Source organism: Desulfamplus magnetovallimortis, from assembly GCF_900170035.1.
Lineage (GTDB): Bacteria > Desulfobacterota > Desulfobacteria > Desulfobacterales > Desulfobacteraceae > Desulfamplus > Desulfamplus magnetovallimortis.
The window spans coordinates 323,270-375,645 of record NZ_LT828542.1 but is presented as its reverse complement, the minus strand read 5'-3'; the positions used below and the strand labels follow the sequence as shown (position 1 = coordinate 375,645).

At 41.6% G+C, this 52,376-nt stretch carries 45 protein-coding genes and 1 pseudogene; 42 read left to right on the top strand and 4 right to left on the bottom strand.

Annotated features, from left to right (window positions below):
* The 6 genes and pseudogenes from MTBBW1_RS28260 to MTBBW1_RS08275 form a co-directional block, all read left to right on the top strand.
* Positions 1-511: pseudogene (locus tag MTBBW1_RS28260) on the top strand (hypothetical protein); the annotation flags it as partial.
* Positions 512-526: 15 nt separating this feature from the next.
* The gene (locus MTBBW1_RS08295; protein WP_080801830.1) at positions 527-1,354 is read left to right on the top strand and encodes a CvfB family protein; all 828 of its coding nucleotides are present in this window, start codon (positions 527-529) and stop codon (positions 1,352-1,354) included.
* Positions 1,355-1,370: 16 nt separating this feature from the next.
* Positions 1,371-4,340 carry an ABC transporter ATP-binding protein/permease gene (locus MTBBW1_RS08290; RefSeq protein WP_080801828.1) on the top strand — a complete coding sequence of 990 codons (2,970 nt, stop codon included), beginning with the start codon at positions 1,371-1,373 and terminating at the stop codon, positions 4,338-4,340.
* A complete protein-coding gene (locus tag MTBBW1_RS08285; RefSeq protein WP_080801825.1) occupies positions 4,321-4,983 on the top strand; it encodes a cyclic nucleotide-binding domain-containing protein in 663 nt (220 codons plus the stop codon). The genes MTBBW1_RS08290 and MTBBW1_RS08285 overlap by 20 nt, the downstream gene beginning before the upstream one ends.
* Before the next feature lie 238 nt (positions 4,984-5,221).
* Positions 5,222-5,881, top strand: coding sequence for a hypothetical protein (locus MTBBW1_RS08280; protein ID WP_080801822.1), 660 nt, complete (start codon positions 5,222-5,224; stop codon positions 5,879-5,881).
* Between the two features lie 174 nt (positions 5,882-6,055).
* Complete coding sequence (locus MTBBW1_RS08275) at positions 6,056-6,316, top strand: toxin-antitoxin system HicB family antitoxin (RefSeq protein WP_080801819.1); 261 nt, start codon at positions 6,056-6,058, stop codon at positions 6,314-6,316.
* A gap of 288 nt (positions 6,317-6,604) precedes the next feature.
* Here MTBBW1_RS08275 and MTBBW1_RS08265 read toward each other — a convergent pair whose 3' ends face one another.
* The 3 genes from MTBBW1_RS08265 to MTBBW1_RS08255 form a co-directional block, all read right to left on the bottom strand.
* Positions 6,605-8,482: an ATP-dependent helicase gene (locus MTBBW1_RS08265; RefSeq protein WP_080802097.1), complete on the bottom strand. Its 1,878-nt coding sequence runs from the start codon at positions 8,480-8,482 to the stop codon at positions 6,605-6,607.
* A 292-nt stretch (positions 8,483-8,774) separates the two neighbouring features.
* Positions 8,775-9,614, bottom strand: coding sequence for a TatD family hydrolase (locus tag MTBBW1_RS08260; RefSeq protein ID WP_080801814.1), 840 nt, complete (start codon positions 9,612-9,614; stop codon positions 8,775-8,777).
* A gap of 185 nt (positions 9,615-9,799) precedes the next feature.
* On the bottom strand, positions 9,800-10,615 hold the full coding sequence (locus MTBBW1_RS08255; RefSeq protein WP_080801812.1) for a ZIP family metal transporter: 816 nt from the start codon (positions 10,613-10,615) through the stop codon (positions 9,800-9,802).
* A gap of 617 nt (positions 10,616-11,232) precedes the next feature.
* Here MTBBW1_RS08255 and MTBBW1_RS08250 point away from each other — a divergent pair.
* The 22 genes from MTBBW1_RS08250 (at position 11,233) to MTBBW1_RS08145 (ending at position 39,613) form a co-directional block, all read left to right on the top strand.
* Positions 11,233-12,408, top strand: a complete 1,176-nt coding sequence (locus MTBBW1_RS08250) for an acetyl-CoA C-acetyltransferase (RefSeq protein ID WP_080801809.1) — start codon at positions 11,233-11,235, stop codon at positions 12,406-12,408.
* A gap of 23 nt (positions 12,409-12,431) precedes the next feature.
* Positions 12,432-13,286 carry a 3-hydroxybutyryl-CoA dehydrogenase gene (locus MTBBW1_RS08245; RefSeq protein ID WP_080801806.1) on the top strand — a complete coding sequence of 285 codons (855 nt, stop codon included), beginning with the start codon at positions 12,432-12,434 and terminating at the stop codon, positions 13,284-13,286.
* A 282-nt stretch (positions 13,287-13,568) separates the two neighbouring features.
* Positions 13,569-14,912 (top strand): M24 family metallopeptidase, encoded by a 1,344-nt coding sequence (locus tag MTBBW1_RS08240; protein WP_245809304.1) that lies wholly within the window; start codon positions 13,569-13,571, stop codon positions 14,910-14,912.
* 202 nt (positions 14,913-15,114) lie between these two features.
* A complete protein-coding gene (locus tag MTBBW1_RS08235; protein WP_080801803.1) occupies positions 15,115-16,041 on the top strand; it encodes a sensor domain-containing diguanylate cyclase in 927 nt (308 codons plus the stop codon).
* Between the two features lie 87 nt (positions 16,042-16,128).
* Positions 16,129-16,329 (top strand): hypothetical protein, encoded by a 201-nt coding sequence (locus MTBBW1_RS08230; protein WP_080801801.1) that lies wholly within the window; start codon positions 16,129-16,131, stop codon positions 16,327-16,329.
* Between the two features lie 67 nt (positions 16,330-16,396).
* Positions 16,397-17,485 carry an ornithine cyclodeaminase family protein gene (locus MTBBW1_RS08225; RefSeq protein WP_080801798.1) on the top strand — a complete coding sequence of 363 codons (1,089 nt, stop codon included), beginning with the start codon at positions 16,397-16,399 and terminating at the stop codon, positions 17,483-17,485.
* A 202-nt stretch (positions 17,486-17,687) separates the two neighbouring features.
* Positions 17,688-18,842, top strand: coding sequence for a coiled-coil domain-containing protein (locus MTBBW1_RS08220; protein WP_139786702.1), 1,155 nt, complete (start codon positions 17,688-17,690; stop codon positions 18,840-18,842).
* A 26-nt stretch (positions 18,843-18,868) separates the two neighbouring features.
* Positions 18,869-20,443, top strand: coding sequence for a mechanosensitive ion channel family protein (locus tag MTBBW1_RS08215; RefSeq protein ID WP_080801793.1), 1,575 nt, complete (start codon positions 18,869-18,871; stop codon positions 20,441-20,443).
* Between the two features lie 348 nt (positions 20,444-20,791).
* Positions 20,792-21,865 carry an ABC transporter substrate-binding protein gene (locus MTBBW1_RS08210; RefSeq protein ID WP_245809303.1) on the top strand — a complete coding sequence of 358 codons (1,074 nt, stop codon included), beginning with the start codon at positions 20,792-20,794 and terminating at the stop codon, positions 21,863-21,865.
* Positions 21,858-22,625, top strand: a complete 768-nt coding sequence (locus MTBBW1_RS08205) for an ABC transporter permease (RefSeq protein ID WP_245809302.1) — start codon at positions 21,858-21,860, stop codon at positions 22,623-22,625. Before MTBBW1_RS08210 ends, MTBBW1_RS08205 begins: the two co-directional genes overlap by 8 nt.
* Complete coding sequence (locus MTBBW1_RS08200; RefSeq protein WP_080801789.1) at positions 22,615-23,373, top strand: ABC transporter ATP-binding protein; 759 nt, start codon at positions 22,615-22,617, stop codon at positions 23,371-23,373. The genes MTBBW1_RS08205 and MTBBW1_RS08200 overlap by 11 nt, the downstream gene beginning before the upstream one ends.
* Positions 23,374-23,566: 193 nt before the next feature.
* On the top strand, positions 23,567-24,490 hold the full coding sequence (locus tag MTBBW1_RS08195) for a PHP domain-containing protein (RefSeq protein ID WP_087881740.1): 924 nt from the start codon (positions 23,567-23,569) through the stop codon (positions 24,488-24,490).
* Between the two features lie 15 nt (positions 24,491-24,505).
* Complete coding sequence (locus MTBBW1_RS08190; RefSeq protein ID WP_080801787.1) at positions 24,506-25,120, top strand: chemotaxis protein CheW; 615 nt, start codon at positions 24,506-24,508, stop codon at positions 25,118-25,120.
* Between the two features lie 319 nt (positions 25,121-25,439).
* Positions 25,440-25,904: a hypothetical protein gene (locus MTBBW1_RS08185; protein ID WP_139786701.1), complete on the top strand. Its 465-nt coding sequence runs from the start codon at positions 25,440-25,442 to the stop codon at positions 25,902-25,904.
* Positions 25,888-28,209, top strand: coding sequence for a methyl-accepting chemotaxis protein (locus MTBBW1_RS27740; RefSeq protein WP_080801782.1), 2,322 nt, complete (start codon positions 25,888-25,890; stop codon positions 28,207-28,209). The genes MTBBW1_RS08185 and MTBBW1_RS27740 overlap by 17 nt, the downstream gene beginning before the upstream one ends.
* Before the next feature lie 21 nt (positions 28,210-28,230).
* On the top strand, positions 28,231-30,105 hold the full coding sequence (locus MTBBW1_RS08175; protein ID WP_080801779.1) for a CheR family methyltransferase: 1,875 nt from the start codon (positions 28,231-28,233) through the stop codon (positions 30,103-30,105).
* Positions 30,062-32,692 (top strand): hybrid sensor histidine kinase/response regulator, encoded by a 2,631-nt coding sequence (locus tag MTBBW1_RS08170; RefSeq protein WP_080801777.1) that lies wholly within the window; start codon positions 30,062-30,064, stop codon positions 32,690-32,692. Before MTBBW1_RS08175 ends, MTBBW1_RS08170 begins: the two co-directional genes overlap by 44 nt.
* 13 nt (positions 32,693-32,705) lie before the next feature.
* Positions 32,706-33,743, top strand: coding sequence for a diguanylate cyclase domain-containing protein (locus MTBBW1_RS08165; protein ID WP_080801774.1), 1,038 nt, complete (start codon positions 32,706-32,708; stop codon positions 33,741-33,743).
* A 30-nt stretch (positions 33,744-33,773) separates the two neighbouring features.
* Positions 33,774-35,783, top strand: a complete 2,010-nt coding sequence (locus MTBBW1_RS08160; protein ID WP_080801772.1) for an oxidoreductase — start codon at positions 33,774-33,776, stop codon at positions 35,781-35,783.
* The gene (locus tag MTBBW1_RS08155) at positions 35,780-36,388 is read left to right on the top strand and encodes a metallophosphoesterase family protein (protein WP_080801767.1); all 609 of its coding nucleotides are present in this window, start codon (positions 35,780-35,782) and stop codon (positions 36,386-36,388) included. Before MTBBW1_RS08160 ends, MTBBW1_RS08155 begins: the two co-directional genes overlap by 4 nt.
* A complete protein-coding gene (locus MTBBW1_RS08150; protein ID WP_087881733.1) occupies positions 36,345-37,499 on the top strand; it encodes an Lrp/AsnC ligand binding domain-containing protein in 1,155 nt (384 codons plus the stop codon). The genes MTBBW1_RS08155 and MTBBW1_RS08150 overlap by 44 nt, the downstream gene beginning before the upstream one ends.
* Positions 37,496-39,613, top strand: coding sequence for a putative bifunctional diguanylate cyclase/phosphodiesterase (locus tag MTBBW1_RS08145; RefSeq protein ID WP_080801764.1), 2,118 nt, complete (start codon positions 37,496-37,498; stop codon positions 39,611-39,613). Before MTBBW1_RS08150 ends, MTBBW1_RS08145 begins: the two co-directional genes overlap by 4 nt.
* Before the next feature lie 94 nt (positions 39,614-39,707).
* Here the strand turns inward: MTBBW1_RS08145 and MTBBW1_RS08140 are convergent, their stop codons facing one another.
* Positions 39,708-40,235 carry a glycine cleavage system transcriptional repressor gene (locus MTBBW1_RS08140; RefSeq protein ID WP_080801762.1) on the bottom strand — a complete coding sequence of 176 codons (528 nt, stop codon included), beginning with the start codon at positions 40,233-40,235 and terminating at the stop codon, positions 39,708-39,710.
* A gap of 351 nt (positions 40,236-40,586) precedes the next feature.
* On the opposite strand from MTBBW1_RS08140, the gene MTBBW1_RS08135 reads away from it, so the two are divergent.
* The 14 genes from MTBBW1_RS08135 to MTBBW1_RS08070 all read left to right on the top strand — a co-directional run.
* On the top strand, positions 40,587-42,536 hold the full coding sequence (locus MTBBW1_RS08135) for a methyl-accepting chemotaxis protein (RefSeq protein ID WP_080801760.1): 1,950 nt from the start codon (positions 40,587-40,589) through the stop codon (positions 42,534-42,536).
* A 399-nt stretch (positions 42,537-42,935) separates the two neighbouring features.
* The gene (locus MTBBW1_RS08130; RefSeq protein ID WP_080801758.1) at positions 42,936-43,280 is read left to right on the top strand and encodes an ArsR/SmtB family transcription factor; all 345 of its coding nucleotides are present in this window, start codon (positions 42,936-42,938) and stop codon (positions 43,278-43,280) included.
* A 397-nt stretch (positions 43,281-43,677) separates the two neighbouring features.
* Positions 43,678-43,911 carry a thioredoxin family protein gene (locus tag MTBBW1_RS08125; protein WP_080801755.1) on the top strand — a complete coding sequence of 78 codons (234 nt, stop codon included), beginning with the start codon at positions 43,678-43,680 and terminating at the stop codon, positions 43,909-43,911.
* A gap of 322 nt (positions 43,912-44,233) precedes the next feature.
* Positions 44,234-44,635 (top strand): thioredoxin family protein, encoded by a 402-nt coding sequence (locus MTBBW1_RS08120; protein ID WP_080801753.1) that lies wholly within the window; start codon positions 44,234-44,236, stop codon positions 44,633-44,635.
* A 141-nt stretch (positions 44,636-44,776) separates the two neighbouring features.
* Positions 44,777-45,478: a cytochrome c biogenesis CcdA family protein gene (locus MTBBW1_RS08115; RefSeq protein WP_080801750.1), complete on the top strand. Its 702-nt coding sequence runs from the start codon at positions 44,777-44,779 to the stop codon at positions 45,476-45,478.
* A gap of 97 nt (positions 45,479-45,575) precedes the next feature.
* Complete coding sequence (gene arsB / locus MTBBW1_RS08110; RefSeq protein WP_080801748.1) at positions 45,576-46,667, top strand: ACR3 family arsenite efflux transporter; 1,092 nt, start codon at positions 45,576-45,578, stop codon at positions 46,665-46,667.
* 145 nt (positions 46,668-46,812) lie between these two features.
* Positions 46,813-48,105: a permease gene (locus MTBBW1_RS08105; RefSeq protein ID WP_080801745.1), complete on the top strand. Its 1,293-nt coding sequence runs from the start codon at positions 46,813-46,815 to the stop codon at positions 48,103-48,105.
* A gap of 95 nt (positions 48,106-48,200) precedes the next feature.
* Entirely contained in the window at positions 48,201-48,545 is a 345-nt protein-coding gene (locus MTBBW1_RS08100; RefSeq protein ID WP_186441160.1) for a rhodanese-like domain-containing protein, read from the top strand.
* Positions 48,546-48,616: 71 nt separating this feature from the next.
* Positions 48,617-49,060 (top strand): putative zinc-binding protein, encoded by a 444-nt coding sequence (locus MTBBW1_RS08095; RefSeq protein ID WP_080801740.1) that lies wholly within the window; start codon positions 48,617-48,619, stop codon positions 49,058-49,060.
* Positions 49,017-49,604, top strand: coding sequence for a (Fe-S)-binding protein (locus tag MTBBW1_RS08090; RefSeq protein ID WP_245809301.1), 588 nt, complete (start codon positions 49,017-49,019; stop codon positions 49,602-49,604). Before MTBBW1_RS08095 ends, MTBBW1_RS08090 begins: the two co-directional genes overlap by 44 nt.
* Positions 49,605-49,843: 239 nt before the next feature.
* Entirely contained in the window at positions 49,844-50,275 is a 432-nt protein-coding gene (locus tag MTBBW1_RS08085) for an arsenate reductase ArsC (protein WP_080801736.1), read from the top strand.
* Positions 50,276-50,463: 188 nt separating this feature from the next.
* Positions 50,464-50,775, top strand: a complete 312-nt coding sequence (locus tag MTBBW1_RS08080) for an ArsR/SmtB family transcription factor (protein ID WP_342743886.1) — start codon at positions 50,464-50,466, stop codon at positions 50,773-50,775.
* A gap of 116 nt (positions 50,776-50,891) precedes the next feature.
* The gene (locus MTBBW1_RS08075) at positions 50,892-52,088 is read left to right on the top strand and encodes a putative sulfate/molybdate transporter (RefSeq protein WP_080801732.1); all 1,197 of its coding nucleotides are present in this window, start codon (positions 50,892-50,894) and stop codon (positions 52,086-52,088) included.
* Positions 52,089-52,212: 124 nt separating this feature from the next.
* A partial coding sequence (locus MTBBW1_RS08070; RefSeq protein ID WP_139786712.1) for an ATP-binding cassette domain-containing protein occupies positions 52,213-52,376 on the top strand: 164 nt, incomplete at its 3' end.

Below are 52,376 nucleotides of genomic sequence, written 5' to 3'. Positions count from 1 at the left end.
AAAAACCCTTGTGGGAATGTCAATATTTTATCCGGCACCGGGAAGCGTTGATTATGGACACTGCCTTGAACAAAATATCTTGCCGGAAAATTTAAGCCTTATGCGCTCTTCTGCCTTGCCTCTTTCAGATATAACTTCACGCCTTCAATCTGTGACACTCCTGCGCCTTGCAAGAATAGTGAATTTCATAAAATCAGTTAAAGGTGCCAATGCTACTCTACCGCCACCGGAATCATATTGTGAACAAAGGTGGGTTGGTGACAGGTGTGCTGCTTATGAACAAGGGGGGGGTAGTTACAGGCGGGGGGCTGACTTCAGCCTAACTGAACGAGAGAAGCTTAGTCTGAAGTTGTTACAGTGGTTTCTCCATGATGGCATAATACGGGGAGTTGAGGGAAATGCAAAGGTGTTTGAACACTTTACCGATGTGGATTTATCCCGTTTTTTTCTTGGAGAGTTGAACAAATGCGAATCAAATATTTCTGGGAAATATGATGAGACTGTAAAATAAATGGAGATTACTTTTATGCTGATAATAGGAAGTTATAATGAACTTGTTGTACAGAGAGAGTCAACCGTCGGTTTTTATCTTAATCCAAAAGAGGAAGAGGTGCTGCTGCCGTTTAAATATGTACCTGAAGGATTGAAACCTGGTGATACCATAACTGTTTTTGTCTATACAGATTCTGAAGACAGACCTGTTGCAACAACCCTTAAGCCCGTTGCTGTTGTTGGTGAATTTGCTTTTATGACTGTTAAGGATACAGCCTCTTTTGGCGCTTTTCTTGATTGGGGTCTTGAAAAGGATCTTTTAATACCCAACAGTGAGATGCCTTCACGATTTAAAAAAGGGGAGAAACATGTGGTAAAGGTTTGTCTTGATGAAGAGAGTGATAGGGTTTTTGCAACTGCAAGAATAGCACAGAACTGCAGCAGGTATATGGCAGGAATTTCAGAAGGCCAGCGTGTGGAAGCTCTTGTATATGGTATTACAGAGCTTGGTTATCAGGCTGTGATTGACAATTCCCATTGTGGAATGATCTATAAAAACGAGACCTTTGAAAAATTAGCTTTGGGTGATAAAATCTCTGCTTATATACACAGGATAAGAGATGACAGTAAAATAGATTTGCTGCTCAAAAAACCTGGGTATGCTTCTGTGTCTCAATCAGAAAGAAAAGTGATGGAGATACTTGAAGGCATGGGCGGTTTTACTTCATGTCATGATAAAAGCTCACCGGAAGAGATCAAGAAAATCTTTTCAATGAGTAAAAAAGAGTTCAAAAAAACAGTGGGTTCTCTCTATAAATCAAGGAAAATTAAAATTCTGGATAATGGGATTATTCTGACATAAAAAAGAAAAAAATCTTATGATACTAAAACCTCCATGGAGTGATTCAGATGGTCCCATTGACCATGAAAATAATGAGAGCTATCTGCACGGTAAAGTTCAGATAACCGAGCGTCCTCTTTTTTACTGGGTACTTCACAGAAACAGAATGCTTCAGGCTGTTGTTTTGCTGGCCATAATTGTAAGCCTTTTTTTCAAGGTTTATCCTCTGGAGATGCAAAGGCAGATAGTTAACACAGCCATACGCCTTGGCAGGCAAGATCTTCTTTTTTTATATTGCGGTCTCTATTTTGGTTCAGTGATGATTGCTGCGCTTCTTAAATATTTTCTCAATTTTATGCAGCGTTATATTGGCCAGAAGGCTGTGATGGAGATACGCCAGGAGCTTTACTCCCATATTCTTGCTTTGCCAATGAGGTTTTTCAGGGAAAATCAGCCAGGCACCATGATCAATGCAATGACAGCCGAGCTTAACAGTGTCGCTCTTTTTATTGGTCTTGCGCTGACAACGCCCATAATGAATATCCTCACATTTTTTGCCTTTTTCGGGTACATGATCTATCTGAACCCCAAACTTGGCCTCATAAGTCTTACCATATATCCCCTTGAGCTTGTCATAATCCCTCTGCTTCAAAAAAGATACAATATATTGAACAGAAAACGCGTCAAAATAACAAGGGGCATGAGCAGTACCATTAATGAGGCAGTCTCAGGTATCCATGAAGTTCATGCAAATGCCGCCTATGATATTGAGGAGAAAAGGATAAAGAGTTTTATTGGTGAACTTTTTAAGGTTATGTCTCCGTTATTTCTGTTTAAATTTGGTATAAAGTTTGTCAATAGCATGATCCAGAGTGTTGGCCCCTTTATTTTGTTCATGTATGGAGGCTACCTTGCCATACATGGCTATTTTACCCTTGGCGCCCTGGTGGCATTTTTATCAGCCTATGAAAAGGTTTATGATCCCTGGAAGGAGATGATTGAATATTATCAAGAGTATCAGGATGCAAAGGTACATTATCAGCAGATCATGGATACTTTTCGTATAACCCCCGACTATCTCAAATTGCCTGTGGGAAGGCCGGTTCATGTTATTGATGGCAGTGTGGAGGTAAGGGATCTGGAGTATGAGCTTCCTGGAGATATCAAACTTTTAAACAATATCTCTTTTGATATTCAATCAGGAACCCATGTAGCTATTGTGGGTTTTTCAGGCAGCGGGAAAAGTACCCTGGCCATTATTCTGGGACAGATGTACGGTTACACAAATGGCAGTGTCCGTTTGGGGGGGCATGAGCTTTCAACTCTTACCAAGGTTGATGTCAGTAAAAACATTGGGTTTGTTGCCCAGCATCCATTTATATTTACAGGTACCATCAGAGAAAATATTTTATACAGTTGCGCTGCCCTTGGCAGTTGTGTTGACTTGGGGAACTGTGTTGACTTGGGGAACTGTGTTGACTTGGGGAACTGTGTTGACTTGGGGAACTGTGTTGACTTGGGGAACTGTGTTGACTTGGGGAATTGTGCTGACTTTGGGAACAGTGCTGATTTGGGGAATTGCGTTGCATTGGATAATTGCGTTGACTTGCACGGTTCCACTGACAGTGATGGTGCTGTTCCTGGGAGAAATGAGTTGATGCCTTCAAGGAATGAACTGTTTAAAATTGTGGAAAAGACAGGCTTAAAAGAAGATATAATACGTCTCGGCCTTAACAGCGTGCTTGAGCCTGATAAACAGGATGCCTTGATATTTGCACTGATAAAGATAAGGCATGCCATTTCTCTTTCCGGTCAGGCAAATCTTAATAACTATGTAGAACATTATGAAGTCAACAGTTTCATGCATCACAACACCATCTATGAAAACATTGTTTTTGGTGAATTCAATGATGCTGGTTTTGCTCCTGAGAATATTGCAACAAACTCTATTTTTATTGAGTTTCTCAAAAAAGAGAATATGTATATCCCTTTACTGCTGCTTGGTAGAAGCATTGCTGTTGAGACTGTGAGTTTGTTGAAAAATTTTGTTGAAGATGATTTTTTTCTGAGGTCAAGTCCAATAGGCTCCAGTGAATTCAAGGCATATGCTGACCTTGTCAGCAGTCTTGAAAATATTGCAGTAAAAACTGAATACACGAAGTATTCGGATTCCATAGGAAATTCTGATTCCATGGAAAAATCCGATTTCATAAAACATCCTGATTCCATAAAACATCATGATTCAATGGCAAATCTTGATTTCATTGGAAATCTTGATAAATATAAGATTGTGATGCTGATGGATCTATCTTTAAAATATATTCCGGCATTTCACAATATGGTTATACTGCCGCAATCCCTGGAGAAAAAGATTGTCCAGACCCGACATGTTTTTATGACAGAGATTGGCGGGGCAGAAATTAATCAATGCATGAATCTTCCCGAGTTTATGGAGAGCAGCAAAGATGACCTTACAAAGTTTTTTGCGGCTCACAGGGAAAGAGAGTTCAGGCCATACTGTCCATCCATGTATCAGTTTTCCCATTCTCTTCTTGATAACATTATTTTCGGCAAGGTTAAATACAGCATTGAAGGGGATCTGCAAAGTGTTATTCCCCTTGTGATGGACTTTCTCATACAGGAGAATCTTTTTGACGAGATAATGGAGATTGGGCTGGATTTTAATGTTGGCAGTAAAGGAGATCTGCTCTCCGGAGGTCAGAAACAGAAAATTGCCCTTGCAAGGGTTCTTTTGAAAAAACCTTCCATATTAATTCTGGATGAGGCCACAGCAAGCCTTGACAATCAATCCCAGAAAAAAGTACAGAAATTGATAAGAGATGGTCTTCCGGATAATACAACTGTCCTCTCTGTGATACATCGCCTTGACATGGCAAAGGAGTATGATCACATTATTGTTATGAAAGGGGGGCAGATTGTAGAGCAGGGCAAATTTCAGGATCTGCTGGATCAAAAAGGAGCTTTGTATGAACTTTCCAGATTATGATATTCCAGAGAAGAATTCTGATTCCTCCCATTTGTCAAATGGTGTTAATCATAACTCTAACTCTAACTCTAATACTGATAATGTTGTTGTTGAGAGTAATAGAAAAAAGAATTTCGACCATCCCTTAAAAAATGATGCAAATGAAAATGGCAGTGATGTGGATATGGAAAAGCCTGAATGTGCATTTACCCGTAATCTGGAAATTCTCAGAATGGCACCTGTTTTTGCAGGGGCATCCCTTGAGATTTTAAGATTGTGTGCTTACATGTCGCGTTTTGTTGAGTTTAAAAAGGGACATGTGGTCATAAAACATGGAGATCGTGCAGGTTGTGCATATTTTGTTGTGGCAGGGGAGCTTGAGGCATATTACGTTGATCCGGATAATCCAGACATTTTTTTTGCGATACAGAGAATAAGTGAGAACGATTTTTTTGGGGAGTTGGCGCTTATTGCTGATTTTGAGGCTTTTTTCAATGTTAAAGCTTGTACTGATGTAAAGCTTCTGAGTCTTGACAGAAAGAGCTTCAGGAAAATTCTTTCAAAATTTGAAGATAAAAGAGATGGTCTTGTGGAAAAAATAGTGCAGCTCAGAGTCAGGCGTTTTGAAAAGCAGATGTTGAATTTGATTGAACGTTATAGATGATATGTTTTTTTACTCAAAATCGAAATTTTATTGCTTTTTCCGAAGTTATTGCAGTTGTCTGAACCAGGATAACCAGGATGCCCGAACCATGATAACCAGGATGGATAGGATGCTCAGGATAGATAGTCCTGCCTTATCTTTGTTAATCTTGGGAATCCTGATTCAGACAGTGTTGACAATGCTTACAAGATCATAGGTGTCGATTTTGAATACGTTACAAAGATAAGGGAGACAGTTCATGGGAAAAAATCACTATTGGGCAATAACTATCTTAGCGTTAATGTTTGCTTTGTCTCCCCATGTATTGGCAGGTGATGGGGTAAAAGGGAAAGTAATTGCCCCAAAGCATCTTGGTGGCTTTACACTCGGAGAGAGCATTGATAGTTTCAAGGAGCGCATAAAATCAGACAGCCGCATGTGCATCCGATACCATGATTATCTTCAGGAGGTTGAAGTGTACATGTGTCCTGTTTTTAAATCAGGTTTAATATCCATTGCCAACTGCCAGGAGATGGACAAAATTGTCAGGATAAAATTAAAATTTCAGGATGATTCAAGAAAATTTTACGATACTGTTCTTAAATACTATAAAAACAAGTTTGGAGAACCTGATGAATGGAAAGGAGATGCCTTTGGGGTGGTTCTTGCCTGGAAATGGTCGTTTGTTAATGACAAAGGGGAAAATATAAGCCTTATCTTTCAGCATAACAATCAGGATGAAGATCTTAAAATGGGCAATGTTGTTAAACTTGCAAATACAACGCTTATAGAGAATGAAGAGAAATGTTATAATAAAAGTAAAGATTCCAATAAAAAGAAAATGCAAAAGCAAATAAAAAGAATGGAGAATATGAATCTTGATAGCCCTGAATTGCAGGAGTATATAATACCCAGGTAGCTTGATAGTATAGGAAATTCCATTTTTTTTAAGGTCTCCGCAATCCGGCAGTTACAAGTCAAAGTGACTTTTTGGTGACAAGCAATATAAAAGATTTTCATAACTCCGAGCTTAAATTTGATCAGTTGAACATCGTGACACCTGGAGAATTTGTTAAAATATGGAGAAGTAAAAATGGCTGAGCCCAATGTATTGACCATAAGGGTTCCTTTGGACCTGAAACAGAGAATTGCCAGAACAGCTGAGGAACAGGGGGTTTCCATCAATCAGCTTGCAATGTATATGTTTACAAAAGAGCTGAGTGATTTGGAAACCGGTAAACTGATTTCGGATGTCTGGAAGCAATATTCAAAGAAAGAGATTATGACCGGCTTTGATGAGGTCATGTCAAAGGTAAAAGATAAAAAAGTACCTGACTGGGACAGACTGGGATGAATCCGGTCTTCATACTGAAATCCCATTGTTTTGATACGGCAACTCCAGGTACTATAAATTATCTTTACCGTGGAAATAGGGCATCCTTCATATCATACAGAAAGTACTTTACACTTTCCAGAACAGTATCCCCGAAAAACGGGCATTCTGTTCGGGAAAGTGTAAACTGGGAAATGAAGGATGCCGGAAATAGATACAAATTTCCATATTCGGGGGTGGCATTAGAGACAAGGCATGCCTTGTCTCTAATGTCATGACGGTTTTATCAAATAAAAATAAATACACTCTTCAATATGAAATACACTCTTCAATCTGGTCAATAAACCTGCTTCTCATTGAGAACTGCCCTTTCCGGTAATTTGCATGGGAAAGAAAAAGATAGCGTTCTGCCCGGGTCATGGCAACATACATAAGCCGCCTCTCCTCCTGAAGGGCCTTTTCACCTGAATCAATTGATCGCCAGTGTGGGAAAAGGTTCTCCTCGCATCCAACAACAAATACCGTGTCAAACTCAAGTCCCTTGGCAGAGTGTATTGTCAGAAGCGCTACTCCTTCATCAGAATTGTCGTTTTCATCCTGGGTCTCCTTGTCTTCCCGAATCAGGGCTGCCTCTTCAAGGTACTCCAGAATATCGAATTTTTCCTTTGCCGTGAATCGAAGCTGCTCTATGTTCTCTTTTTTTGTGATCAGTTCCCCTTCGGTTTTGCAGATTTTTTTGAGGTGCTCATTATAGGATGTTCTTTGAATAATCTCACCAATTGCAGCATCTGGCGTCATCTCTCTGATATCATCCAGAATAACCAGAAGCTCAGAAATGCTGTCATGTATTTTTTTGGAAAGTACTCTCTCTCTTACCATTATTCTGGCAGAATCCTGAAGACTCATCCCTTCTGATCTGGCCGCACCTATCTTTTTTATCATGGCAGGGCCGATGCCGCGTTTTGGAGTGTTGAGAATTCTTTCAAAGGATACATCATCGTTTGGAAAAACAGATGCAGAAAGATAGCTGTTGATATCAAGGATCTCCATGCGCTCAAAAAATCCCTGTGCACCCATGAGTCTGTAGGGTATCCTGAAAAGCCGAAAGGTCTTTTCAAATGCCAGGGAACAGAATTTTGTTCGATAGACCACTGCCATCTTGTCAAAGGGAATGCCGTCTCCATATGCGTTAAGGGATTTTGCCTTGCCTGTAACCCAATGTGCCTCATCTGCATCTGAATGGAAATCGTGAATCTCCACAGTCCCCCCACGTTTTCTGGAGAAACACTTCTTGTCCATTTTATCATGGTTGAAATCTATGAGCCCATTGGCAACCTGAACAATTTCGTCAGCAGACCTGTAATTTTCCTCAAGCCTGAATATTTTTGAATTGTCATATCGTCTGGGAAATTGAATAAAATGGCTTACATTGCTTCCTCTGAATCCATATACGGCCTGCCAGTCATCTCCAACGCAAAAGAGGTTGCCGTGTTCACCAAGAAGCAGGCGGGTCAATTCATCCTGAAGGTCGTTGGTGTCCTGGTATTCATCCACAAGGATATTGGTAAAATAGTTTTTATAATACTCCCTGACATCATTGTTCTCTCTTAAAATATCCCTTGTTTTAAGAAGTATGTTGTCAAAATCAACACTGTTGGCCTGGATAAGTTTGTTTTCATACTGTGTAAAAAGGTCATATATTTTAACAGGTATGCTGGAAATCCTTGGCCTCATGTCAAAATATTGAAGGGGATCTCCTGAGTTTTTTGCCCTTGATATGGCAGAGATAAGGTTTCCCGCATGTTTTTTATCAAGGTTGCTGTTTACAAGCACCTCTGTTGCAATTTTTTTCTGATGGTAGCCAGAGCAGATCTGTATGGGATTTGTGTATCCAGCAAGCTCACAATGCTTTTTAAGGATTACAAGACAGGCTGAGTGGTAGGTACGAACCCAGGGAAACTGGGCATATCCCATGCCGGTTAGTTTGTAAAGACGGCTTTTCATCTCGTCGGCGGCTTTGTTGGTAAATGTGATTGCAAGGATACGCTCCGGTGGATGGCCGGTGTTGATAAGATGTAGAATTTTTGCTGTCAGGGTTCTGGTCTTTCCGGAGCCTGCACCTGCAACCACAAGTGCCGGTGAGCCGGAGTGTATAACTGCTTTTTGTTGCTGTTTTGATAGTTCCATAATTTTTTTTATACCTAACCTGGACAAGCCAGAGCCAAAGAGGTTTTCTGATTCCCTTGCCAAAAGAACACGAAAATCACAAATAAGAATCTAACCTGGGCAAGCCAGAACCAAAAGTTTATTTTGATTTTTTTTCCAAATTTTTATATTTGGGAGTGGTCGTTTAATGCGGCCATGAAGGTTTAGTTGTGTAAACGGACATGGCTGTGACTCAGCCACCCCCGAATATGAAGATTTGTATCCATTTTTACGGTAAATTAGAGTTCAGACAATGCAGAAATTGGATGGATTTTTATTTTTTATCGTTTAATTCATTAATGCCATAGAGACGGCAGGTATTGTTCCATATTATATCAGCAAGGCTTTCAACATCCATTCCTTTAATTTCAGCAAGTTTTAACATCACATGCCGCACAAAGGCCGGCTCATTTCTTCTTGTTTTATTTTTCATGGGGGCAGGTGTCAGATATGGAGCATCGGTCTCAATAACTATTCTGTCATCCGGAATATGAACTGCAATCTCCCTTAAAAGTCTTCCACGCTGTTCAATGGTTAATATGCCTGTAATGCCGATATAGTACCCTAAGTCAAGGTATTGAGACATCTCTTCTTTTGAGCCGCTGAAGCAGTGGACAACCCCTCCCTTTTCCCTATGTCCCGCATATTTGAGTATTTCCAGAAATCGGCCATCAGAATCTCTTTCATGGAAAATCATGGGAAGGTTCAGTTCGTTGGCTGCTGCAATCTGTTCTGTAAACCATTTCTCCTGATCTTCTTTGGGAGAGTGCATTCTGTTGAAATCAAGCCCTGTTTCACCCCATGCCTTGACGCATTTTTGCTTTGCAAGCACTTTAAACTCTTCAATTATATCATGGGAGCATTTTTTTGCATCATGGGGATGCATACCCACGGATGTAAAAAGGCGCGGAAGGGATTTCAGATTATTGCCCGGATGTTCGTTATCATGGGAATATTTTTTTGTAAGATGTATGGCCTGCCTGGTTGTTGCCGGATTAATCCCAACAACCATGATGGCTTTAATATCGGCATCATATGCCCTGGTGAGCATCTCATCAAAGTCATGTTTAAAACTTTTGTCATCTATGTGTGAGTGGCTGTCAAAAAGCCTCATTATAAACCTCCGGGCACGAAATATTCAAAAGTAAACGGACATGGCTGTGAGTCAGCCACCCCCGAATATTGAAATTTGTATCCATTTTCACGGTAAACTCAAGTACCTTTCTTCATTTCCAAGGTATGGGGTTTATACCTAAGTGTAAGCTGATTGTCATGGTTTTTCTGCTAAAATATTTGAAATCAGCCAAGGCCAACATCCAGCATCATCATAATTGAAAAACCGGCCATGGTTGCCATGGTAACAGTATCAATGTTTGCTTCTGTTCGCTGTGATTCGGGAATCAGCTCTTCAACCACAACAAAAATCATGGCACCGGCAGCAAAACAGAGCGCATAGGGAAGTACACTTTGCATGTGTAAAACAAAAACTGCCCCAAATACACCGGCTATTGGTTCAACTATGCCTGATGACTGTCCCATGAGAAAGCTTTTCATGCGGCTTGTTCCCTCCCTTCTCAAGGGAAGAGATACTGCCGCTCCTTCCGGAAAATTTTGAAGTCCAATACCAAGGGCAAGTGCAACAGCCCCTCCAATGGTGGCTGAAGATAGATCCGCTGCAACAGCGCCAAATGCAACCCCCACTGCAAGGCCTTCTGGAATATTATGAAGTGTTATTGCCAGCACAAGAAGTGTGCTTCTCTGCCATGATGTCTGGATACCTTCGCTCTGGTCCATGTCAAGCCCCAGGTGAAGATGGGGAAGCAGATAATCTGTCAGTCGCATGAAAATGCCACCGCTCATAAACCCTATAAAAGCGGTTAGCCAGGGAATTTGTCCTGTCTGTTCCGCCATTTCGATTCCTGGTGCCAGAAGAGACCAGAAGCTTGCGGCAATCATAACTCCGGCGGCAAAACCAAGCATGGAATCCATGAGTTTTGGATTTACTTTTTTTGTGAAAAAAACAATAGATGCGCCTGCTGCTGTTAAGCCCCATGTAAATAGCGTTGCCATGAGAGCCTGCATGACCGGACTGAATTGCTGTATAAAATCAATCATTGCTGCCTCCATTTTTTATAGTGAAAATGACTATCATTTTATATTTGGGGGTGATTGATATGTAATCAATCATGCCTGTTTGTAAGGAAGTCACCATAACATATTGATATGTAACTACTTTCATGTTTTGTTGTGATGCGTCAACAAAGATGGGGGGGTATAAGTACTCAAAGTCAATACCTGTGTTCTTGTAAGCCTTGTCAACACTTTCTTAATCAGTATTCCCAGGATTAACAAAGATAAGGCAGGATTATCTATCCTGAACATCCTATCCATCCTGGTTATCCTGATTCAGACAAATGCAAGAACTTTTGAAAAAGCAATAAGATGTCGATTTTGAGTAGGTCTGCCATGGCCGTTATAAAAATCTCCTTGTAAGAAGCTTTCCTCTTTTGTATAGTCCTTTAAAAATGATGCTCCCGTAGAATGACCCAAATGCTACATGTATTATTTATAATATTAGTTGGTTATGGTTGAAAAAGGATTTGAAATCGGGTTTTTTACGGCTTAATCAAAAGCAGATGAAGTCAAAAACAATTTCAGGAAGTTTAATCATGTATCATATTGTCCCGTTCGCTTTCAAGTTATATCAAAATCAAATCAGGAGATAAATATTAATGAAACAGGCAGTTATTGTCAGTGCTGTCAGAACTCCACTTGGTAGTTTTGGCGGCACGTTGAGTAAAACAGGAGCCACAGACCTTGGTGCCCATGCAATCACTGAAGCCATCAGTCGTGCCGGTATTGATTCAAAAGAGATAAATGAGTGCATAATGGGTATGGTTCTGCCATGCGGTTATGGCCAGAATCCGGCCAAACAAGCTGCTGTCAAGGCTGGCCTCCCCTGGGAGGTTGAAGCAATAACAGTAAACAAGGTGTGCGGCTCATCCCTTAAAGCTGTAATGCTTGCTGCTCAGGCGATACAGTGCGGAGATGCTGATGTTGTGGTTGCAGGTGGGATGGAAAATATGAGTATGGCTCCCTATTACCTGGAAAAGGCACGATGGGGGCATCGTATGGGACCAGGCAAAATTGAAGATCACATGGTGCATGACGGGTTGTGGGATATTGTCAATGACTTTCATATGGGTATGTCAAATGAGCTCTGCTGTGAAAAGTGGGAGGTGACAAGGGAAGACCAGGACAGATTTGCCGAAGAGTCATACAGACGGGCATGCAAATCAATTAAAGAGAATCGTTTCAAAGATGAGATAGCCCCCGTTTCTATCCCGGGCAGAAAGGGAGAATCAAAGGTTTTTGAAATTGACGAATGCCCCCAGGAGAGTACCTTTGAAAAGCTTTCCAAAATGAAACCTGCCTTTAAAAAAGATGGCGTGGGAACGGCAGGCAATGCGTCAATAATAAGTGACGGCGCTTCGGCAGTTGTGGTCATGAGCAGGGAGAAGGCTGAGGAGCTGGGGTGTACCATCATGGCAGAAATAGGGGCGCAGGCCTCCTATGGAATTGACATGAAATATGTTTTGATGGCGCCAATCTATGCCATTCCCAAAGTTTTGAAAAAAGAGGGATGCACCATAGACGATATTGATCTTTTTGAGATCAACGAAGCCTTCAGCGGTACATCTGTTGGTATCAACAAAGTTCTTGAACTTGATCCCTTAAAGGTAAATGTCAATGGAGGCAGTGTGGCTCTTGGACATCCGATTGGCGCAAGTGGAGCAAGGGTTCTTACGACCCTTATCCATGAGATGATCCGTCAGGATGCAAAAAAGGGACTTGCATCACTTTGCCTTGGCGGTGGTGAAGCTGTTGCCCTTGTAATCAATAGATAATTTCACGTTAAAGGATAATAATCATGGAAATTAAGAAATTTGGTGTTATTGGTTCTGGTCAGATGGGTAATGGAATTGCCCAGGTTGCAGCGGCAAGCGGACTTGAAGTTCTGATGAGTGATATAAAGGAAGAGTTCACAGCCAAAGGTATTGAAAATATTACTAAAAATCTTGCAAGAAGCGTAAGCAAGGGCAAACTTGAGCAGTTACAGATGGATACCACGCTTTCCAGAATCAAGACAACTGTGGATCTTAAGGATATGGCAGATGTTGATTTTGTTGTGGAAGCTGCTGTTGAAAGGGAAGATCTGAAGTTCAAGATTTTTGAAGATCTTGATGCAATATGTCCTGCCCATGCAATTCTTTCCACAAATACCTCCTCAATTCCCATAGGACGAATTGCCGCCCGTACAGGACGTCCTGACAAGATTATCGGCATGCACTTCATGAACCCTGTTCCTGTTATGAAGCTTGTTGAGGTAATAAAAGGTCTTGCCACTTCGGAAGAGACATTTGAGATTACCTGGGAGTTGAGTAAAAAATTTGGAAAAACCCCGGCAGAGGCAAATGATTTTCCGGGATTTATTGCCAATCGTATTTTGATGCCCATGATCAATGAAGCAGTTTTTTGTCTGTATCAGAGTGTTGGTAAGCCCGAGGATATTGATACTGTCATGAAGCTTGGAATGAATCATCCAATGGGGCCACTTGCCCTTGCTGATCTCATTGGCCTTGATACCTGTCTTGCCATAATGGAGACCCTTTATGATGGCTTCAAGGATTCCAAGTACAGACCATGCCCGCTGTTGAGAAAATATGTTGAAACAGGTTGGCTTGGCAGAAAGTCCGGCAAGGGTTTTTATGATTACAGCCGATAGTGTGTAAATTCCCCCTTCTTCATGCATGAAGAAGGGGTTAAACTTTTGCGGCAGAATTCGATATCCTTCATATCAACTCAAAATTAGTTTACACTTTTCGAAAAATTCTGGGCAACCTTCATTTCCCAGTTTACACTTTCCCGAACAGAATGCCCGTTTTTCGGGGATACTGTTCCGGAAAGTGCAAAGTACTTTCTGTATGATATGAAGGATGCCGAATTCTGAACCATGATTAAAGGAGTTAAGGATTAACACGATTAAAATCAAGGTAATCCCTTAATCATGAAAATCATGGTTCAAAAAAATGTAACCCGACAAATGAAAGATGCCCAGAATTCAACGGATAAACCCGCTCATAAGAATAATGGGGGGATGTTTTCGCGGGAAAGGGAGAGTTCAGGAACAAAAACAAAAGGAGAGTTAATGATGGAGTATTATCATCAGAGTATTCCGATGTCAGAAATTTTAAACAGAATTGCAAAACTTCAGTCCGTTTTGCTGGAAAAGGATATGGATGCTGCCTTGATACTCCAGAAATCGGATTTTTTTTACTTCAGCGGAACAATTCAGCAGGGATGGCTGTATGTTCCGGTGGAAGGCAGACCACTTCTGATGATTTTCAAGGATTATGAACGCGCAAAGGCAGAATCTCCCATTGAATCTGTTATCTCACTTGTAAGTCCAAAAAAGATTCCTGAAATAATAAAAGATATGGGAATGCCCTTTCCTGCAAACCTTGGGATGGAGCTGGATGTGCTGCCAACGAATCTCTATTTTCAGTATGATAATATTTTCAGCTATTCTGCTATAATTGATGTTTCTACAGAGATACGCCTTATCCGTGCTGTAAAGTCAGATTATGAAATTGGTCAGATTGAGGCTGCTGCAAGGCTTTCTGACAAGCTTGCTGAAAAGGTTCCCGAGATTCTGGAGCCGGGGAAAACTGAGATTGCACTTGCAGGAGAGCTGGAAGCCTATGCAAGAAGCCTTGGGCACCAGGGCAATGTAAGGATGCGTTTGTGGGGTTCCGAGCTTTTTTACGGCCATCTTATGGCTGGAGAGTCTGCTGCTGTACCAAGTTTTATGTCTTCTCCCACAGGTGGATGCGGAACCTCTTCTGCAACAGCACAGGGCGCTGGTTTCAGGAAGATAAAGCCAAATGAGCCTGTGCTTGTGGATTATGTCTTTGCCCTAAATGGTTACCTTTCAGATCATGCCCGTATTTTTTCCATAGGCCCCCTTTCAGATGATTTTATCAATGCCCATGATGCAATGTTGGATATACAAAAAAGAGCTGTTGAATCCGGCAAGAGCGGTATGGTGTCAGGGCAGCTTTATGAGCAGATGGTTTCCCAGGCTGAAGATGCAGGTTATGGGGATTTTTTCATGGGTGCTGATGCAAGAAAGATACGTTTTACAGGCCACGGCCTTGGGATTGAGCTTGATGAGTTTCCTTTTATTGCAAAGGGGCAAAAACTTGTGCTGCAAAAGGGGATGGTGGTGGCTCTGGAACCAAAAGTGATAATGCCAGGCAAGGGTGTTGTGGGCATCGAAAACACTTTTGTTGTGACAGATGATGGATTGAGATCTCTTGGAAAGTTTCAAAATAGTATATGTCAGATTTGAATTTAATAATTAGAGGTACCTTTTTTTAAATATCCGGCTTAAATTGTTGCTATGAAACCTGACCCCCAGCCTCCTTCCCTCAGACTTGCTAAGGGGAGAACAGTTTAAAAATGGTACACTCAAATAATCATTGCCGCTTTGATAGAATTTTTAATCAGGATTTGTTATTGCGGCAAAAACAACAGAAACGGTGATATTTGTTATGACGCATAGGCTCAGCACTATACAGATGGAAGATTTTCTCGGTTTTGCTCCCATAGGGATATATCAGGTTAATGCAGAAGGGAAGCTTGTCATGGCAAATCCTGAGATGGCCTGGATGATGGGTTATGAAAGTTCATCTGCAATTGTTGAGCAGATGAACGACGTGGCTTCCCAGATGTTTGCAAAAGATGAAGATGCTGAAAAGTTCTTGTTTCAGCTTTTGGAGGCAGAGCAGGTAACAGGATTCAGATGTGAGCTTCAGCGAAAGAACGGCAGCAGATTCTGGGCAAACTCCTATGCAAAGCAGCTTCAAAATCAAGATGGAAGACCAGATGGTTTTTATGGCTTTTCAATTGATATAAGCAGGATTGTACGCATTGAAGAGAAGCTTCATCAGGCTAACAAGGAGCTTGTAAGGATTGCAACTCTGGATGGCCTGACCAAGATTGCCAATCGCAGAAAATTTGATGATTATCTTGTTTCAGAATGGAAGCGTTCAATAAGGGAGCGCACTCACATCTCCCTTGTATTGTGCGATATTGATTTTTTTAAGCCCTATAATGACAATTATGGACACCAGGCTGGTGATGAAACCCTTCGCAGGGTGGCAAAGTGTATTGAAAAAAATTGCAGAAGACCTGCTGATCTTGCTGCAAGATACGGAGGAGAAGAGTTTGTGGTTGTGCTGCCTGGTACTGATGTTGCCGGAGCTGCAAGGGTTGCTGAAAATTTGAGAGTTGCTGTCAGAAACCTTGAAATTCCCCACGAACACTCCCATGCCCACAGTTGCGTTACCATAAGTTTAGGGGTCTCTTCCACTATACCAGAGCATCTTTCCCCTCCGGAGACATTGATTGAGGAGGCTGATAATGCCCTTTATCATGCAAAGGAGCATGGCAGGGATCGCTTTTTTGTACATGAATAAATATACGGGGGTAGAGTGGTTAGCAGAGCTAATCAATGATGTTGTTAAAAACCGATTTCTTAACAGATGTTGATAGAGGGATAAATAATGGTTACAGCAGAAAAAATTAAAGAGGAGATTCTCTCTCTTTCTGAAAAAGAATATATTAAGCTGAGGGAGTGGTTTTCAGAAAAAGACTGGGAAAAATGGGATGACAGAATTGTACAGGATTCAAAAAATGGAAAACTTGATTTTCTTATTAAAGAAGCTATGGGCGAAAAAAGCAAAGGGACTCTGAGGCGCCTCTGATGCATAAAACGACTGACCGTTTTTGGAAGTGTTTTGACCAATTGCTTTCCAATGAGAGGATATAAAAATGATTTTTTTAAATTCAGAAGATATTGAAAATTCTCTTGATAAAGGCCATATGGTTGACATGATGGAAGAAGCCATGTTGCTTTTTGAAAAAAAAGAGGTCTTTATGCCACCAAGGAATCATGTGACGCATGGGGACAATACCCTTCTTCTTATGCCATGTTTCGGTCAGGATTATTTCTGTACAAAACTTGTCACTGTATTTCCTGAAAACAGGGAAAAGGCTTTGCCTGTGGTCAATGGCACAGTCGTGCTCAATGATGCCAAAACAGGTACTCCTGTTGCCATACTGGATGGCCAGGCATTGACATCTGTTCGTACTGGTGCTGTGGGTGCTGTGGGTGTTCGGTATTTTTCCCCTGAAGAACCTCATTCTCTTGGCCTTGTGGGAGCCGGAGTACAAGGATTTCATCAGGTGCGTTTTGCTGCATCTGTAAGGAGTTTTGAGTCAATATATGTGTATAACAGGGACAAATCAAAAATTGCTGCTTTTCTGGAAAAACTTCGGCAGGAAAAAAATTTGAATCTTGATGGTGTCTCACTCATTGAGGCAGATAATTGTGAGCATCTTTTGAGAGAGTGTCGTACAATAATTCTTGCAACATCATCTAATTCTCCTGTGTTGCCTGATAAAAGGGAGCTTTTAAAAGGGCGTACGCTGATTGGTATAGGCTCCTATCGCCCTGACATGCAGGAGTTTCCAGGGGCAGCTTTTGAAAATGCATGTAAAATGTTTCTGGATACTGAACATGCCATACATGAATCCGGTGATCTCATTAACCCCTTGAAGCAGGGTTTGATAAGAGAAGATTTGGTAGAGACAATGGGACGATTCCTTCTGAATAACAGGAAGAGCAGCGAAGCTCAACATGCCCAAAATATATCTTGTGATGGTTTACAACCAAATCATGGTTTACAACCAAATCATGGTTCACAATCAAATCATGGGGCAAAAAGAGATTCCATAATATATAAATCTGTGGGCATGGCTGTATTTGATTTGATGGCAAGCATTGCCATTTTTAGAAAAGCCAGAGAAAAAGGCCTCGGTCAGGATATTAAGTTGAAGAATGTGGTTTGTCATGCCTGATGTCATTTTGCATTTTTTTGGTGTTTGTCGAATTTTTTCAGGCATTTTTGGAATTCTTTATATCAACTCAACAGGATTTTACACTTTTCCGAAAATCACTCCCAAACAACCAGCCTGCTGTTTCTTTTTATCTTTAATTTTCTGTTTTTTTATACATATTCTTTTTGCATCTTCGCTCTTATCAGAGGATAAGATTGATAATGTGACACTTGGCCTTAAGAAAATTGAAGAACAGATATCACTTATTGAGAAAACCCTTGATGTTGAACAAAAAGAGATTGCTGATCTTGATGACCGTCTTGAGGTTCATAAAAATACCAGAAATGATTTTGACTCAAAAGTAAATATCTACAGGATAGAGCTTACCACCCTGAGCAGTCAGCTACATCTTCCTGATGTTGAACTGAAACTCATTGAAAAGGCATATATGAGCTGCCAGACAGCAATGGTAAGTGTGTCAGATGATCTGTCAAAACTGAAGCAGAGAAAGGAGCAATTGACAGAGAGTCAGCGCCTTTCATATGAGCAAAAGATTGTAAATGACAAGCTCCTTGCAGAAATTGCAGCAGACGTTTTAAAACGTGCAACCGAGGTGGAGTCAGCAATTGAAGATGGTAGGCGGGAGGAAGATGGCAGGCGGGAGGTTGATGAAAAAAATGGTGAATCAAGTGGAGGGGGCAATGAAAATCATCAATTAAGCCAACCTGGTGCAAATGAGCTGGATTCCAGTAACGTCGGAGCAAATGAAGTAGTTGAGCCTGTTAAAAATGAAGTGATTGATCCGGTTAATTCAGAACATCAGGCAGCTTTTGATACTCTTGGTTTGCGGTTAAAGCGGCTTCAGACAACTCTGACCAGAAAAATGCTTCTTATTCAATCCATTGACGAGATAGTAAACGAGAAGATCACTATCCTTGATGATATAAGAGGTAAATACAAAAGTCTCTTGGATGATCTTGAAATCCGCATTAAAAATGCCAGAAAGGCAGAGCTTTTAACCCGTAACAGCAATCCCCTTGCCCATGGAACATGGAAAGCACTTGGAGATGATATAAATGAGCTGCTCCTCACCCTGAGATCGTTGTCTGAAGTCAGTGGGTGGAAAAACAGCTTCAGCTTTCTGTGGTTGTCTGGCATTCATAAACTTGTCTCTTTTTTTGTTGTCCTGCTGATGCTTTTTGTGGTTGCTTTAAGAACACGGGGTTTTTTTAATCATCTTTTGAACTCTTCATGGATACTGGATCGCTACTGGAGTTCATTGTCCCTTAAGATCGCCCATAAGCACCTTATAATCTCTTTTATTACAGTCTTTCTCTATATCTGTATTAATTTAAAACTTTTTTCAACTATTCCATAACGGCAAACCTGATTGTCGAGATATTAATGATTCTTACGTTTATCTTATGGCTGATACATTTTTTTGAACTTCTGCGTGAGAAATATCCGTCAATTCCTGCATCAGAGCTGATTTTTTTTCTAAAAGCCCTCAACCTTGTTGCCATGACAACCATTTTGTTAAGTTATGTTCTTAAAAGCGACAGCAGTGTTCTTATCTCTTATCGTTTATTGTGGGAATTTCTTTTTTACGGCTGGATTCTCTATTTTATAAAAAAAGTAATGCCCTGGACAGAAAAAGTATGCAGAGAGAATAACAAAAAGGCACACATGGTTATTGTGGCTATCAAAAACTGTATAATGCTCATTGCCATGGCTGGTATTGTTCTTGAGCTTCTTGGATATGGCTCCCTTGCCATTTACTGGTACACATCATGGGGAAAAACCATGATTGTCCTTATGTGGTCAGGGCTTATTATTGGTGCTTCCAGGGAGTGGATACCCGGAAGTCTTCCTGTATGGAGTGGCGAATCACAGGAAAACAGCTCCCAGGGAAATGTCCAGGGACAGAGCCCCCTGCAGGATGATGGAAAAAGCCAGGGATATAGCGAATCGAGCCGTAAGGTAGCCCGTTCGGCAAAGACTCAGCAGTTGCAGCCCGTTGGCGAGGTATCTATCCTGTGGCTCATCAAACAGCTCTCTTTTGTCCTTCTATTTTTTCTTGCAAGCATTGCACTGTTTCTGTCATGGGGAAGCAGTGATTACCTTTTTCCAAGGCTTGTCATGATGCTAACCTACTCTTTTAATATAGGCTCCATGAGTTTCAGTCTTTCAAGTCTTGCCCAGGCAATAACCATCCTGATTTTGACCCACTATCTTGCAAGGGTATGGCGTCATTTTTTTCACACCAATTTCCTTGGAGAAAGTGGTCTTGATCGGGGGATCCAGGAATCCATGACAACCATAACTGTCTATTCCATCTGGATTTTCGGGATTTTTATAGCAATGCTTGTTTTTGGCCTTAATACAACAACTCTGACTGTTGCTTTTGGTGCACTTGGTATTGGTATTGGTTTTGGGCTTCAAAATATTTTCAATAATTTTATAAGTGGTATTATCCTTCTGTTTGAACGCCCGATCCAGGTTGGTGATGACATTGAAATCAATGGTACCTGGGCAACCATCAGGAAAACAAATGTTCGTTCCACAGTGGTTCAGACCTATGACAATGCTACAATAATGATTCCAAATTCCGAACTGATAAGCAATCAGGTAATCAATTGGAGTTTTAAGGACAAGCGTCTTAGAAGAAAAATTACTGTGGGTGTTGAGTATGGATCTGACATTGAACTGGTTAGAGAAACGCTGCTTGAAATAGCACAAAAGACACCAAAGGTTTTGAGTTATCCGGCTCCTGATGTGCTTTTTGAGGATTTTGGGGACAGTGCCCTGATTTTTACCCTGAGGTTCTGGACTTTTATAGATTTTTTTATTGCAGTGGAGACGGACATGCGTTTTCAGATAGATAAACTTTTCAGGGAAAGAAAGCTTGTAATTGCATTTCCGCAGCAGGATATTTACATTAAATCTCTTCCTCTGACTGGAAATGATACGAAATCATGAGTCTTTAATACTCAAAATCGACATCTTATTGCTTTTTAAGCAGATATTATATACTCAAAGGCGACACCTATGATCTTGTAAGCCTTGTCAACACTGTCTGAATCAGGATTCCCAAGATTAACAAAGATAAGGCAGGATTATCTATCCTGAGCATCCTATTCATCCTGGTTATCCTGGTTCAGACAACTGCAATAACTTATGAAAAAGCAATAAGATGTCGATTTGGGTATATAATCAAGTCCATATAACGTACATGGCTGATGACCGCCACAATCGAAGAGATGAAAGTCTTTATATATCAGTATTCTATGAAGGGTTTCTAATAAAAAAAAGAGGAATTGTCTTGAAGTGCACAATAAAAAATTATTCTTAAATTTGGTAAAATCATTAATATTTAGGCTTGCAGCAGCTTCTGTATTTATTATTATTCTAAGTGGTTCTGGTTTTATTCTAAGTGGTTTTGGTTTTATCCTAAATGGCTCTGGTTTTATTTTAAATGGATATGCTTTTGCTGACCAGAACTCTGATAGTTCCCAAGGAAAAGTAATTTCATGTAAAATTGGCACCTGGAAAACAGCCCAGACCATTCAACCCTTTTTCTATGATAAGTTTGTTCCCAGAGGATTAAAGACAGAAGTTCTTCATTTTACCAATCCCGGGGATCAAAAAACTGCTCTTCTTGCAGGGGAGCTTGATATGTGCGGGACTACCCTGGCACATGCCATCCATTCAGCATCAAGGGGACAGCCTGTTGTTGTGGTTGCTGCCTTATGCAATAAATGTTCTGCACTTGTGGCAAGGGAGGGCGGAGATCTATCCACAGTGTCCGACCTTAAGGGTAAAAAGATAGGATATGTTCCAGGCACAATGCACGAGATACTATTGAGAGAAACCCTTGTCAGAAACGGTTTGTCCCCTGAAAGAGATGTTTTGCTTACCCGGGTGGATTTTTTTGATATGGGCATGGCTCTGGCAGGGAAGGGCATTGATGCATTTCTTTCAGGAGAGCCTTTTCCAAGCCTTGCTGTGTTAAAAGGATACGGTAAAATAATATCATATCCATACTATGGAGAATCCATAGGAACCATAAACGCAGGTATGCTTGTGCGCAAAGAGACAATTAAAGAAAATCCTCAACTTGTGCATGATCTTGTGCTTGCTCATGCCATGGCCACACGTTATCTTTTAGCCAATCAAAAGGAGTGGCTTGAAAAATCTTCAACTTTTGGAGTTCCTCTTGATGTACTTGAAAAGGCTGCTTCTAATATGGAACTTGCCTGGGAAATGGATGAGCTGTTTATTAGCCAGGCACGTGCATTAGGAGAGAGAATGGAGGCTCTGGGTGTTATCAAAAAACAGCCTGATTACGAATCTCTTTTTAATCTTGAGTTTGTTGAAAAGGTAAAAAAAGAACTTGAATGACCGTTTGATTCCATGGGTACTGCCCTTTACAGTTTTTTTGTTATGGTTTTTATCAAGCGAGATGGAGATTGTTCCTCTTTATCTATTTCCTCATCCGTTTGAAGTTGCCCAGTCAGGATGGAGCTATATTTTTGGAAAGATCGGAGATGAGCCTTATGCAGGACGTTTTGTATATGACCTTGCGGCAAGTTGTACAAGGATAAGCCTTGGGTTTGGACTTGCTGTTATGACAGCTCTTCCACTTGGTCTTATGTCCGGCAGAAACAGGTTTGTACACAGGCTGCTTGGCACATCTGTTGACGGGTTGCGGGCAGTGCCCGGGATAACGTGGCTTCCCCTTGCAATGGTATGGTTTGGCATAGGCATAAAAACAACGGTTTTTCTGGTGGGTATGGCTGCATTTTTTCCGATTTACCTCAACAGCGCCACAGGTGCAAGAGAGGTTGATCCCCTTCTGCTACAGGCAGGGGCAATGATGGGGGTCAACAGGTTTAATGCTGTTTTCAGGATTCTTATCCCTGCGGCCATGCCAAGTATTGTTACAGGTTTGAGGCTTGGACTTGGAATATCATGGGCTTATCTTGTTTTAGGGGAGCTTACAGGAGTCCCCAATGGACTTGGAGCCATTATAATGGATGCAAGAATGGTGGGACGAACTGATATTATTGTGGTGGGGATTTTTCTTGTGTCAGTTATCGGTCGTTTAAGTGATCTGCTTTTAAAACTATTGTTGAGATTCTGTTTTAAAAATGCTTTGTGATAAAAATGTTTTTCTTGGGGTGGAGAATCTTGGAAAACAATTTCCAGGTAATGGCACTCCTTTGACGGTACTTGAAAATATCAACTTTGAAGCAGAAGATGGTGAGGTTATATCCATTGTAGGGAGAAGCGGATGTGGAAAGTCAACCCTTCTGAAGATTCTTGCAGGATTTCTTAAACCTGATTCAGGCTCTGTCTTTTTCAAGGGAAGCAGGGTTCACAGACCCGGGCCTGATCGTTGTGTGGTTTTTCAGGAGGATGCTCTGTTCCCATGGCTTACTGCCGGAGAAAACATTGCTTTTGGTCTTAAAAGACAAATCAGGGATGGAAGCAGGATTGAGAGAGAAGTTGACAGATTTCTTGATCTGATGGGGCTTTCACAGTTTCGTGATTATCTGCCTCGTGAGATATCAGGAGGTATGAAACAGCGTGTAGCTCTTGCAAGGGTTCTTATTTTAAATCCCGAGATTCTTTTAATGGATGAACCCTTTGCAGCCCTTGATGCCCAGACCCGTGAAGAGATGCAGGAGCTGCTTCTTGAACTGTGGGGACAGTTTTCCCACACCATTGTATTTGTGACCCATGATGTGGGGGAAGCCGTTGCAATTTCAGACAGGGTTATTGTTATGGATAAAAATCCCGGCAGAATAAAGGATGTCATAAATATTGAACTTGAAAGGCCAAGAAGAAGGGAAGATGTCAATTTTATGAGGTTTTACAGCAGGCTATATAAGCTTCTGAGGGACTGAATTTTGAGTTTTTATATGAAAGTCTCGGTAACAGCCTGTTTCTAAAACGACTTTCATCCCTTCGATTGTGGCGGTTATCAGTCATGTACGTTTATAAGAAAGCCCCCGTATTTCAAGGTTTTTTCAGGGGTTTCATGCTTCGTTGTGGCAAGATGGTTTTGCCATGGCCGTTATAAAAAAAAGGATTGTAATATTGAAATCTTACATATATGCGGATCTTCATAATCACACAACTGCTTCGGATGGTGATTTTGCTCCGTCAGAGATTGTTAATCGTGCAGAACAGTTAGGAATAGCAGTTCTGGGAATTACAGATCACGATAATGTTGCAGGTGTTGAAGATGCCCTTTTGCAGGGGGATTTGAAAGGCGTTGAGGTGATTCCAGGTGTTGAAATCTCTGTGCGCTTCAAAGAACCTCTGTTTACAGGTACATTGCATCTTCTCTGTTATTTTGACAGAGCGCTTCTTGATGATCTCTCTTTCAGAGGTGATCTTGATCAAACTCTTGGAAAGGGAAGGGGGGACGCTCTTGTTAAAGCCAGAGTGTCTGAAATCAACCGAGTATTCGGGCCCGATGGCGCTGAGCCTCTTCTTGAAAAGCCCATGACATTTGAAGAGGTGGCATCTTACAGCCCTGCTGTAACCCGCCGTCATTTTGCTCTGGCCCTCAATGAGATACATAAAATAACAGAGCCTGCAACAGTAAATGAAATTATTGGCAATGAAAGCCCTGCCTATCTTCCATCAGGTATTGACCTTGCAAGTGTCTCTGATTTCACAGGTCGTTATCCTGTATTGACGGTTCTTGCCCATCCTGCTGCCGGCTCTTTTCCTGGGAAAGGCCATTACAGGGAGGTACTGCCCTCTCTTGAAGTGGTTGAAGAACTTTTTCCACGGTTTCTTGAGGCTGGTATCAGGGGAATAGAGATAAACTATCCTGGTCACATTGATGAGCATCGCCGGATACTAAGGCAGTGGGCTGCAGAAAACCATCTGGTTGAGACAGGTGGCTCTGACTGTCATGATGAGAAGATGCGTCCGATGGGTGTTGAGGGCATTAATAAAGATATGTATGAAAAATTTAAGGCGCTTCTCAGAAGAGGCAGGCAACAATGAAAGAGATAATCTGTAATGGAATCTGATTGTGTAAAAAGAAATATTGTGGATGTTGCCATAGGCGAGCTGAAAAAACGTGAAGAGAGAGGGCTGCTTGAAGGGAGTCAAGACGCCCTGGATAAAAAGGAGATGATTCAGCTTGTGGTTTTCAGAATGGGAGACTCTTTCTGTGCATTTCCAGGTGAGAATGTAGTCGAGATTCTCCCATTTGGCACGATTACTCCTGTGCCTGGAACTCCTGAAAGGATTCGTGGTATTATAAATGTAAGAGGAACCATTGAATCTGTTATCAATCTTCATGTTTTGCTGGGTATGGAGGAAAGAGCGCTATCTTCAGGTACAAGGGATAAAAATCTCAATGGTTATAACTCAGGATACCGGAAGATGGAGGAAAAATCACCACCTTCAGCTTCAAGAATACTTCTTGGCCATGCAGGGGAGATCCGTTCCGGCATACTGGTTGACCGTGTCGAGGATATTATATCTGTTGAAAAAAATAGCCTGGGAACCCTTGTTGAAAAAAACGGGAACTTTGCAGAGTTTGCATCTAAAGGTGAAATTTTGCTTCAGGAAAATTATGTGACTCTTTTAAATATGGAGAAAATATTCAAAAGTATTTTTAAGGGTTGATTCTAATAACCTCTCAAAATCGACATCTTATTGCTTTTTCATAAGTTATTGCAGTTGTCTGAACCAGGATAACCAGGATGCTCAGGATAGACAATCTTGCCTTATCTTTGTTAATCTTAGGAATCCTGATTCAGACGATTTTGACAATGCTTACAAGATCATAGGTGTCGATTTTGAGTAACCTGCATGGTAGTGCTTCTTCAAGTTTAGACTGTCGGGTGATTTTACAGGCAATGCAAAGCTAAGAGGCATTTTCTACCCGACAATCAAACCTTGAAAGAACAATAGTTACACTCTAAAAAATATGTTGATGGGTGTTATGAATCAGATAATCGGGAAACAACATGAACAAGAGATTGAGCTGATACTTTTCGATATTATGGGCCATCATTTTGGAGTTGATACAACATGTATTCTATCCATGAGAGCCATTGAAAATAAGGATGATAATTCGGATGTTGTTTATTTCCATGAAATAATTGGTCTGTCAGATATAACCGTGGTATATCATTCACCTAAAATTCTTGTGCTTGGCAATGGTGATGTGACATTTGAGATTGTTATTGATGAGCCATATTTAATGCCTCTGAAGGTGCCATTGTCTGACCTTTGTCTCTTGCCTAAACTTATAGACTCATTTTTAAGAACAAAGTTTGACTCTCTTTTCTGGGCACTCCTGCCGTCAGAGAACTCCATAAGTTTTATTATGGATTCAAGACGATTGCTTGAAATTGCCGCGAGAGATTACCTGGATTTAAGGATTAATCATGAAATTGAGAAATAAAAATATTATCCCTGTAGCAAGCATTGTCATGATATTTTGTATTGCAGGTTCCATGGCTACGGTTCATCAGTTGAATAAACTCACAAAAACCAGTGCGGAGAGGCTTGTCAGAAACAACATTGTGCTGTTTCAGAAAAATGTTGACTATACAGCCCAGCAAGCCCTTGAAAAGGCAGCTCTTTTTTCCCGTGCTCCTGATGTAATAGAAGCCTTTGAAATGCTTGCATCTGCTGACATGGATAATGAGAATGATCCTGTAATGCAGCAATCCCGAGAGATGCTCAGGGTAAAACTTGCCCCTTTTATGGAAGGCTACAGAGAATCAAGTGGTACAATCGAGGATATGAAACTTCATTTTCATCTTCCCAACGGACGCAGTCTTGTCAGAATGTGGCGTACAAAACAGATCCAAAGAAATGGAGTGTGGATGGATGTTTCTGACGATATTTCCGATTTCAGAAATACGGTGCTTGATGTTAACAAAAGGGGGAAATCGGTCAAGGGAATTGAACTTGGCCGTGGAGGTTTTGTGATTCGCGGTGTTGCTCCTGTGATTGCGTCAAAGACTTATTCCGGTTTAAAGCAGAATTCAGACCCGGAAGCATCTACCGGTAAAAGCGTAAAAAACAATGCTGCCCATGATATAGAAAACAATGCTGCCCGAGATGTAGGGAATATTGTTTCCCGAGATGTAGAAAAAAATGCTGTCCGAGATGTAGAGAATAATGTTTCCCGAGATGTAGAAAATAATGCTGCCCGAGATGTAGAGAATAATGTTTCCAGTACTTCTGAAAAAAACATTGCCCATGATTCCGGACAAACCATTGCTGCTTTGTATGTTGCGCCTGATGCCTTGCATGGCAAAATTCTTGGCTCTGTTGAGGTGCTTTTTGACTTTGAGTCCCTTGTTGATACAATATTTTCACAGAGTCAATACCGTCTCTCTCTTTTTATGAACAGCGAATTTCTCAATATTACCCATCGTCTCCAGGACAGCAATGCCTACCCTCTGCTTGGAGACCGTTATGTGGAGGTTATGAGAAGCTTTGGAGATTATAAAAACGGTTTTCCGGATATATCACTTATTGACCAGGGAAGAACCGGTATAAAGATAGTTTATAACAAGGGAGAGGTTTCTGCTGCTTTTCCTGTTCTTGATTATTCCGGTAAGCAGATTGGAGTGATGGCACTTGGGATGGAGCCGGGAGACGAATATAAGACAAGCCGTATTATCTTGATATCACAGGTTGTTATGCTTGTTTTGATACTTTGTGTTGCAGGCCTTATAAGTTCATGGGTACTTTCACGCACTGTTTTAAAGCCTGTTGACAAGATGATTCATTTTGCAGACAGTCTTGCCGAGGGTGTAATTGAGACAAACCATTTCATTGACATAGACTCAAGAGATGAGATCGGTCACCTTGCCAAAGCTTTCAATAATATGATAATCCGCATTCGTTCCATGATCCAGAATATGGTTGATGTTGTCAACCATTTGACCTCAAATACAGCAGAGATTGCAGAGGCTCTGGAGAACCAGGCTGCAAGTGTATCTGAACAGTCTGCCTCTGTGACAGAAATCACATCAACAATGGCTGAGTTTTCGGCATCTTCACAGCAGATATCAGAGCATTGTGATACAGTGCTTGCAATTGCAGAAGATGCCCTTGATAATGCAAGTAAAGGGGCTGATTCAGTAAATCTTGTAAACAGCAAGATGGAGGATATTAATCAGGACAATATTAATACTGTCAAAGGAATTCATGAACTTGGAAACAAGACAAGGGAAGTTACGAAAATCCTTGAAATTATAAACAATATTGCTGATCAGACCAAGTTGATTGCCTTTAATGCCGCACTTGAAGCCTCAAGTGCCGGCGATGCCGGAAGAAGATTTGGTGTTGTGGCTGCTGAAATACGGCGTCTTGCTGAAAATGTAGAAGCTTCCACCCGTGAGACTGAAGTAAAGATAAATGAAATTCAGGATGCTGTTCAGCGGATGATTCTGGCATCTGAAAAGAGTACAAGCTGCATAAACGAAGGCAAGGCATTTGCAGCACACACAAGTGAGACCCTTACAGCCATTGTAAATACATCAAAGAAAACCCGGGATGCTGCCCGTCAGATAACTCTTTCAACCCAGCAGCAGAACGCTGCAAGTGAGCAGGTTCTACATGCGCTTAAGGAGATTGATGAAAGTGGCTGGCAGACATCATCTTCCATCAAGAAGATCAGTGAGACAGGAGCTGCCCTCAGCACTTTGACAGATCAGCTTAAAAATATGATTCAAAATTTCAGGATTTGATTCTGATGGAGTGTGTACGCTATGCAGATTTCAATGCTTGAGGATTTTGTAAAGGAGAGAACTGGTCTCAGTTTTGATTATCATCGCTCCGCTGTTTTCAGAGAAAGTGTATTAAGTGAGATGCATGCCCTTGGTTTTGATAATCTTTCGGCATATTATCACCATATCCATGAGACGCCATCCAAATTTGCTGCGCTGGTTACTTTGCTTACTATAAACGAGACCTGCTTTTTCAGGGAAGTTCGTTATCTTGATCTTATGTGTAGCTCTCTGATTCCGGCCATAACATCCGCAAAAAAATACAACAGACCTGTTTCAATTTTGAGTGCAGGCTGTTCAACCGGCGAGGAGCCTTGCTCCATTGCAATTAAAATAGCACAATGTTTTGGTGACAGTTATCTTTCAGACATCCGGATTACAGGTGTTGATATCGACACCAATGCCCTTGATATTGCCAGGGAAGGAATATATGGGCTCAGAAGCTTAAGATATATCGGAGATGAAACAAAAAAGCACTATTTTGAGCCAACAGGCCCTGGACGTTATCGTGTATCTTCCTTTATAAGGAACAGGTTAAATTACAGATATCTTAACCTGATGGATAAACAATCAATTTTAACCATTGAGAAGTTTGATATTATATTTTATAGAAATGTATCAATTTATTTTGACAAGCAGACCCGAAACAGGGTTATCAACTCCCTGGCAGATCGTTTGAATGATGGCGGTTACATGATTGTGGGGGCTGCAGAAACAATGTCCCATGATACAACTGACCTTGTTCTTGTCGAAATTGATGGTATTTTTCTCTTTCGCAAAGAGTCAGATTCTTCTTTTCAACATTGTGGGCAATCTCCGGATAAACGGCAATTGTCGATTGATGTTTCAGCAACGCTGATAGATGTTCCAGCGATATCGGATCAAAAAAATGGAGTTCTTTTTCACGGCAAAATATTCAATACATCTTCAAAAAAAGATTTGATCCTGTCATATGGCAATGAGTGTACTTTCCTAAATAATGAATTGCATTTTTCATCATCCAAAGAGTCTTCACCATCCAAAGAGTCTTCACCATCCAAAGAGTCTTCACCATCCAAAGAGTCTTCACCATCCAAAGAGTCTTCACCATCCAAAGACTCTTCATCATCTAAAGACTTTTCACAATTTAAAGATTGTTTACTATCCAAAGATTCTTTGCCATCCACAGACTCCTTTCAGTTTAGCAAATCTTCACATTTTTTATGGAACACTCAATCTTTGTCTGCTTCAGGGAACAATTTTGAAATAGCTCTCCTCAATTCCCCATCTATTTATGACAGGGCACTTTCCATGGTCATGGAAAAAAGATTTGGAGATGCTCTCTCTTTTATTGAATCTGTTGATACCACATCTCTACAATCTGAATATATGGAGAGGATGTTGATTTTAGAGGCTTCTGTGCTGCTTCACTTTAAAAGATGGAGTGAGGCAAGAGATGTTTGCAAAAAAAGCATAGAGATGAAAAATGGCTCAGTGGCTCCCTACCTTATTCTTGGAATGGCTGACTGGTTTGAAAACAGAATTGAGGATGCCTTGAAACGTTTCAGACAGGCAATATACCTGAAACCATCAAACTGGCTTGCCCACTACTATCTTTCTGAAACTTATCAACGTCAGAAAGAGTATCGTAACTCAGCGAGAGAGGCAGCAATTGTTATTAAACTGCTTGAGAAAAACAGGGATATGAAATGCGATCTTGACTATTTCCCTCTTGCTTTTTCAAGTGAGCAGATAATTCATATGTGCAAAAACCGTTGTAAAAAATATTCAGGAAATTCAGTATCCCATACTGAAGCAAAATCAGCAGGTCACCATGTCAGAACCGGAAAGTCCGGAGTATATCATCATGGCCTTTGATCGTTCTGCATTTATATCCCGTTTTATTGAAGATGCAGGTGACCATCTGAAGCAGATGGAACAGGGGGTGCTTGCACTTGAAAAAAATCCCCTGGACAAGGAGCTTCTTAACGGAGTATTCCGCTCTGCACACTCCATTAAAGGGGCATCAAGGATGATGAAATTCATAGAGATCAGCAATTTTGCTCATCTTCTTGAAGATATTTTTGATGCATTGAGAAAAAAAGATATTAGCTGGTCAGATGAACTTGTAAACTTGCTGTATCAGAGTATTGATACTCTATCCGATATGCTGGAACAGCTTTTGTCCGGAGTTGAACCAGAGCCACCTGAATCATTGCTTCACAGCCTTGCTGAAGCTGCTTTACCTGAATCTTCTTCTTCAGCCGCTTCCCCTTCAGCCGTTTCTCCTTCAGCCGTTTCTCCTTCAGCCACTTCTCCTTCAGCCATTTCTCCTTCAGCCATTTCTCCTTCAGCCACTTCTCCTTCAGCTACTTCTCCTTCAGCTACTTTTCCTTCCACCGCTAATTCTGTCATTTCTTCTTCTTCTTCTTCTGCTGCTGCTGCTGCTGATGGTGATGGTGATTTGCCGTTAAAAAAACAATCCTCTTCCTATAAGGATTCGGATTTATCAGAAAGAGAAAAATATTTATCACAGGATGCCGATTTATCAGAAAGAGAAAAATATTTATCACAGGATGCCGATTTATCAGAAAGAGAAAAATCTTTATCACAGGGTGCCGATTTATCAGAAAGAGAAAAGTCTTTATCTCAGGGTGCCAATTTATCAGAAAGAAAACATGCTTTATCTGAGGTTGCAGCTTTATCAGAAAGAGAAGACGCAGTTTTTCAGGATTCTGCTTCTGGAAGAAACGGAAAAATTTTTGCAAGTGAAAATGAGATAAATCCGGAAAAAAGACGTGGAAATGATACGGTGCCTGCAAAATCAGACGAATCAATCAGGGTGAGTATAAAAAAACTTGATGATATGATAAACCTGATGGGAGAGCTTGGTATCCTTCATCGTCAGTTTGGCAGGCATATCGCTCAGCTTTCATCCCTGAAAAGTAACAATCCTGAGATTCAAATTGTTCAGAAAAATATAAAAGAGTTTCTTGATAACTGCCATCCCCTTGTGACAGAGTTAATGGATCGTGCCTTGGGACTCAGGATGCAGCCTCTTTCCACTTTGTTTGATACTTTTTATAAATATGTTAGGGAGCTTTCAAAAGAGTGTGAAAAAGATGTTGCTCTTGATATAAAGGGGGGAGAGACAGAAATGGATCGTAAAATGATTGAAAAGTTAAAAGATCCTCTTCTCCATATGCTGCGTAACTGCATCGATCATGGCATTGAATCTCCGGAAACCAGAATTGCAGAAGGAAAAAAACGTCAGGGACAAATTTCATTGTCCGCAGCCTGTGACGGTTCAAAGGTTATAATCAGGCTCAGGGATGATGGAAAGGGAATAGATAAGGATAAAATCTTAGAAAAAGCTCTATCTAAAGGGCTTTTTGACAAAGATAGGATTTTGCTGCTTTCAGAACGGGAAATTCTGAATCTCATCTTTATGCCGGGTTTTTCAACTGCCGAGATAATTACTGAAATATCCGGAAGAGGAGTAGGAATGGACGTTGTGAGGGAGAATCTCGAAAGTGATCTTGGCGGTTCAATCATTGTTGAGACCCAACCCCGAATTGGTAGTGAGTTTAATATAAGTCTGCCTGCCACCATTGCTGTTGTGCATCTTTTTCTTATTGAAGTGTCAGGTATTAAATTTGCCGTGCAGGCAGGCCATATAAAATTCATGATAAAAGTTCCTTTAAAGGATTGCATTACCATTAATAAGAGCCTTGCAATTCGCATGGATGATGAACTTGTGCCTCTTATGTTTCTTTCTGATCTTCTTGACATCACAATGCACTCCATGGCAAAAACAGAAGATCTTTTGATTCTTGTATCTGGAAATACAAATGAAACTGCCGGAGTTGTTGTAGATGCATTGATAAGTGAAGAGAGGATGATTGTAAAGCCTCTGCCGCCTCATATGGAATCTTTCCGCATGGTTTCCGGTGCTATTATTTCCGCTGATAACGAAGTTATAAATGTATTAAATGTTTCATATGCTATTGAACATGCCCATGGTACAGCCTCAATGAAAACAAAAACAGCTTCTGACAATCAGGAGCCTGTCTCTGCAACACCATCTTTCAGGGATGGACAGCTTGATATCCTGGTGGTGGATGATTCTGTTACAACCCGCGAGATTGAAAAAAACATCCTGGAATCATATGGTTATAATGTGACGCTGGCAATTGATGGCAGTGAGGGGCTTGAGAAGTGCAGGCAATTTCACTATGATCTTGTCATAACAGATGTTGATATGCCCAGAATGGATGGTTTTACGTTGACTGAAAATTTAAGGTTGCTTGAAGGATACAGAGATATTCCCATTATTCTTGTTACTTCAAGGGAGCGCAGGGAAGATATTATCAGGGGAATTGATTCTGGAGCAAATGCCTATATAATCAAAGGTGATTTTGATAAAAACAGTTTAATGGAAACAATTGAAAATCTAATTGCCTGACACAGGATGAACAATGCCCACCAATAATTTAAAAATCCTTCTGGTTGAAGATGATCCGTTTGCCCGATCAATGCTTGAAGTGATTTTGACAACAGAAGGTTATAATGTAACTTTAGCTGAAAATGGAAGTGAAGCTCTTGGGATATATTACTCAGAGAGCGACATTGACATAATTGTTTCTGACATGAACATGCCGGAGATGGACGGTCTTGAGCTAATTCGTACTCTCAGGGACAGGGAAGAGGTGGTACCTGTGATTATTCTGACGAGTAACAGGGAGATCAAGGTGGCTGTAAAGACCATATACAGTGGTGCCAGTGCATATCTTTTAAAGGATGAAAATATTGAAGATACTTTTATCCCTTCAATAAGAAAGACCTGGGAGCACCATATGCTTGAAAAAGAGAAACAGCAGCTTTTAAAGGATCTGGAGCGTAAAAACAAGGAACTTGAGCGTCTCTCTTACCTTGATCCGCTCACCGGTATTTCAAATCGTCGTTATTTTGATGTGGTAATGGGGCAGGAGTGGCGACGTGTTACAAGGGAAAAGGTTCCCATCTCCATTATCATGATTGATATTGATTATTTTAAACTTTATAATGATTTTTATGGCCATCAGGAAGGTGACCGCTGCCTTAAACTTGTAGCCAAAGCGCTTGGAGACGCACTTATGCGTCCAGGTGATTTTGTTGCTCGTTATGGTGGTGAAGAGTTTATCGGGGTTCTTCCCAATTCCCCTTTAAGAGGTGCACGGGAAGTTGCAGGCAGGATGCAGATAAATATAGAAGAGCTGGAAATCCTTCATGAAAAGTCTGATATTTCTGACTATGTAACAGTCAGTATAGGTATTGCATGTGCTTTTCCAGAGCAGAACTCCATCCTTTCGGAGTTGATTATGCAGGCAGACAAGGCACTTTACAGTGCTAAGAATAATGGTCGTAACCGCATTCACAGTAACAAGGATCTCAAACGCAGTCAGGTCTCACAAAATTCTGGTTCTGAAGCCATAAAATTCTCAATGGAATTAAACAGCGAATCTGCTGTGCTGTAACTCATAATACTTTTTGGAAGGTGAAATCCAATGACCACAGCTAATCTATATCCCCATCTATTTTCTCCACTTCAAATTGGCAACATGCATGTGAAAAATCGCCTTATGATGTCGGCAATGAGTATTAATTTTGGTGTTGATGAACATTGTTACGTTACAGATCAGCTTGTTCAATACTTTGTTGAAAGGGCAAAAGGGGGTGTTGGGATGATGCTTGTGGGCGGGGGAAGTGTTCATCCCGGAGGTCAGGAGCTTCCTGATCTGCCTGTAATGTATGAGGAAGGCTGTATTCCCTCCCTTATGGATATGGTTTCAAAGGTTAAAGATAGTGCCTCTGATGTCAAGTTCGGGGTGCAGCTTATGCACGGCGGCAGACAATCCTATCTTCCGGAAAAGGTTGCACCATCTCCTATTCCTGCCCCGGCAGTTGTCAAGGGTGAAGTAAGGGCGCTTGAGATTGACGATATAAAGGAGCTTGTATCATGCTTTGGTGATGCAGCAAGGCGTTGCAGGGATGCAGGATTTGATTTTGTGGAGATTCACGCAGCCCACGGATATCTTATCAATCAGTTCATGGCCCCTAACTCCAACATAAGAGACGATCAATATGGAGGAGCCTTTGAAAACAGAATCCGTTTTCTTCTTGAAGTTATAGAGGATATTCAACTTAAGGCTGGTTTGGCTTTTCCTGTAGGCATCAGGATAAATGGCAGGGACTATATTGAAAATGGATGGGAACTTGATGATGCCTTAAAACTTGCCCCTATTCTTGAAGATGCAGGTGTTGCATATCTTCATGTTTCAGGAGGTGTTTATGGTTCAACAGAGCTTACAATACCATCCATGTACACAGAACATGGCTGTTTTGTGCATCTTGCAGAGGCAGTTAAAAAAGTTGTCTCCATACCTGTGGTTACAGTGGGGCGTATAAAAACCCCGGTACTTGCAGAAAAAGTAATTGGAGAGTGCAAAGCTGATGTGGTTTCCATGGGAAGGGCATTGCTTGCCGATCCCATGCTGCCTTTAAAGGCAATGGAGGGAAGGGAATCGGAAATCAGGCCATGTGTGGGATGCTGTCTTGGATGTATTCATGCTGTTCTTGCCAAGGAACCAGGCTCCTGTGTTGTCAATCCTGATGTGGGCAGAGAGTATAAACTCAGGGATGATGAAGGGCAGAAAAACAGGTATGACGAAAAGCAAAGTTGCCAGCATACGTTTGCAAAAAGGCGCATTCTTATTGCAGGAGCAGGGCCTTCTGGCATGGCATGTGCGCGGCTTTTTGCACTCAGGGGTCATGATGTGAAGATTGTGGAAAAATTAACCATATCCGGAGGTATTTTATCCCTTGCTTCCCGTGCTCCTGGGCGTGGGGAGATTGGAGACATTCTCAATTTTTTCAGTAAAGAGCTTGAGCGCCTCAATGTAAAGATTCAGTATGACACTTCGCTCAATGAGGATATTGTTTCCGGATTTATGCCGGATCATGTTATCGTAGCAACAGGTTCCATGCCGGATATGCCAATGATTAAAGGCCTTTTTCAAAGCAGTATGGATGTTGTAACTAATGTCGATGTTCTTGACGGAGATGAGATACTTGATAATACCGAGGAAGTAATTGTTCTGGGCGGAGGTATGTCAGGCTTGATAACCGCCGATTACATTGCAGAAAAGATAAGACCAAGGGGTGGCAATGTCTATGTTTTGAATCGTAAAAAGCGGTTTGCTGAGGAGATGTCTGCAAATGATCGCTACTATTTAAGGGAAAGTCTTAAAAAGAAACAGGTGCAACTATTCAAGAATGTCTCCATTGAACGTTTTACTGACAAAGGTGTTAAATTTCGTATTAAGGGGAATTCAGAATTGATGACTATTGAACCATGTAATATGGTTGTTATTTCTGAAAAGCAGATATCCATCAGGGAATTTGCACGAATAGAGTCAACCTCTTCAGCAAAGTTTCATTATATAGGAGACGCTTCTTCGCCAAGACACCTTATGTTCTGTATCAGTGAAGCCGAAGAGATTGCAAGGTCAATATGAAAATACTGACGGTATCGGATGTTGTGGTGCCTGCACTGTACAAAGAGTTTGACAGAACAAGGTTTCCCGATATAGACCTTGTACTTGCCTGTGGTGATCTGCCTCCGGAATATCTTGCTTTTATTTTTCATTTTATGAATGTCCCCCTCTACTATGTTAAGGGGAATCATGATATTCGGTATAATGAAAATCCCCCAATGGGATGCATGGATATTCATGGCAGAATTGTAAAGTTTAAAGGTCTCAATATTATGGGACTTGGGGGGTCCAGATGGTATAACGGAGGTATGAATCAATATACAGATGCACAGATGAGACATATAATCAGAAAAATGAAATTGTCAATCTGGTGGAACAAAGGCGTTGACATATTGATAACCCACGCTCCTCCCCGATATATACATGACGCTGAGGATCGGTGTCACAAAGGTTTTGATGCTTTTTATACATTTATTGATAAATATAAACCGAGTTACCTTATACATGGTCATATTCACAGACAGTTTGATAATACCCTGGATCGTTTGACAGTTGTCAACGGAACAAAGGTGATAAATACCTATGGATACAACATCATCGAAATCAATGATGACCCGTCTGCGTGATTTTTTTTCTGGAGAGAATTCATCTCAGCCCGACCTGTCCGGTGAATTTGACCCTGCTACAAGTGACAGGGAGAACAAGAGATCCCATGAACTCAAAGATATGAGTTCATTTGAAGATATGCAAAAGAAAGAGGGTGCATTTGACAGCATGGACAGAGGGGTTCAGACTGTACCATTGGATCAGATTATCGGAAGTGTTGGAAGGTATCAGGATTTTGATGAGCATTTCCAGTTCAAACATCATGCACCATCAGAGAGATTTAACTCGATTTTAAGTGCCATGCGTACCGGAAAGGCTCTGCCGCCAGTTAAGCTTTACCAGATAAAGGATGAATATTATGTTCTGGATGGCAATCACAGGGTTGCTGCTGCCAAGAAACTTCATCACGATGAGATACTTGCAACAATAATTGAATTTATTCCGTCCAGTGAAACCCTTGACAATCTTCTTTACAGGGAAAAGATGGCATTCTGCGACAGGACAGGGCTTCCAAGAACAATTTCCCTTACCGAAGTGGGTCAATATTCCCAGCTTACATCCCAGATTCAGGAGCACTATGTATATCTTAAAAAAGAGAGCCCGGAAATAACATTTGCTGCTGCTGCAAGGGACTGGTACAGAACAATCTATCAGCCCTTCTGTTCCATCATAAAACGGGGAAATATTGTTGGCAATTTTTCAGGCAGAACCGTTGCTGATCTTTATGTTTATATCTCAGTAGGTCACTGGAAGCGCCAGCGAACAGCAAAATATGGCATTGGACTTGGAAAGCTTATCCCAAGGACAATGGAGGAGTTCAGGGAACATATGACCAGTCTCAATGAGGTGGAATATCCAGAGATGAAGCGAGGTATTACAGCTTTCGTCCTGATGAATGTCAAAGGAAAACAGGAGCATAAGGTTATTGAAAAACTGTTTGAGCTTGAAGAGGTTCTTGAAATACATTCTGTTCATGGAGATATTGACCTGTTGGTAAAAGTAGGTTTGACAAGGGATCTTTTAAGTTCTGATGCTGAAATAATTTCAAATTTTGTTCATGAAAAAATGCGGCAGTTAAACGGAGTTGTTACAACAAAAACACTTATTCCAGGATTTTCCAGAATAAAATGAAGAATAAGCCGACTGAAAATCAGAGTTCTGACAATGGACAACTAAAAGAAGATAACGCCATGAACTACAAAGAAGAACTTTTTCGCAGTGAAATCAGATACAGAGGGCTTTTTGACAATCTGAGCAGTGGTGTGGCAATTTTTGAGGCCGTAGATAATGGCGATGATTTTGTTTTTGTGGATTACAACAGGGCAGCTCAGAAGATGGATCAGGTTAAAAAAGAGGATGTCCTTGGCAAAAGGGTAACCGAAGTTTTTCCTGGTGTTAAAGTTTGCGGTTTTCTTGATGTTTTCACAAGGGTTTGGAGAACAGGTAAATCAGAAACTCATCCTCTGGTTTTATATAAAGATGACGCACTGGATGTCTGGCGCAAGGGGTATGTATATAAACTTCCAACCGGTGAAATTGTTTCGATATATTCTGATGAAACCAAACAAAAGAAAACTGAAGCATATCTGAAACTCTCAAGAATTGTATTTGAAAACAGTCAGGAAGCAATTCTCATTACTGATCTTAAGGGAAACATCCTTGATGTTAATCCTGCATTTACAAAAATTACAGGATACTCCAAGGAGGATGTGCTTTATCGTAATGCATCCTTGATGAAAGCAGGGAACAACAGATCTGATCTTTTCAGGCGGTTCTGGAAAGAGCTTCAAGAGACAGGCCATTGGCAGGGCGAGATATGGGATCGCAAAAAAAATGGTGAAATTTTTCCTAAATGGCTCTCTGTCAGCACTGTATTTGATGATGATGGTAAGCCACTGAATTATATTGGTATTTTTAATGATCTTTCCATCATAAAAAAAGCAGAAGAGGATATCAACCGCCTTAATAATTACGATATTCTTACAAAGCTTCCCAACCGTTCTCTGTTTTATGACAGGTTGAAGCAGTCAATTGAAAAATCAAGTCTTGATGGAAAAAAAATTGCTGTTATTCTCCTTGATATTGATAAAACCGCAAGGATCAATGAATCATACGGTATAAGTTTTGTGGATGAACTGCTTGTCAAGGTGGCAGAACGTCTAAAAGAGAATCTTTTAAATGCAGAGTCCCTCTCAAGGCTTGTAAGCGACAGGTTCATATTTTATATCTCAAGGCTTGAGACCTATGACCCTATTGCTGCAACAATTCAGAAGATAAAAGATCTTCTTGCAGGAGATTTCAAGATTGATGAGAGCCAGATTTATATAAGTGCCTCTATTGGGGTCACTATTTTTCCCAATGATGCATCTACTCCAAATGAGCTGATTAAAAATGCTGAAATTGCCCTTAATCATGCAAAAATGGCTGGGGCCGGCAATTTTCAGTTTTTTTCAGGAGATATGACAACCCGTGCATTTGAGCGTATGAAGCTTGAGATGGCTGTCAGGATGGCACTTGATAAAAATGAGCTTCATCTCTATTACCAGCCCAAGGTTGATCTGTCAGATGACAGGGTTGTGGGCATGGAGGCTCTTATCCGGTGGATACATCCGGAGATGGGTATTATTCCTCCATTCAAGTTCATTCCCATTGCAGAGACAAGCGATGTTATTCTTGCAATTGGAGAGTGGGTATTGCGTCAGGCATGTATAACCGGCAAAAAGATTCTGGATATGGGTTATGCGGACTTCGGGGTCGGTGTCAATCTTTCTGCAAAGCAGTTGAAGCAGGAAAATTTTGTGGAAATTGTAAGAACTATTCTTAATGAAACAGGATTGCCGCCCCGTTGTCTTGATCTTGAGCTGACAGAAAGCATGCTTTTCGATAATATTGACAGAAATATCAAGTTTATGCATGATTTGAAGAAACTTGGAATAACCCTTTCCATAGATGATTTTGGCACAGGCTACTCATCTTTGAGTTATCTTAAAAGTTTTCCTGTCAATACTCTTAAAATTGACAGATCTTTTGTCATGGATATTCCGGATGACAGGGATGATATGGCCATAACAGCCACAATTATTTCCATGGCACACAGCCTTGGACTTAATGTGGTGGCAGAAGGGGTGGAGACAAGGATTCAGGCTCATTTTCTCAAGAATAAGGGATGTCTTTGTGTTCAGGGATATCTTTTCAGCCCGCCTGTTCCTGAAGAGAAATTCATGACCCTTCTTGGGAGACATTAAATCATATGGGCGGGTAGGCATTGGTTCATAATTTATGATCCCCCTATCCATTGCTGGAGAGGGGGGACAATGGTGTTGCTTTAAGGGTATTGCTTTATTTTACAGTAATATCCACATTAAGCTGATCTCCAATCCGCTCAAGGCCTTTTTCCACACTCTCAACAAAAACCGTCTCAGGAAAACTTACATCCATTGTCATGGTATAAAGAGCTGTGCCGCTCTCCGGTGACAGTTTCATCTGTGATGTTAGCCTGTTGATGTTTATGCTTTGGTCGGAGAGAAATTTGCTGATTTTATAAACTATTCCACCCTGGTCAATTCCTTCTACAGAGATGGTGTGGCGATTTCCGTTTTCCTTGTATTCCGGATGGTGGAAATCCAGCTCTTTAATGAATACCGAGATATTTTTCTCCTTTTCAAGTCTTCTGCACTCTTTTTGAAGCATATCTTCAAGTTCTTCACCCCTTCCGCTGAGAAGAAGCATCAGGGTAAACTCATCTGCCAGAAGCCCCATCTGGGAATCCTCAAGATTACAACCATTTTCATATATGATTCCTGAGACATCTGCAACTATTCCTGGCCTATCCTTGCCAAAAGCGGTCATTATGAATTTTTTTTCCATCAGGCCTCCTGTAGTGATATTGTGATGTTTTACGAGAAAAAAGATAACCACTCTTTTATTATAGGTTTCCACCTTTTTTTTCAACAAATATAATTGTACCGCATTCAGTAACAGGTTCTCTTGACGAACAACTTATTTCAGAGTAGTAACTGAAATGGGTGTTGCAAAAGCTATGTAAATCTTTTATATCAATTTAGATATTTATTATTGATAAGGATACAAAATATTATTTTTTGAAGAAAATATAAATAATTATCTTTGGTAGAGGCTGCATTGCAGCCGTGTCCGTTTAATCTGTTATGTCCGACTTGGTAAATGATTTCCATCATACATCGAAAAGAGGAGGAGATTATGTTTAAAAACATGAAACTTGGCACTAAGATATTCAGTGGATTTGCCGTTGTGCTTCTATTTCTGGTAATAGTTGCTTATGTTGGCTATTCTGGACTCACAGGAGTTGTTGACAGAGTTGATAAGGCAGATGATGTGAATCGTCTTGTGCGTTTGATTCTTGAGTGTCGCCAGCAGGAAAAGAACTATATTATTCGCAGAGATGCTGCAAGTATTCAGAAAGTTGAGGAACTTATTGCCCAGTTGATTGAGCAGACAGTTGTCACAAGCGAAAAATTTAGTGATCAGATCAACAAGGATCAGATGCGTCAGGTGGCAGATAAAGTTAAAGCCTATCATCAATCTTTCAAGAACTATGTGGCGTTTAATGAGGAAAGAGCTACAACCATGGAAGAGATGAGGGCAAAGGCAAATATCGCTTTTTCCGAAACAGAAGCTATCAAGAACGACCAGAATGAGAAACTTAAACGGGAAATGGCAGAAGGTGGTAAAACTCTTGATATAAGAGTTGCCAACAAGGATGATGCCAACAGTATGATAGAGCTGTTTCTTGATGCAAGAAAGAACGAGAAAGAGTTTATAATCTCAAGAGGTGAAGAAAAGTGGCGTCAGATTGTTGAGGAGAACCTTACAAAAATCAACGGGATAGCAGGAGAGTTGAGATTAAGGTTTAAAGATCAGTTGAATATCCGGCAGATTGATTCTGTTGTGACAGCTCTTGCAAATTACGAGAAGGAATTTAAGGCTTTTGCCTCAATTATGGCAAAGCAGAAAGTAGCTGACACTAACATGCTTGAAGCTGCAAGGTTAGCAAGGGAAGTGTGTGTTGATGCCCGTGAAGATCAGAAAGCAAAAATGGTAAGTGAGATTTCAGTCTCAAAGCTTATATCTTTTGTAGCAAGCGCTATTGCCCTTGTTCTTGGTGCAATCATTGCTTTTTTGATCACAAGAGCAATTACAAAACCTCTTAACCGTGTAATTGAAGGCTTGAATGAAGGCTCCAATCAGGTGGCTTCAGCATCATCACAGGTATCAAGTGCCAGCCAGTCCCTTGCAGAGGGAGCATCCCAGCAGGCAGCATCCATTGAAGAGAGCTCCTCCTCACTTGAAGAGATGTCCTCAATGACCAGACAGAACTCTGAAAATGCCCAGCAGGCTGATGGACTGATGAAAGATGCCAACAAGGTTGTGGGTCGTGCCAATGATTCAATGGGACATCTTACCCAGTCCATGGAAGATATTTCCAAGGCAAGTGATCAGATTTCCAAGATAATAAAAACCATTGATGAGATAGCCTTCCAGACCAATCTTCTGGCTTTGAATGCAGCGGTTGAAGCAGCAAGGGCAGGAGAGGCAGGTGCAGGGTTTGCAGTTGTTGCAGAAGAGGTAAGAAATCTTGCAATGAGATCGGCTGAAGCTGCCAAAAATACAGCAGTCTTGATTGAAAGTACTGTGAATAAGGTCAAGGATGGTTCAGAGCTTGTTGAAAAAACCAACAAGGCATTCAGTGAAGTTGCTGAAAGCTCTGCAAAGGTAGGGCAGCTCATTGAGGAAATTTCAGCAGCATCAAAGGAGCAGGCCACAGGAATTGAGCAGGTCAATCTTGCTGTTGCAGAGATGGATAAAGTCACCCAGCAGAATGCAGCCAATGCAGAGGAGTCAGCCAGTGCATCAGAAGAGATGAATGCCCAGGCTGAGGGCATGCGGGAGTTTGTGGATGAGCTGGTAACACTTGTAGGAGGAAGTGCAAGTCACTCCTCAGGTAGAAACTTGTCTCACAGACCACAGAGGCATATCGGAGGAACAGCAAAGGCAAAAAGACCGGCTCTTGGAGCATCAACATCAGGTGGCGGGGCAAAATCAAGAAAAATGGTTCCCCATAAAAAAGGAGAGGTTAGACCTGAGCAGGTTATCCCCTTTGATGATGACGATGATTTTTCCGATTTCTGAGCCACTGAAATTTGATACCCTGCTAAGGAACGGAGTTTAAATAACTTGTCCACTCCCCTCACCCCCCAGAAGTTTGGGTAAGTGAATTAAAACCCATTATTAAGTACCATTTTAGGAGATGCAGGGCATTTGTCTGAATCAGGATAACCAGGATAAAAACGATGTTCAAGATAGATAATAATGCATGTTTATCCCGGGTATCCCTGATTCAGAGCACAGCATAACAGTTAGAGTCTGGCTGAAATTAGTACCAACCACCCGTTTTTAAGAATTTAACACCGGTTGCTTGTCTGTTTTTTTTGAGTGTCGTATAGAAACACAATATCTTGACAACTATGCTCCATATTAATATATTCACTAAAAACGATATGTATATGTTCTTAATTAATGGGGAATAAAATGAAAGAGTTTTTAAAGGTAATGAAGGCAGCATCTGACCCCGGACGGATAAAAATACTGAAAATGCTTGAACACAGGGTGATGTGCGTCTGTGAAATATATACGGTTTTAGGGATAGCCCAGTCAACAACAAGCAAGCATCTTAAAATCCTTGAGGAAGCTGGACTTGTAAAATCATATAAGGATGGTCTCTGGGTTAACTTCACCCTGTCTGACGGAAAACAGAATCCATACGCTGCAAACTTGCTTGGTAATCTGAAACACTGGCTCAACGAAGATGCTGATATTCTTGAAGTAATAGCCATATTGCCAGATGCTCAAAGAGAGATTATTTGCGGAAAATAATTTTTTTTATATTTAATAAATCGTTATATTGCTATTTATAAATAAATACAATATATATTTCCAGAAAATGATTTTGCTTTTTCATACTCAAAATCGACATCTTATTGCTTTTTTAGAAGTTATTGCATTTGTCTGAATCAGGATAACCAGGATAACCAGGATAACCAGGATAACCAAGATGTTCAAGATAGATAATCCTGCCTTATCCTGTTAATCTTGGGAATCCTGATTCAGACAGTGTTGACAAGGCTTATAAGATCATATGTGTCGATTTTGAGTTTTCATATATTAGAAATGCCAACCGATTTATCTGGAATACTATAGATGATATTTAGAATGGTGTTTTTTTAGCTGTTAAATATATATCGTTGATTTTATTGGGTAAAAGGAGAAAATCATGGAGATTAAAGTTTTAGGACCAGGATGTGCAAAGTGTAAAAAAACAGAGGAACTTGTAAAACAGACCGTCACTGAAGCAAACATTGATGCCACTGTGGAAAAGGTCTCTGACCTTATGGAGATTGCAGGTTACGGTGTTTTTGGGACTCCGGCAGTTGTAGTAAATGGTGAAGTAAAGTGTGTTGGAAAGATACCAACTAAACAGGAAATTTTGAGCTGGGTTAAATCATAAGAGTGTACCCTTTTTGATATTAGACTTACTCAAAATCGACATCTTATTGCTTTTTCATAAGTTATTGCAGGTGTCTGAACCAGGATAACCAGGATGGATAGGATGCTCAGGATAGATAATCTTGCCTTATCCTGTTAATCCTGGGAATCTTGATTCAGACAGTATTGACAAGGCTTACAAGATCATAGGTGTCGACTTTGAGAGACTTAATTCATAGCCGTAAAACCTCACACCCCAACCCCCTCTCCAACTTTGGAGAGGGGAGAGAATACTGCAAAAAGGATACACTTAAATCATAAGCATAAGAGGAAAATAGATATAAATGAAAATAATACCAAAATATAGAACCGCCTCATTTCTAATTATAATAGCAGCTATTTTGACCATTTCATTTACAGCATACAGTGCAGAAAATATGACAACCCCGTCGGAAGTTCCAGTAAAAGGAATGGTTACCATGATTGATTTGGGTGCTAAAAAGTGTATTCCGTGCAAGATGATGGCACCGATTCTTGAAAAACTTGAAAAAGCTTATGCTGGAAAAGCTGCTATTGTATTCATTGATGTATGGGAAAATAACTCAGAGGCTAAAAGATTTGGTATCCGTGCCATACCAACCCAGATTTTTTTTGATGCTGATGGCAAAGAGGTAACACGTCATACAGGTTTTATGAGTGAAGATGATATCGTTAAACAACTTACAAAAATGGGTGTAATACTTTAAATATAGTGCGATACTTTAATATAGTACGATACTTTAATATAGTACGATACTTTAATATAGTGCAAGGCTTAAAATATAGCACAACACTTTAACTATAGTGCAATACTTCAAATATAGTATTCCAAACAAGGGGTGCAACAGATGTTCGATTCGCTATTTATAACTATAAATCAATGGATGTCAGGGGGGATTGCTATTGCAGGAGTAGGCTGTTTTCTCTGGGGAATGGTGAGTGTTATGCTCAGCCCCTGCCACCTTGCTTCTATCCCACTTATTATTGCCTATGTGGGAGGACAGGATAAAACGGTAAATCCAAAACAGGCCGGCATTTATGCAGGAGCTTTTACCATAGGGCTTTTTATTACTATTGCTCTTATAGGTATTGTGTGTGCCATGCTTGGGCGGATGCTTGGAGATGTGGGAAGCTTTTGGCAAGTGTTGGTCGGCGGCATACTTGTCTGGGTTTCATTGGGAATGCTTGGTGTGGAAAAGTGCTCCATGTCGGGAAGTCTTCTCTATCGTCTGAAAATCAAGGGCGTTTTTGGTGCCTTTGTGCTTGGACTTGCATATGGAGTTCTTTCCGGTTCATGTACATTTGGATTTATTGCTCCTATTCTTGCAATTATTACGGTTCAGGAAAAGATAGCAACAGGTATTATCATGATAGTTTTGTTTGCAATCGGTCATTGTCTTCCCATTGTGATTGCAGGAAGTTCAACAGCAATGGTTAAAAAGCTGCTTGAAAACAGTACCTGGAACAATGCAGGCACTTGGTTCCGAAAAATAGCAGGTTCAACCATTGGTGTATTGGGTCTCTATTTTATTATGACTCCGTTTTTATAACAAAAGTTACTCTATTCACTGTAAACGGGCATGGTTGAGTGTGTAATAATCACCCCAAAATATTAACGCATTTAAAGTTTATTAAAGGTGAGGGAAAATGACTGATTCAACTGTTAAAAAACTGAGTTTTTTGGATCGCTTCCTGACTTTGTGGATCTTTGCCGCAATGGCCATCGGCGTGGGCTGGGGATATCTCTTTCCGGGCATCAAGAACGTCATCAACTTTTTTCAGGTGGGAACGACCAACATCCCCATTGCCATTGGTTTGATTCTCATGATGTATCCCCCTTTGGCAAAGGTCAAATATGAACAGCTTGGCGAAGTTTTCAAGGATGTGAAAGTGCTGACCCTTTCACTTGTACAGAACTGGATAGTGGGTCCCATTTTGATGTTTCTTCTTGCCATTGCATTTTTGTCCGGTCACCATGAATATATGGTAGGATTGATCATGATCGGCCTTGCCCGCTGCATAGCCATGGTGATTGTCTGGAACGATCTTGCCTACGGAGATACGGAATACTGTGCCGGACTTGTGGCATTCAATTCCATTTTTCAGGTACTCTTTTTTTCTGTCTATGCCTGGATTTTTATCACAGTGCTGCCGGGATGGCTCGGCCTTGAGGGGGCGGTCGTCAACATCTCCATCGGCCAGATTGCCAAGAGTGTTTTTATCTATCTTGGCATTCCCTTTATTGCCGGCATGGTCTCCCGCATCATCGGGCTGAAGACAAAGGGAAAAGAGTGGTACGAGACGGTTTTTATCCCTAAGATCAGCCCGATCACTCTGATCGCACTTCTTTTTACCATTCTTGTGATGTTCTCGCTCAAGGGGGAATATATCGTTCAACTGCCCTTTGATGTCATTCGCATTGCCATTCCGCTCTGTATCTATTTTCTGGTCATGTTTATCGCATCGTTTTTCATGTCCATGAAAGCGGGTGCCACCTATGAACAGTCCGCCACCTTGAGTTTTACTGCGGCATCCAACAACTTCGAGCTTGCCATTGCTGTGGCTGTTGCGGTGTTCGGCATCGATTCCGGAGAGGCGTTTGCCGCCGTCATCGGGCCTCTTGTGGAAGTGCCGGTGCTGATCGGGCTGGTTCATGTGGCACTTTGGCTGAAAAAACGATATTTCCCTTACACGGTCAATACAATAAGAGGAGTCTGCCACGTTACAAAACAGAGTTAAAATTATTATAAAATAGAATTAAAATTATTGGCAACGCTTTCCCCCCGTAAGGCACAAATACGACCCGCAGGAGAGAAAACGCATTAAAAGTATTATATTATAAAATTATGAAAAAGAACTGAAGATTAGAGTAAAAGGTGAATCAATGAATTGGAAAGATGAACTTAAACCCCTTGGTATTATTGTTATTCTGTTTTTTGCCGCTTTTTTTCTCCCTGTGGGGGTGCATCGTTTTGATAACGCCCTGATGGAGGCACTTGAACTGGTCAAATGGTATGCAGAGGAGCATGTCCTTCTCTGTCTTGTGCCGGCGTTTTTCATTGCCGGTGCCATCGGTGTTTTTGTCTCCCAGAATGCAGTCATGAAATATCTTGGCCCGGCAGCCAAAAAATGGATTGCCTATCTGGTGGCATCGGTTTCAGGAACCATTTTAGCGGTCTGCTCATGCACGATTCTGCCCCTTTTTGCTGGAATATATAAAAGAGGTGCGGGACTTGGTCCGGCTGTTGCCTTTCTCTATTCAGGTCCGGCCATCAGCGTTCTTTCCATTATTTTGACTGCCCGGATTCTTGGTCCTGAAATCGGCATTGCCAGGGCTGTCGGTGCCATCCTGTTCGCCTTTGTCATTGGCATTTTGATGGAGTTCTTTTTCAGAAGTGAAGAGGCGGAACGATCCGCCCAGATCCATGTTCCTGAAAGCGGAGAATCCAGACCCCTTTACCAGACCATCATCTACTTTTTTTTCATGGTGATGATCCTTGTTTTTGCAAACTGGGGAAAACCAGATGTTCAGGAGGGTTTGTGGTGGACTATTTTTTCTGCAAAATGGATGATCACCTCGGTGTCTGCCGTTATTTTCGGCATTGTTCTGGTGATGTGGTATGAACACAAGGCATGGAAAATCATCTTGATCGGTGCCGTCTCCGTCTTGTTTGCTGTTGCCTTTCCCCAAATTCCCATCATTGCCTTCTCAGCGGGATTCATCGGTCTGACCTGGTCGGCATCCACATCGAGTGATGAGAACGGCTCATGGATTTATGCGTCCTGGGACTTTGCAAAACAGATTCTCCCGCTGCTGCTCATGGGGGTCTTTGTAGCGGGCTTTCTTCTGGGGCGTCCCGGAAACGAAGGGATCATTCCCAATGAATGGGTTTCGGCACTTGTGGGTGGCAATTCTCTTTTTGCCAATTTTTTCTCATCCATTGTGGGGGCGTTCATGTATTTTGCGACCCTCACCGAAGTGCCCATCGTTCAGGGACTGATGGGCAGCGGTATGGGAAAGGGGCCATCCCTTGCTTTACTGCTTGCCGGGCCTGCTCTCTCCCTTCCCAACATGCTGGTTATAAGAAGTGTCATCGGCACTAAAATGACCGCTGTGTTTGTCATACTGGTTGTCATCATGGCCACCATTTCGGGGATGATTTACGGGATGATTTAGAAACAATGAATAAAATTGGAACCAAATATTCTATCTTCATCTCTATTTTTCTTATTTTTTTGAATACAATTCATTGTATTTATGCCGGAGAAGCGATGACCTTTGACGATGTCCAGATTATTGACCAGTCCACAACGGAAAGACTTTTGAGAGATGGGGCGGTTTTGATCGACAACAGACCGGAACATAAATTTCAATCCGGCCATCTCAAAGGGGCCATCAACCTGCCCTATTTCAAAAAGGATCACCCGTCAAACATCATGACGAAAGAGAACCTGTTAGAAGCCATGGGTGATCAAACGGTAGTTGTTTTTTACTGTTCCGGTGCTCTCAGGGCATATCACGCATTGAAACAGGCCAAAGCGTGGGGGATCGACGCTCAGATGTACTGGTATAAAGATGGTTTTGATGTATGGAAAATCACGGAGTGGATTGAGTAATGAATAAATTGATTAATGTGTAATAACTACAAGTAATATTTTAAGAATTAAATTTAAATAAGGAGCGAACAATGTCGAAAAATTGCTGTGGATCCAACAATCAGATCATGATTCTTGCCTGTTCAGGCGGTTCCAATGTGGGACAATTGAGTAATCAGGCAGCCGTTGAATTGACCCAGGAGGAATTTGGTAAAATGTTCTGCCTTGCCGGCGTGGGAGGGCATCTTAGCGGCTTTGTCCAGTCGGCAAAGGATGTACCCACTTTGATTGCCATTGATGGATGCCCGGTCGGATGTGCCAAAGCGATCCTTGAGCATGCAGAGGTTCCCCTGAAAAACCATGTTGTGATTACAGACCTCGGGATAGAGAAAAACAAGGATTTCAACCTCAAGGAATCAGAGATCAATGCGGTTAAAAAGGCGGTAAAGCAGCTTTATGCCAATGATGCGGCTTCCAGGATGTCACCTTCCAATGCCAATATGGCTGGCGGCTGTTCCTGTGGTGGAAATTGTTAAAATAGGGAATGGAAGGATTATGTTACTTGAAAGTTATCAGGTTGAAATTTTCAACTCAAAATGTATGCCGGGATCAACCGGAGTTCACTGTTTTGCCCATCTGGATCAGGATGTCTCCGAGGCAATTCCCTATCTCAACGCGTCACTGGGAGGATTTACCTTTACAAAGGAACCCCTTTCCGTCACATTCAAGGCACAAGGGAAATTGATTACGGTTCATCCCCAGAAAATTGCGGTCAATGCCTTGAAAGATGAAGCCGAAGCCCGTCAAATCGTTGAATGGCTGAAACGTGAGATCAATGAAGCCTGGGAAAAGAGAGATACCATCACACCGAGTTATGAGGCCATGCCGCAGCCCAAGATGATGGAAATTTTGAAACTTCTGCCGAAAACCAATTGCAGGGAGTGTGGGGAACCCACCTGCATGGTCTTTGCAACGCATATCGTTGAAGGCGGAAAAGGGTACGAAGATTGCCCTCAGCTCGATCCCGGAAACAAAGAGAAGTTGAAACACTATCTTGAACCGTTCAATCTGGATTTTTAGGAATTTCAATAACGGCCATGTCAGGCCACCTGACACAAATAAAAAAATAACACCACATCATAATGCAAAAAAATGCTCCTTTCATCACAAATAGTATCTATTGAAGTATATTCAAAAAGAAATATTAACATACTCCTAATCGAAACATCACAAAAGTTGAATATTAAAGGGATATTATATGCAGATTTGTATTTTTTTCATTATTAAATGTAATTATAAAAATGGAGGTACCTATTGTCATGGAAAAAAAGATCAAGGTTTTATTTGTATGCGTTCATAACAGTGCCAGAAGCCAGATGGCTGAGGCGTTTTTAAATGAACTCGGCAGTGAGTTTTTTTTTGCAGAGAGTGCCGGGCTTGAAGCGGGAACCCTAAACCCGCTGGCTGTGGCTGTCATGAAAGAGGAGGGAATCGATATCTCCAACAACAAAACTAAAAGTGCCTTTGATTTCTTCAAACAGGGAAAGCTCTACCACTATGTCATCACGGTATGTGATGAATCTTCAAAGGAGCGGTGCCCGCTTTTTCCCGGCATCACAAAACGGATTCACTGGAGTTTCGATGATCCATCTTCACTAACAGGCAGTGAAGAGGAAAAACTTGAGAAAACCCGCCAAATAAGGGATCATATCAAAGCGGCGGTTGAAGATTTTATCCGTAATGTCAAATAGGTTCACCCGCCCCCTCTCAGTCTTGGGTATGGGGCGGGTAAAACCTATTTTACCGTGAAAATGGATACAAATTTTCATATTCGGGGGTGGCGGAACGTCCGCCATGTCCGTTTATTTGGAATGACACGCAAATTTACTCTTGACAATTCCATTTTACTATATCATTATCCAAATCGTTAATCACTTAAATGGATTTAATGATGAGCCTGATACAATCACTAAAAGCTTTGGCAGATGAAAACCGAATGAAAATCCTTACCCTGCTCATGAAGGGAGATCTCTGTGTCGGTGCCTTGGCCAATCGTCTGGAAATTTCCAAACCCGCTGTATCACAGCACCTCAAGATACTGCGTGAAGCGGGCTTGATCAAAGGCGAGAAGCGTGGATACTGGACCCATTATGTGGTTGAAAGGGAGGCCATTGCCAATATCTCGAAACAGATTGGAGAATTGATTTCACCTCCGGATGCTTTTGAGATCATCGGTTTTTCCGCAAAATAGAGAACGCAACCCAACTGAAGACCCTAAAGAAAACGACAAGTAAACGGGCATGATTGCGTATCAATCACCCCCAGATATAAAAATGATAGTCATTTTCACGGTATTGAGGAGAACCCATGTCCGAACGTTTCAAATTCAATCGACTGGAGTTGGCCGGCGCCTTGGGCGACCTTGGGACACTTCTGCCCATCGCCATCGCCATGATCCTCTTCAACGGCCTCAATGCCATGGGGCTCTTTCTCAGTATCGGCTTTTTTTACATCGCCTCAGGGTTCTATTTCGGCATCACCGTGCCGGTTCAACCGATGAAGGTGATCGGTGCTTACGCTATTGCCACGGCCATGAGTGCCGATCAGATCCTCGCATCCTCCCTTCTCATGGGTATTTTTCTCTTGATCGTCGGCCTCACCGGCGCCATTGATCTCATTCAAAAAGCGACCCCCAAGTCGGTGATCCGGGGGGTGCAGCTCTCCACCGGTGCCCTGCTGATCTCCGGCGGCGTCAAGTTCATGATGGGTACCTCCACCTATCAGACCCTGCAACAGGCGGTGGAACCCCATCTCGCGATTCAGGCCGTCGGCCCGATTCCCATCAGTCTCTTGATCGGGGCGTTGGCCGCCGTTGTCACCCTGCTGCTGTTGGACAACAAAAAATATCCGGCCGGATTGGTGGTCGTGGCAGGGGGCGTCGCCGTGGGAATTCTATTGGGTGCAAGGTTCGATATCGGCGGGGCATTGGGCATTCATATCCCCGAATTCCTCCCTTTCGGCTTTCCTGGAAAAGTGGACTTCACCTTTGCCCTGTTTGCCCTGGTGCTGCCGCAACTCCCCATGACCCTTGGCAATGCGGTGTTGGCCTATACCGATCTATCCAAGGAATATTTTGGGGAACGGTCTGCCAAAGTGACCAATCGGAATGCGTGCGTGAGCATGGCGTTTGCCAACTTCTTCAGCTTTCTCCTTGGGGGGATGCCCCTTTGTCACGGGGCCGGCGGATTGGCGGCCCACTACCGCTTCGGCGCGAAAACCGCCGGCTCCAACGTGATGATCGGGGGACTCTTTTTGGCACTGGCACTCATTCTCGGTAACGATATCGTGGGCATGTTCAATCTTCTGCCCATGTCCATTCTCGGTGTCCTGTTGGTCTTTGCCGGAGCCCAGCTCACCCTCACCATCATGGATCTGGAGACCCGAAAGGACTATTTCGTGGCCACGCTGATTCTGGGCATCACACTCTCTTCCAATCTGGCGGCCGGTTTCATCGCCGGAATGATCGTGGGCCGGCTTCTCAAATGGGAAAAACTATCTGTATGACAAAATGGGAGAAACTGTCTGTATGAAAATTGAGTCTTGATCATCCTTCCGCCCCTACAGGTTGGACCAAACGATGATCAAGGCCGACAATTGTAATTTCTCGGTTTAAGGATGAGACCCAACAATGAATGAATCCATTTGTGTAGAAAATTTAACCAAACGATTTGAAAAAATCGAAGCAGTGAACGGGATCTCCTTTCGTGTGAAAAAGGGAGAACTGTTCGGTTTTCTGGGTCCCAACGGTGCGGGAAAGACCACGACCATCAACATGCTGACCGGCCTGGCTCG

Bases quoted from the DNA above. Each gene is read 5' to 3' on its own strand.
- MTBBW1_RS08295 (WP_080801830.1), top strand. From the start codon at position 527: ATGCTGATAATAGGAAGTTATAATGAACTTGTTGTACAGAGAGAGTCA.
- MTBBW1_RS08290 (WP_080801828.1), top strand. From the start codon at position 1,371: ATGATACTAAAACCTCCATGGAGTGATTCAGATGGTCCCATTGACCAT.
- MTBBW1_RS08285 (WP_080801825.1), top strand. From the start codon at position 4,321: ATGAACTTTCCAGATTATGATATTCCAGAGAAGAATTCTGATTCCTCC.
- MTBBW1_RS08280 (WP_080801822.1), top strand. From the start codon at position 5,222: ATGGGAAAAAATCACTATTGGGCAATAACTATCTTAGCGTTAATGTTT.
- MTBBW1_RS08275 (WP_080801819.1), top strand. From the start codon at position 6,056: ATGGCTGAGCCCAATGTATTGACCATAAGGGTTCCTTTGGACCTGAAA.
- MTBBW1_RS08265 (WP_080802097.1), bottom strand. From the start codon at position 8,482: ATGGAACTATCAAAACAGCAACAAAAAGCAGTTATACACTCCGGCTCA.
- MTBBW1_RS08260 (WP_080801814.1), bottom strand. From the start codon at position 9,614: ATGAGGCTTTTTGACAGCCACTCACACATAGATGACAAAAGTTTTAAA.
- MTBBW1_RS08255 (WP_080801812.1), bottom strand. From the start codon at position 10,615: ATGATTGATTTTATACAGCAATTCAGTCCGGTCATGCAGGCTCTCATG.
- MTBBW1_RS08250 (WP_080801809.1), top strand. From the start codon at position 11,233: ATGAAACAGGCAGTTATTGTCAGTGCTGTCAGAACTCCACTTGGTAGT.
- MTBBW1_RS08245 (WP_080801806.1), top strand. From the start codon at position 12,432: ATGGAAATTAAGAAATTTGGTGTTATTGGTTCTGGTCAGATGGGTAAT.
- MTBBW1_RS08240 (WP_245809304.1), top strand. From the start codon at position 13,569: ATGAAAATCATGGTTCAAAAAAATGTAACCCGACAAATGAAAGATGCC.
- MTBBW1_RS08235 (WP_080801803.1), top strand. From the start codon at position 15,115: ATGACGCATAGGCTCAGCACTATACAGATGGAAGATTTTCTCGGTTTT.
- MTBBW1_RS08230 (WP_080801801.1), top strand. From the start codon at position 16,129: ATGGTTACAGCAGAAAAAATTAAAGAGGAGATTCTCTCTCTTTCTGAA.
- MTBBW1_RS08225 (WP_080801798.1), top strand. From the start codon at position 16,397: ATGATTTTTTTAAATTCAGAAGATATTGAAAATTCTCTTGATAAAGGC.
- MTBBW1_RS08215 (WP_080801793.1), top strand. From the start codon at position 18,869: ATGATTCTTACGTTTATCTTATGGCTGATACATTTTTTTGAACTTCTG.
- MTBBW1_RS08200 (WP_080801789.1), top strand. From the start codon at position 22,615: ATGCTTTGTGATAAAAATGTTTTTCTTGGGGTGGAGAATCTTGGAAAA.
- MTBBW1_RS08190 (WP_080801787.1), top strand. From the start codon at position 24,506: ATGGAATCTGATTGTGTAAAAAGAAATATTGTGGATGTTGCCATAGGC.
- MTBBW1_RS08185 (WP_139786701.1), top strand. From the start codon at position 25,440: ATGAATCAGATAATCGGGAAACAACATGAACAAGAGATTGAGCTGATA.
- MTBBW1_RS27740 (WP_080801782.1), top strand. From the start codon at position 25,888: ATGAAATTGAGAAATAAAAATATTATCCCTGTAGCAAGCATTGTCATG.
- MTBBW1_RS08175 (WP_080801779.1), top strand. From the start codon at position 28,231: ATGCAGATTTCAATGCTTGAGGATTTTGTAAAGGAGAGAACTGGTCTC.
- MTBBW1_RS08170 (WP_080801777.1), top strand. From the start codon at position 30,062: ATGTCAGAACCGGAAAGTCCGGAGTATATCATCATGGCCTTTGATCGT.
- MTBBW1_RS08165 (WP_080801774.1), top strand. From the start codon at position 32,706: ATGCCCACCAATAATTTAAAAATCCTTCTGGTTGAAGATGATCCGTTT.
- MTBBW1_RS08160 (WP_080801772.1), top strand. From the start codon at position 33,774: ATGACCACAGCTAATCTATATCCCCATCTATTTTCTCCACTTCAAATT.
- MTBBW1_RS08155 (WP_080801767.1), top strand. From the start codon at position 35,780: ATGAAAATACTGACGGTATCGGATGTTGTGGTGCCTGCACTGTACAAA.
- MTBBW1_RS08150 (WP_087881733.1), top strand. From the start codon at position 36,345: ATGGATACAACATCATCGAAATCAATGATGACCCGTCTGCGTGATTTT.
- MTBBW1_RS08145 (WP_080801764.1), top strand. From the start codon at position 37,496: ATGAAGAATAAGCCGACTGAAAATCAGAGTTCTGACAATGGACAACTA.
- MTBBW1_RS08140 (WP_080801762.1), bottom strand. From the start codon at position 40,235: ATGGAAAAAAAATTCATAATGACCGCTTTTGGCAAGGATAGGCCAGGA.
- MTBBW1_RS08135 (WP_080801760.1), top strand. From the start codon at position 40,587: ATGTTTAAAAACATGAAACTTGGCACTAAGATATTCAGTGGATTTGCC.
- MTBBW1_RS08130 (WP_080801758.1), top strand. From the start codon at position 42,936: ATGAAAGAGTTTTTAAAGGTAATGAAGGCAGCATCTGACCCCGGACGG.
- MTBBW1_RS08125 (WP_080801755.1), top strand. From the start codon at position 43,678: ATGGAGATTAAAGTTTTAGGACCAGGATGTGCAAAGTGTAAAAAAACA.
- MTBBW1_RS08120 (WP_080801753.1), top strand. From the start codon at position 44,234: ATGAAAATAATACCAAAATATAGAACCGCCTCATTTCTAATTATAATA.
- MTBBW1_RS08115 (WP_080801750.1), top strand. From the start codon at position 44,777: ATGTTCGATTCGCTATTTATAACTATAAATCAATGGATGTCAGGGGGG.
- arsB (WP_080801748.1), top strand. From the start codon at position 45,576: ATGACTGATTCAACTGTTAAAAAACTGAGTTTTTTGGATCGCTTCCTG.
- MTBBW1_RS08105 (WP_080801745.1), top strand. From the start codon at position 46,813: ATGAATTGGAAAGATGAACTTAAACCCCTTGGTATTATTGTTATTCTG.
- MTBBW1_RS08100 (WP_186441160.1), top strand. From the start codon at position 48,201: ATGACCTTTGACGATGTCCAGATTATTGACCAGTCCACAACGGAAAGA.
- MTBBW1_RS08095 (WP_080801740.1), top strand. From the start codon at position 48,617: ATGTCGAAAAATTGCTGTGGATCCAACAATCAGATCATGATTCTTGCC.
- MTBBW1_RS08090 (WP_245809301.1), top strand. From the start codon at position 49,017: ATGCCAATATGGCTGGCGGCTGTTCCTGTGGTGGAAATTGTTAAAATA.
- MTBBW1_RS08085 (WP_080801736.1), top strand. From the start codon at position 49,844: ATGGAAAAAAAGATCAAGGTTTTATTTGTATGCGTTCATAACAGTGCC.
- MTBBW1_RS08080 (WP_342743886.1), top strand. From the start codon at position 50,464: ATGGATTTAATGATGAGCCTGATACAATCACTAAAAGCTTTGGCAGAT.
- MTBBW1_RS08075 (WP_080801732.1), top strand. From the start codon at position 50,892: ATGTCCGAACGTTTCAAATTCAATCGACTGGAGTTGGCCGGCGCCTTG.